Source organism: Archangium violaceum (assembly GCF_016859125.1).
GTDB classification, from domain to species: domain Bacteria; phylum Myxococcota; class Myxococcia; order Myxococcales; family Myxococcaceae; genus Archangium; species Archangium violaceum_A.
This window is the reverse complement of the sequence record NZ_CP069338.1, coordinates 5685038-5742708: the sequence shown is the minus strand read 5'-3', so window position 1 is coordinate 5742708 and position 57671 is coordinate 5685038. Positions and strand designations below refer to the sequence as shown.

Here is a 57671-nt window from a genome sequence, read left to right as displayed (position 1 = left end):
CGCGGCAGGCGGCGCCTCCATCGTCGACAGCCTGCTGGCGGTGCGCGCCTCGGAGGCCGGCGAGAACGCCTCGAAGCTCAACACCTTCCCCGACGAGCTGGTGCAGAGCGTGGACGGCTCCCCGTTCCGCGCGGTGAAGGTGATCAACCAGCTGCTGGGCAACATTCCCCAGCCGGTGAACACGGATCAACTGCCCTTCGTGCGCAAGCACAAGGACCACATGCTGGTAGCCACCTCGGTGGGAACCTCGGTGAACCACGCCATCGCGCAGAAGCGGAGCCTCACCGGCAACGCGGCCTGGCGCGGCCGCACGCTGCAGGAGTGCGTGGCCCTGCAGTACGGAGCCGGCTTCCCCATTCCCAATGTGAACATGGGGATGGGGGGCTACTCCGAGCGCGGCACCGACAGCTCGCTGCCCTCGTACTGCTACGGGGAGGTGGTGTCCAACGCCTCGTTCTGGCCGTTGGGCCTCGATGGCAGCAAGGGCATCAAGGAAGCGCCCCCGCGCGACGTGGTGGAGATGGCCCGGCGCACGCGCAACACGCTCGATTCACAGTCGATCTTCGGGCGGACCTTCGAGAACGCGGCGGCGCTCCAGAGGTGGAACGAGCAGCGCATCGTGGGGCAACCGGCGTTGGAGGCGAAGGATCTGATCAACCGCCTCAACGTGTTGCCCGATCAGCCTCCGAAGATGCCGCTCTCGGAGTACGGCCTGTCGAGCTCCCCCGACGGGGATCGGCTGCGCAATGCGTTCCCGTACTACCTGACCGACCCCGTGGAGGGACAGGCAGCGCTGGCGTTCCTGCTCCTCAAACACCGCGTATCGGTGACGGTGACGCTGGGTCCATCGTTCAACGTGTCGGTGGGTGGAGAGCACGAGCTCATCGCCAACCCACCGCTGGCCTTCGACTTCAGCCACACCGATCATCGTGCGGCTCAGGCCTTCATGTGGTCACGGGTGATGTCCGTGGTGGACAAGCTCATCGACCTGCTCAAAACGGAGCCCTTCGATGAGACCACGGGAGAGAGCATGTGGGACCGCACGTTGATCTACGTGGCGACCGAGTTCGGGCGCACGCGCTCGCGGCCCAACAACGCCACCGCGTTCAGCTCCGGGCATGACCTGAACAACGGTTTCGTGATGTTCTCACCGATGCTCGAGGGCAACACGCTGCTGGGTGGAATCGACCCGTCCACCACGCTGACCTACGGGTTCGACCCGCGTACCGGAGAGCCACAACGCGGCAAGATGACGACGAACGAGCCGGACATCTTCTCGGGTGTCCTGACCGCCCTGGGCGTCGATACCTCAGGCAGCGGGCTCCCCGATGCGAGCGCTTTCGTGCGCAGCTGAGCCGAGCCATCCGGACCCCGGAGTCGTACGGGGTCCCGGAGAAGAGCCAACCCGCCGCGCTCAGGGAGATGGCATCGGGCACGACGATGGAGCAGCGCACCGCTGGAGTACACGCCTGCCCAGACCCTCCTCTACCAGGAGACGGACGACTGGACTCCTGCTGGCCCTGTCCGCCTCAACCCCACCCCTGCAGTGCCATCTCTTTTGCCCACTGCTCGAGTCATCTTCTCGCGATAACGCCGTTGACACTCACCGATACGGGCCCGGCGGGTCCCCAGGGTCCGGCGGGTGCCACGAGGCCCAAGGGTGACACCGGCCTCATGGGCCCGTCGGGAGCTGGGGTGGATTGCCCCGCGCAATCCTCGACGGGACCCCAGGTGACTCCGTGAATGGCCGGCCCCGGCACCTGCGCCGGGCCAGCTGCCCGCGGGCATCAAACCGCCAGACGCGCCCTCAAGTCCTCGAGCGCGACATGGCCCTTGAATCCACCCGCGCTCGTGGCCGAACGCTGCTCCTCGATCGCGTGAGCGAAGATCACCGCGGGGTCCTCCTCCAGCCTTCGGATATGCGCATGGAGCCTCGGATACTCCCGAGGATCCGCCACGCCGTGGAACTCGGCCCAGCGCGCGATGCCGATGAAGTAGGCATCGGCGATCGTGCGCGTGTCGCCCGCGAGCCATTCCCGTTTCGCCATCAGCGCCTCCAACTCCTCGTGCGCCTTGGCGACCTTCTTGCGGCCCATCTCCCTCAGCATCTCCTGGACGGGTGGATTCTCCTCCATCTCGTAGGCCGTCCAGAGCGGGCCGAACGCCGAGAAGAAGGTCGTGTTGAGGAAGGCCAGGGTCTCATTGAGCCGGTCGTGTTCGGGCGTGCCCTGGGCGAAGCCCAACCGCCGGGCCGGTGCCCTGTTGGCGAGATGCGGCAGGATCGCGGCGCTTTCGGTCAGGACGGTACCATTCTCGAGCAGCAGGACCGGCGTCTGGCGAACAGGGTTGAGCTGCACGAAGAGGTCCCGCTGCGTATCCTCGGGCATGTTGATCCGACAGAGCCGGTACGGCAGTCCGAGCCACTCCATCGCCACGATCGAACCGAATGAACACCCCAGCGGGATTCCATAAAGAAGCACGGGTTCCATGTCTTGTCTTCTCCTGGGTCGACGTCGCCGCGCCTGAAGCGCAGCGGCTGGAACTCATATGCGTCAGTTCGAAATGTTTGTGAAGTAGGCACAAAAATGTTGTGTGGTTACATTTTTCATACTCGGTGACGACGATGAAAGACACGGTTTCCGGATGTCCCATCGAAGATGTGATGCGCCTTCTGAGCGGGCGCTGGCCCACGCTGCTGATCTATTACTTGAGCAACGGCCCCAAGCGGTTCAGCGAGTTGCGCCGCGACAACCCGAAGATCTCGCAACGGATGCTGACGCTCGAGCTTCGCGAGCTGGAGGCCGCCGGGATTGTGTCCCGCACGGTCTACCCGGGCGTACCCGCGCGCGTGGACTATGAGCTCTCGGCGGAAGGCCGCGGGTTGGTGCCCCTGCTCAATGCACTCGGCGATTGGTGGGAGGACCTTCAGCGGCGGCGCCGGACGGACGAGCCGATCCGCGGCAGCCAGGCCAGTTGAAGAAAGTCCCTTCAGGGACCAACGAGCCAAGAGGAGCCCCTCCGGACGCGGTCTTCCGCGACCTGTCCGACAGTCGGACAAGTTGGAGAAAAGTGCGGCCGGAGGGAGGTCTCGGCTCCTCCCCCGAAGCGATGGGGAATCGTCCGTGCTCCGTCTCAGCTGGGAATGACGGACGTGAGACCGAAATACATCACGGACGGGTCGGCGGGCGAGAACGCGATCGACGACACATCATCATTGGCGTTATGCGTCTGCGTCACCACGCCCGTTGCGTGGTTGTATTTGTAGATGTCCGTGCCATAGTCCTGGTAGTAGGTGCCGAACTCGAAATAGATGACCTGGGCGTCCTTCGGATGCGGCGCGACCAGGACGCCGTTGGTCAAACTCACGTTCTCCGATTCCACCACCACCGGAGCAAAGGTCTGACCGCCGTCCGCCGAGCGGTAGAGCTTCCGGGTGCTCGTCTCCAGGTCCATGCCCACGAGCCAGACGATCTGCCCGTTGGCCGGGGACACGGCGATGGTGAACCCGTTGGCGCGGGTCGTCGACAGGCCCTTCACCTGCGTCCAGGTGGAGCCACCATTGGTCGATACGAAGGCGCCCTGACCGGCCAGACCATACAACACGTGGTTGAGATTGGCCGGGTCGAACGCCACCGTGTATCCGAGGACGAAGTCCTCGCTGACCGGAGCCACACCGATGGCCGTCCACGAGGCGCCACCATTGAAGGACTCGTACAGTTGGCCCCGCCTGTCACCGACGCGCACGTGGCTGCCGTTGGCGGCGTCCACGCCCAGGCCCAGGATGTTCGCCGCGGGTGAGGTCAGCGCGGTGAGGGTGGAGCCATCGATGCGGTAGAGGCTCGAGCCGTTCTCCGCCCAGGCATAGGCTCGGCCTCCGGTTGCGGCGGTCAGCGTCAGGCCCGAGTGCACCGTTCCAACGGTGTTCCAGGTGCAGCCCGCGTCGGTGGACCGGAGGAGGCTGTTGGCGTGCACCGCGAGCAGCGTGTTCGCCGTATCCAGCGCCACCAGCCCAGGGGTGGAAACGGTGCCCGTGAGCGTCCCCGTCGACGCCAGGGTCGCGCCCTCGTCCCGGGTGAAGGTGATGGCATTCGTTCCAGTAATGTGACTGCACGAGGGCACGGTCCAACCCGTCAGGGCATCCCGCGCTGCTCGACGAGCCCCGGGGAGGAATCATCCTGCCCGCTGCCGCAGGCCGACAGGGCGAGCGTTGTGGACAACACAGCGATGACAGCCGGATTCCTTCTCAAGAAATGCATTTTTCTCTCTTTGAGAATGACAGGAAATAGATGAAGCGACAGTAGCGCTGTGCGGCGAGGCCTTTCCTGGCACGGCACCGCACGGGCCACCTACTGCCCGCAGGCTTGATTCAAAGTCCCACGGGAGAGGTCATCCCACCCGGGCCTACGGCTGAAGTATAGTCCCGCCTACAGGCGCCCACCGGAGGCGAGCAGCCGCGGGCTGATCGCGAGGGGGAGCGCCAGCACAGAGCCGGAGACGGGCCGGACAGGTCCGGGGAGAAGAAGGATGAGTGGGAAGAAAAACCGGGGCGGGAGGACTGGCGGGCCATCCACACCCCAAGCGGGAAACGGGAAGGGGAAGAAGGACGAGCAGGAAACCCCCTCCCGCGTGCAGAGGATGATGGCGAGCCTGGGGCTGACATTCAAGGAGGTAAAGGACCCCGGGCCCGCCGGGGACAGAGGCATCCGCTGGCGGCGATGTTGATGCTGCTGGTGCAGGCGCTGGCGGTGGGGCGGCGGGTGTTGAGGCATGCCGAGGCGCTGGGGGAGGACATGCTGCGCGAAGGCACGGCGCCCGAGGGGCTGAAGCGGCCGGTGTCCGACACGACGTTGGATAGGCTGCTGGGGAAGTTGGAGCCAGAGGGGTTGGAGCAGGAGGTGCACCAGATGGTGCACCGAGGCCTGGAAGTGGGGCTGATACGCCATGAGCTCTTCGCCCGGGGCGTCGTCAGCATTGACGGGAAGGCAGGGGAGAGCACGCCGGGGCAGCCGCCGTGCGAGCCGAGCCACACGACGAAGGATGAGCAGGGGCGGGAGTACTGGTACCCGTACGCGCTGCGCGCCAGTCTCACCAGCAGCGCGGCCCAGCCGGTGCTCGACCAGAAGTTGCTGGAAGGCAAGCAGGGAGAGGCGACGGCGTTCCCGGAGTTGTTCAAACGGGTGGTGGAGAAGTTCGGGCGGCATTTCGAGTACGTGACAGTGGACGCGGGAATGACGAGCGCGGCCAATGCGCGGGTGGTGAGGGAGGCGGGCAAGCACTACCTGATGGCGCTCAAGGAGAACTTCCACCGGCTACATGACAAGGCGTGGGTGGCGCTGGCGGTGGCGCCAGTGAAGGTGCGCACGCGCGAGCGGACGAGCGGGGAGTGGGTGGAGAGGGAGTTGAGGGTGGTGGACAAGCCGCCAGAGGAGGACTTTCCCGGCGCCCAGCAATGGGTATGGGTGAGGCAGACGCGAACCAGAGACGGCGAGCTGCCGAAGGTGGAGACGCGGCTGTTCCTCACCTCCATTCCCACAGGGCAACTGTCCCCGGAGCGGATGCTGACGTTGGTACGCCGGCACTGGGGGATTGAGAACGGGCCCAACTGGACAGCGGACGTGGTGCTGGAGGAGGACAGCGCCTCGCCCAGCCTGCGAGGCAATGCACCCCTGGTACTCAGCTGGCTGCGTTTGCTGGCCTACAACCTGCTGGCCCTGGTGCGCACGCACCTGCCGACTCGCGACAAACGGCCCCAAAGCTTCGCACGCACCATGGAGGTGCTCTACCAGGGCCTGTTGGGTCTGGCCGTGCTGCCCGAGAGTCTGGCCACACTTGCCTGAGCGCCCGCCAGCTGCTCCCGCTCCGGCCTTCCCGCGCCTCTTCTCCCCTGGCTGTTCGGCCTGTGTACCTTCACTCCTGTCCTTCCACGGCGCCCCTCTTTCAGGCGCCGTCCGGAGGGATGCTCCCTCTTTGCCTGTGAATGTCTGGACTTGCTCTCCGCCTCTTCAAAACCTCTCCTACGGACTTTGGATCAATCCTGCCTACTGCCCGGAGTCCATCTCCCCGTCAAACAACAATCATTTGTCGAAGCGAGCAGCTTTGGAGCATTGGCGAAAGAACGCCTGGCAGGAATGGAGATGCCGCCGATGATGATGTTGTGCGGCTCCGAGGGCAGCGGCTCGCCTTGTTCAAACCGATAAGGAGACCTGATTTCCATTGCGGCCGGATGGCTTGCTCACCGAGCCTGCGGCACGACCGGGTGGACAGAGTTCGATCGCCGGAACCGCGGACGCAGGCGAAGCAACCTCATGCTCTCAGTGGAACGCTTTGCCGCGCGCCAATTGCGCAACCATATCCGCGATTCGCTTCTTCCGGGTTTCCAAGCGCTTGGCAGTCTGAAGGCGACGATAAATCACGTATAGGTTTCTGCGATCGAGCGTTTCGAAGAACCGCCTGGCAGCAGGGGTCTTCCGCAGCTCTTCGAGGAAGTCATCCGGGACGACCACCTCAGACGACCCCGAATAGGCCTGCTCCCAGCGCCCGTCCTCGCGCGCCGCTTGGACATGAGCCAGGCCAGGTGGCCGCATGCGCCCCTCGGCCACCAGACGCTCGGCGTGTTCACGGTTCCTCTTCGACCAGTCCGATCTGGGACGGCGCGGCGTCAAGCGCTGTAGAAACGAGACTTCGTCGAGCGACTTACGCTGACCGTCGATCCAGCCCCACGCGATCGCCGCGACGACACAATCGTTCCAGGTGACAGTTGGAGTGCCCGAGTCCTTCTTGAAGATGCGGACCCAGAGCTCTCGCCTGGTCTCATGATTCGCTTTCAGCCAACTTTCGAGCTGGTCAACTGTCTCGAATGAGCGAGCTTCGGGTGGATGCATGCCAAGCCTTCCAATTCAAACATGGGCCTGAACGACACAGTATCATCGAAAATGGTGTGCATCGCGGCGATGCCTGCCGTCTCGGGGACTCCCAGGAGCCGACTCAGAAACTCTCGCACACCAACGCTCCGCTCTTCGCCCAGACGGCCCCCTTCGCTGCTGGGATCGAGCGGGTTGAAGGCCCCCCTGGTGGTGACATGGCGATTTTCGCAGTAGCGGCCTCCAACGTCGTCCGCCGAGGCCACCACTCCAGCCCAGACCGAGGTCGCGGCGCCTTGGGGAATGGTCTTGAGCGTGAACAGAGGTCTACCTCGAGCAGCGAGGTCCGCATTGGTTCGCTCGACCATGCTCGAGAGTAGCGATGTTGCCTGGCGGATCCGCGCCCGTTCCGTCGCTGGCTCAGTGCGCCTTGTACTCCGTAGCGACATCCAGGACCCACGTGATGCCGAAGCGGTCCTTGAGCATGCCGTAGAGGGGCGCCCATCCCGACGGCGCCAGTGGCTGCGCGACGGTCGCGCCAACGGAGAGCTTTTCCCAGAGCGCGGTGATTTCCTTATCCGAGTCACCGCGGACAGAGACGAAGAATGCATTCTTGCCTTCGTCCCACGGCATCCGGGACGGCACGTCGTACGCCATCACTCGAAAGCCGTTCTTGGCGGCGACCTGGCCCCACATCACCTGATTCGCCTCGGACGGATCCTGGACGCTATGGGCGTCCTTGTAGGTGACAATGGTGATGTCCCCGCCGAACACGGACTGGTAGAACTCCAGCGCCGCACGAGCATCGCCACGGAAGTTGAGGTGGTTGGTAACGCTGACGGTCATGTCTCTCTCCTATGCAGGTTCAGGTTTTCGAGCGTCTCCGCACGCTCGCGGCTCGTCGGGGCGACGGGGATTCTTCGACCCGTGAGGTGATGGGGACAGGTCTGTGACCTGTCGAATCTGGTGGTACCGCCGAGGGCTGAGGCCGGAGGGCCGGCATGATGACTCCGTCAACCATCGACACGAGGAAGGCCAGGTCCATCGGCTTGCGCTGAACCAGGGTGCGGTAGGCGGCCATCGACGGGATGACCTGGGACAGAGTGACGATGTCGGCGGACGCCGAGATCTCACCGCGTTCGACCGCTCGCCGCATCAGCGCGAAGTGCGCTTCGGCCCACGGTTGGACCACCGCGGCGTTTGCTGCCTCGGCGAGCGTCTGGTCCTGCGAGAGCAACGAGGCGAGCCCCGTCATGATCTTGAGCTTGCGCTCGCCTTCTTCGATCGACTGCGGCTTGAACAGGCCGAGCAGGTCTCCGCGGAGCGTGCCCGTGTCGGGCAGACGCTCGAGATCGACCTGATTGCGTTTCATGTGCGCGACGGCATCGATGACCAGCTCCGTCTTCGACGTCCATCGGCGGTAGATGGTCGCCTTCCCGGCTCCGGCTCGCGCGGCCACGATGTCCATTGTCAGGCCCGCTGCGCCCACCTCGGCGAGAACCTCGAGCGTGGCGTCGAGGATCTTCGCGTCGCGCGAGTGGTCTCGCTTGCGTCCTGGCTGTGCGGGCTCGGCGGCAACGGCGTCGTCATCGTTCTGAGTCATGCAGTCATCCTCGAGATGATGTTGATACCCGCGAGTTCCGGAACCGTCAAGTTCCGAAACTATCTGGTTCCGTTATTTCCGCGGAGCCCCGACCCCCGGCCTCACCCCACCAGCTTCTCGAGCATCGCCATCCCGCGATCGGCTTCGGCCGGCGTCGCGTCGGCCAGCTCGAGGTACACGCGGGCGCGGCAGGGGCCAGGGGCCTCTCCGTCCCCATCCGCAGCCGCTCAAGCACACGCGTCACCGCATCGTGCGGCCGACTCCGTTGCGGCGCCGGTGAACCGCTGCGGCCAGGTGCGATCGACGGCCGCGATGCTCGCCGCCGCCCCTCCCGAGATTTTCGCTCGTTCGGTTCGGCCAGCGCGACGAGTACCCGGGTATCGACGAGGAGGTGACGGAGGCGAGTCTGCTCTCCTCAGCGCCGCTCCGGGTTCCCGCCGCCCTTGCGAGCGGCGATGGCGTCAGCGGAAACCCGCTGGAGCACCTTGAATCCCTGCTTGACCGCTGGAGTGTCATTGAGCACCTCGCCGTGGAGCTCAGCCCAGGAGTGGAAGCTGTACTCCGGGTTGCTCGAGCAAAGCTCGCGCGCCACCGTGACCTCGCAGGGCAGGCCGAAGGCGGAGAGGTAGACAGCGAGCGAGAACGAGCCAGGCAGACAGATCCCGTTGGGCTCGAGGAGCCGCAGGACGAGCTGGCTCCACAGGATCTCCTGGCGGGCGAGGCGGATCGCGGCGAGCGGCGGAAGCGCGGCGTAGCGGTCACTCCCCGGGACGGGGCGCAACTGCCGCAGATAGCGAGAAGCTGGTCCCCAGCCTTGCTTTCGCAGCATCCTCAGGGCGCGGGCGGCGTGCGCGGCAGCGCCATCGGGGTGATCCGATCGTACTCGACGGCGGTCGTGCGGTGCTGCTCGAGGACCACCACCAGGCCCGGCCGGACTCGCTCCATGGAGTGGTAGATGATGGGCCCTTCGCCCCGACAGCAGCGCCAGATCGCCGCGCGGTCGATGTCCGCGTCCGGCTCCTCGATCAAGTCCGCCGGATTGGTAGAAAACGACTTGCCCTGAGCAGCCCGTGTAGTCTCCGATGATCTCGGTGCCATGCAACATAACTGCACCGTGAAGCTGCCGGATCCGAGCCATTCATCCAGCGAGCTGTGTTTACGGTCTCAACACACCAGCGTCGACCCGGGGCCCCGCGATCTTCACTGAATGGTTCGATCGGCTACGACGGCTCGCTACAGTGCCTACACTGCCTGCGCGATGCTAGATGAGGTTGCCGTGCCCCAACACATCAGGCACGCCGCGAGGGAAGAGTGCCGTGAGGTGTTCGACCTTTCCCATAACGGTCAACACGGGCGGCTCGTAGACCACCCTTGCGTCCAGCGTCACGCGCTGCTCCCAATCAGAGCGCTCACGAAGGCGCCCGGTACTTCGCCGCCATCCGCGCCATCGGCGGCACGCCCATGATTGCCGTCAAGGGCACCATCGGTGACAACGACATTCACGCCTCCGACGCCGCTGCGCTCGTGCATTACGTCAACGACAACATCCCGCGTGGAGCCGGGTCAGCGGCCACCGTCTGGCTGGCGGATGCAGATGTTGCCGATGAAGGCGATGGAGGAACAGATGGGCAACTGTGGCCCGCAGTCCGTGTCGGTGTAGCACTGCCCCGAGCAATAGTAGCCACCCCAGCCCTCGACACAGAGCGAGCTCTCGCAATCATTGCCGCTGGTGCAGGCATCCATCCCCGGGCGCCCGGCCCCGCGCCGCCCTGTGAGGCACATACAGCCCTCCGATTCATCACACTCGCAGCGCTCGTCAACCGGGCATTCGCTGTTGAACGTGCACGCGAGCCGTGAGCCGCCCCCCGGAATGCCCGCATCGGGAACGTTGCCACCGCCGTCCGCGGGCTCTCCCGCGTCCATGGACGCATCCGGTGCGCCCCCATCCGGAACGTCACCACCGTCCACGGGCACACTCCCACCGGAGGACGCATCCGGCGCGCCGCCGTCCGTCTCGTTGTCAATGACCCCCGCATCGAGCTCCCCGGAAGAGCCGTCCCCGCATCGCACGAACGTCACGACGACTCCCACCATCGCGAAAAAGACAAACAACCTTCTCAAGAGAGCCTCTCCCGTGCAGCACGTTGTACTCCTGAACAACCGGCAGGAAGCCAGAATGGATGAGGATACCACAAGTCCCATATGGGCACATTCAGGTCGTTCAATCCCGCACGGGCGACTCGGTGCGCAAGGGGATGGGAATTTGACCCGGGCCAGGAAGGGGGTGAAGTGAACCCTGGCCAGCTTCGCTGACGCTCCGACTGCTCCACTTCGGTCCGGAACGAGTATTCCACCTACCGGAAGACGCACCAGGATTGTGCATCATGAACACCGCTTTGGACACGGCATCTCACGCGCAGGTTTCTCGGGTCGAGAACATGCTCACCCGGCTGCTCGGGGACGACGTCATCGGCATGTATCTCTTCGGCTCGGCGATGAACGGCGGACTCCGGCCGAAAAGCGATATCGACATTCTGCTCGCGGTCAAGCAGCCCATCGTCGGCGACCGGCGTGTACGGCTGGTCGAGCAACTGTTGGCGCTCTCGGGCGATCCAAAGCGGGGCGACCGGGTCCGGCCGGTCGAAGTGACCGCGGTCGTCATTGATGACATCAAACCGTGGCGGTATCCAGCGCGGCGCGATCTCCAGTTTGGTGAGTGGTTGCGCGATGAGCTCGTGGCGAAGCGGATTCCGCCGCCGACCTTCGATCCGGATCTCGCGATACTCTTCACCATGCTGAGACAGCGCAGCGTCGCGCTGTTCGGACCGCCCGCGACTGAACTCTTCGACCCGATTCCCACGGCCGATTTGAACCGAGCCCTCGCCGAAACGACAGCACAGTGGACGAGCGAAGACACCTGGGAAGGCGACGAGCGCAACGTCCTGCTCGCACTCGCGCGCATCTGGGTGACACGCGCGACGGGAGCGATCTTCCCCAAAGACGTCGCCGCGACATGGGCGCTGGAACGGCTGCCGCCGGCGCATAGGCCGGCGCTCGAACTGGCGCGCGCCGCCTATCTCGGAGAATGCGAGGACGATTGGACGAATCGCACCGAGGAGGTGGAGGCCTGCATACGGCACATGAAAGGCGCCATCGAGGCGATCACCCGAAGCGACCGTTCGCCCTGAACTTCGAGAACGTAGGCTGGGACGCTACCGCTGGGTGGTGGAGCGCACGCCGGACCGCGCGAGGCGGAGGAAATTGAGAATGCGGCGGTCCGTCTCGCGTTCTGGGAAAGGGGGACTGTGCCCTCCGCGCAAGCGCGGTGACGGTTTGACGGGGCCGCGGTGTTCCATGGGGAGGAGGAACAACACCCATGGATTTTCAGTTACCCGTCACCCAGGCTGGAACGCCCCTGTGTCTCGGGCCCATCCTGTCTCGCCCATCCGTGCGGCTGGCGCTCGCCGCCGTGATATCTGCTGCCGCTCTTCTCTCTTCCCCGGCCCGCGCCGATGAGTCGCCGACGCGCCTTCCGCTGACCGTGGCGTACTTTGGAGAGACGCTCGTTCATCCGGGACTTACCGTTGGGACGGAGCTGAGCCTGGTCCGTGGTGGCAGCGGTGCCATCGTTCTGACGGGCAATCTGGGCGGCTACGTCCACCCGCGCAACCACGTGGGGCTCTTCGCCTCCGCCGAGGTAGGCGGACGCCTCACGGCTTCCTTTGGCCTGTATGGCGAGCTGCTCGCCGGTGCTGGTTACCTGCACACCTTCCTGCAAGGCCCGGCCTATGTGGTCTCGCCGGACGGCGCCGTGCAGCCGGCCGCGGATGCTGGCAGGCCTGCCCTCATGCCCACCGCCAGCCTGGGCCTGGGCTGGGACCTGCAACGCAATGGAGTGGCCCCGCTTGCCCTCTTCACCCGCGTGACGCTCTTCGGTCAATTCCCCTTCAACCAGCGGCTGTTGCCCCATGCGGCCGTGCAACTCGGAGTCCGCTTCCAATGAGAACCCTCGCGACCGTCGCCCTGTTGCTCTCCGCGCTCCTGACTGGCTGCGGCCGGTTCCAGACCGAGGGCGATTTCTTCTTCGTGCGCAGTGCCGGCGCGGACCTGCCGGTGTGGGTGCGTGGCAACACGGACTCCGGTGTCTTCATGGTGGTGCTCGCCGGAGGCCCTGGCAATTCGAGCATGTCCTATGTGTCGCCCGTCACGGAGTCCCTCGAGGAGAAGTACGCCGTCGTCTACTGGGACCAGCGCGCCACCGGGGTGGCCCAGGGCAACCCCACACCCGAGACGCTCTCGCTCGAGCAGTTCGTCGCGGACACCCACGCCGTCATCAGCACGCTTCGCCAGCGCAATGATGTCCAGAAGCTCTTCCTCTTCGGCCCGAGCTGGGGCGGCACCCTGGGGACCGCCTACCTCCTCAAGCACCAGGAGGGCGTGGCCGGATGGATCGACCTGGATGGCAACCACGACTGGCAGAAGAACTGGGACTTCGCGCTCGACTACGTGAAGGTCTACGCCGAGCGGAAGCTGGCAGCGGGCGAGGAGGTGGACACGTGGCGCGGCGTTCCCGAGTGGGCCGAGTCGATGAAGGGGACGCGGATGAGCAGCGACAACCTCTGGAAATGGCAGCGCCTGTGCACCAAGGCGGGGGGCTACTTCCATGATCCGTCGAATTCGCCCGGCGTTGGCGCGGATCTGCTGCTCTTCTCGCCCTTCTCGTTCGGGGCCATGCTCACGAACAACGGTCTCGTCCTCGAGAAGATCCTCTCCGACGACGCCTTCTACGACGCGCTGCAGATGTCCCCGAAGCTCTCGCGCATCACCATCCCCTCACTCGTGCTGTGGGGGCGGCACGACGGCGCGGTGCCGGTCGCCATGGCGCACGACGCCTATGACAACCTGGGTACACCTCCCGAGCACAAGTTCCTCGTCATCTTCGAGAAGTCCGCGCACATGGCACCCTTCGAGGAGCCCGAGGCATTCCTCACTGCGGTGACTCAGTTCATCGAGAAGTACCGCTGAGCCAGCGCGGGCTCAGGGCTACTCGCGCGCGACCTGGGTAAGCGGCGCATAGGCGGAAGAGAGGCCGTGTTGAGGGTGAGGGCTGGAGCGGAGGGGCCGAGGAGGGCCGCTGGCAGGGGCAGCCCGAGCAGTGAGCCCGGGATGCGGCCGCCTCGCTCGCCGCGCTCACCACGGCGATGAACGGCAAGGCGCTCGCGGCTCCCCGCACTCTCACCCTCACCGCGGCACGCATGGCCGCGCTCTACTGGAGCGCACCGGCATGGAACCCGCTCGACAAGGCGGAGGCCGTGGTGCTCACGCTGGAGCGCACGCTGCACGGGGGCGACGTGGCCATCTTCACGGACATCGGCGGCGCGGCGACCTCGTACCTGACATGGCGCCAGTCCGCCGGAGCGGTGACTCCGGAGCGCGTGCTCGCGGAGTTCTCCCTGTCCGGAGCAGCTCCCGTGGAAGCCCAGCTCGCCTACGACTACGCGCTCGCCCATGCGTTCGACACACCGAGGCCCCACGCCTTCGACGCGCTCTTCCCCGGAATGGACAGCCGGAGCCTGATGGTGGCGGCCTTCGCGCTCTACGAGCAGGCCCGGCTCACCCCCGGGCGCCAGGAGCGCGAGGCGTTCATCGCCATGGCCAACAACTACCTGGCGTGGCGCGAGCAGCACGATACGGTGCAGGCGGTCTTCACGCCGGCCTGGCCACACGCGGACGAGGTGTCACGCCCCGCGTTGATGCGGGCGCTGACGCCACTGCTCGTGGTGCACTTCGGCACACTGGAGTGGACGTTGGCGGATTACGCGTATGCCCATCCGGACCGGGATGGGAATCCCCTCACCTCACCGCCCACGGAGTACAATTGGGCGGTGTTCTGGGAGCGCTGGCCGCCGATCCTCGACGCGTTCGAGATGCCGGAGATCCTCGAGGATCCGCTGGCTGACTGACGGCGCAGTCCCCGTCCTTCTTCCGCGCCTCCCTCGCCGCGGCCTCAGGTTCCACGCTCGCCTCCGCCCCTGCTGCGTGAAGGAGCCCCCGGAGCCCACTGCGCAGGCAGCCGGGGGTATGACTCGTGGGGCCTACACGGCGGAGCGCCGGGGCCCCATGAGCCACTCCTTCACCCGCTGCCAGAAGCCGGGGCGCCGCTCTTCACGAGGCAGCGTGCCCAGGTCCAACGAGCGCACGGGCCTCGAGGACTCATTCCATCCAGCGCGCACGGGGATGGAGCGCGACGAGACAACCGGCGTCTTGGGGAACACGACCGTGAGGATGCCGTGACGGCGCGTGGCCACGATGGAGAGAACCTGCCCCTCGATGCGGACCTCGACGTACCGCGAAGGCCAGTCACCCAGGGCCCGGAGAAGGGGAAACGTCGGACCGTTACGAAAGATGATGGATGGCACGAGGAAACCTCCTTTCCCAGATGTTCGGACGCCTCTTGAGTAAAGCGCCCCGGGCGGTGCGCAAGGCCCACATCCAGGGACCTCGAACCCCTCCCCCCTACCTGGACATTGGCGCCTGCCGGCCTGCTCCACGGACCGGCCAGCGCTCCCCAGTCACGCTCCAGTCATGCGGCCCTGCTACGGGGAGTACGAGTTCCTCGACGGCAGCAAAGGTGAAACGTCGAGACCGAGATGGAGAACACACCCATGAATCTCTTCCGTGGACAGCTCTCTCGATTGTTGTCTCTGGGGCTCGTCATGAGCGCCGTGCAGCTCCTGCCAGGTACGGCACTGGCGGCACGCACTCCCTATTACCAGGCCCTCGTGGCCAACACCTACGACGCTCAATCGGGTACCAGGCTCACCCCGGGACCCAACGGTGAGGCCGGGGGGGCTGTAGGCAGCTTCGATGACGGCGATTGGATCAAATTCGCCGAGGTGGACTTCGAGGCCAATGGCCCAAGCTCCTATCAACTGATCGTCGCGCTCCCGGACCATGAGGTCGGCGGGTCCTTCGAAATCAGACTGGACAGGCCGACGGGACAACTGCTCGACGTCCTCCATGTCTCCTCGACGGGAGGATGGAACAACTTCACGACCCAGTACGGGTCCACCGTCCCCGTGGCCGGAGTGCACGATGTCTACATCGTGGCGAGGGGGAAGAACGCCGTTGGGAACATCCATCAACTGCTCTTCATCAAGAGTGGCACCGTACATACCCTGAATCCATTCAGCCTGTCCGGGATCTGGGCCAGGGACTACAACGATCAGTCCGGCACCACGTTGGTCACGTCCTCTGGAACCCAGGTCGTGAGTGACTTCGATGACGGTGACTGGATCCAATTCTCGGGAATGGACTTCGGCTCGACCGGCGCGAGCCAGGTCTGGCTGACCGTCGCGGCGCCCCATGAATACGCGGGCCAGCAGCTCGAGCTTCGCCTGAATAGCCCAACGGGCCAGCTCATCGGAACGCACACCGTGACGGGGACGGGCGGATGGGATACCTGGTCAGGCATCCAGAGCTCCTCTGTCACGCCAGTCCCCGGAATCCACACGCTCTACATCGTGGGCTCGGGCCAGTCCAAGATCGCGAACATCCGCGGATTCCTCTTCGTTCCCGCTCGTAGCGCGGCCATGCCATGACCTGCCGGCTCCTGGTGGGCGTTGCGCGGAGGACTCGGCCACCCCGCCGATTCGAGAGCTCGATTCCCGGGTAGCGCAATCAATCCCATACCAATGGAATGAGGTTGATGTCAGGCAACTCCATCCTCTGGAGGTCGGCGCCAACGAGCGGAACCGGACCTGATTGCGTCAGGCCCGGAATGTTCCAGTGTCCCCCGGAACCGTCGTGTAATCCTGAACTGTATGCCCGGCGGTTTCTAAACAATTCCAAGAAATTGCAGGCCCAGAGAGACCAAGACAGATCCCATCCGCGTCCGGTTCACCAATTTCCGGTTGGGTCGAGTCCCCCGATTGGGCTCTGGCCCGACCGGAGGACCTGTCATCGTGTCTCCCATGTGCAATGCGTATATCCCGAATAACGTCGATCTGGCCTCATCCCCGTCCGTGGCGCGAGCGCTGACGCACTGGCAGTCGCGCTTCAAGGAGTGGTGGATGGAGCGGGGCCCCGCCGACTTCCAGTCGCACGAGGTCTACCTGCGCACGGCCGTCGGCGTGGAGCCCAACGGCTGGGCGCACTACGACTATGTCCGGCTCCCGGAGTACCGCTGGGGCATCTTCCTGTCCCAGCCGGAGAGGAACCGGACCATCGGTTTCGGAGATCTGCGCGGGCAGCCGGTGTGGCAGGAGCCTCCCGAGGAGCAGAGCGCCGCCCTGCGCTGGCTCATCGCGACGCAGGGGGACGCCGAGCCGGCTTCCGTGGAGCAGCAGCGGCTGCTGGGCCGCACGTGCCCCTCGCTGTATGACCTGCGCAACCTCCTCCAGGTGAACGTGGAAGAGGCCCGCCACCTCTGGGCGATGGTGTACCTGCTGATCCGCCACTTCGGCGCGGAGGGCAGGAACAGCGCCGAGGAGTTGCTCGCCCGGAGCAGCGGCAGCCAGGAGCAGCCGCGCATCCTCGATGCGTTCAACGCCCCGGTGGAGGACTGGCTGCACTTCTTCATGTACACGACCTTCACGGACCGGGTGGGCAAGATGCAGCTGCTCGCCGCCGCCGAGTCCGCGTTCGATCCGCTCTCCCGGACGGCCCACTTCATGGCCATCGAGGAGGCCCACCACCTGTTCGTCGGTGAGACGGGCGTGGCGCGCGTGCTCCGGCGCACGGCCGAGCTGATGAGGCGCTCACCCAACGGAAGTGCTCGAGAGCTGGGGGGAATCGATCTCTCCGTCATCCAGAAGTACCTCAACCTCTGGTACTCGCTGACGTTGGACTTGTTCGGTTCGGAGATCTCCCGCAAGGCAGCCGCGGTCTTCAGCGGTGGCGTGAAGGGGCGTCCTCGCGAGGCGAGGTTCGAGGACCACGATGGAACCGAGCGCCCCTATCGCATCGAGTCCTGGGATGCGGAGACCCGCACGTTCCGCTACCAGGACGTCCCCATGCGCTCGGCGATGAACGAGGTGCTGCGAGAGCTCTTCATCCAGGACTGCGAGCGCGTGGTGGAGCGCTGGAACCGCGTCCTCGCCGAAGAGGGCCTGAGCGAGCGGGTGCAGCTGCCGTCTCCTCGCTTCAACCGCCACCAGGGCCTGCTGGCAACCGGCCACTTCTCGCCGGAGGGCACTCCCCTGACGGCGGAGGAGTGGGAGCGCCGAAGGGCGGAGTGGTTGCCCACTCCCGAGGAGCGGGCGGCCGTGAGGAGCGTGCAGGCCCGGGCCGTGATGGCGCGTGGTGAGATGGCGAACTGGATTGCGCCTCCCACCCGGGGCATCCAAGGCAAGCCGCTGGACTTTGCCTACGTCCGCGTGGAGGCCTGAGGAACGTGGGTGTCGTTCAACATCCCGCGCGCGCCGCGCGGCGATGGGCACGGCGCGTCAGCGCGGACCAGGCTCCACGAACGGCTCCGCTGCTCTACACTGGTGCGCCACACGAACGAACGAAAGGACTCGGGGATGAGCGTGGGAGAGCGGCGAGGCCGGATCCGGCAGGCGCTGTGGCGAAGCGCGAGAGCCAACGGAATCGTCGCGCTCCTCTTCTCCCTCGGAGCGGGGGCGGTCCAAGCGCCGTCCAACACGCAGCTGGCTGGGGCCGAACTGAATCGCCGGGTCGAGAAGCTGCTGCGACGGATGACGCTCGAGGAAAAGGCCGGCCAGCTCGCTCAATATTCACCCGGCACGCCCACCGGTCCAGGCACCGGCCGCGACGACTACGAGACGCTGGTGCGCACCGGAGCCGTGGGCTCGCTGTTCAACGTGGTCGGAGCCCGGGAAACCAATCACTATCAACGCATCGCGATGGAGCAGAGCCGCCTCAAGATACCCCTGCTCTTTGGCTTCGATGTGATCCACGGCCACCGCACCATCTTCCCGACCCCCCTGGCCATGGCGTCGAGCTTCGATCCCGCCCTGGTGGAGCAGGCCATGCGCATGGCCGGAGCGGAAGCCTCCTCGGAGGGCATCCGCTGGGTGTTCTCCCCCATGGTCGATATCGCGCGTGACGCCCGCTGGGGCCGTATCATCGAGGGCTCGGGAGAGGACCCCTACCTGGGGGCCGCCATGGCACGGGCCTACGTCCGGGGCTATCAGGGCAGGTCGCTGGCGGACCCCACCTCGGTGGCGGCCTCGGTGAAGCACTTCGCCGCCTACGGCGCGGCGGAAGCGGGCCGGGACTACAACACGGTCGACATGTCCGAGCTGACGCTTCGGCAGGTGTATCTGCCGCCCTTCCAGGCCGCCGTCGAGGAGGGCGCGGCCACGATGATGAGCGCCTTCAATTCGCTCAATGGGGTGCCAGCCACGGCCAATCCCCAGCTCCTGACCGGCATCCTGAGAAAGGAGTGGGGCTTCAACGGTTTCGTGGTCAGTGATTGGACCGCGATCCAGGAGTTGGTGAACCATGGCATCGCATTGGACGGGGCAACGGCCGTTCGCAAGGCGCTGACGGCCGGCGTCGAGATGGACATGGAGAGCCATCTCTATGGGCCCGGGATTCCACAGCTGGTGCGCTCCGGCAAGCTGAGCCAGGCGGTGGTGGACGAGGCCGTGCGCCGCGTGCTGCGCGTCAAGTTCGCGCTGGGGCTCTTCGAGCATCCGTATGCGGACGAGAAGGCCGCGGCCTATTCGGCGACCGCGGAGAAGCGCGAGCTGGCCCGGCGCGTGGCGGAAGAATCCATCGTCCTGCTGAAGAACGAGGGAGGGGTGCTGCCGCTCTCCTCCTCGGGGCAGAAGATCGCGCTCATCGGTCCGCTGGCGGACTCGGCGGCCGACATGCTGGGAGCCTGGAGCGGCAAGGGTGACCCCAGGGACGTCGTCACCCTGCGCGCCGCGCTGGAGCGCCGATTGGAGGGCAAGGCCCAACTGCTCTACGCGAAGGGAACCGGCATCCTCTCGCATGACCCTTCCGGCCTCCAGCAGGCCGTGAAGGCAGCGGAGGCCTCCGACGTGGTGATCGCCGCGCTGGGCGAGGACGCGAGCCTGATGAGTGGCGAAGCCGCCTCACGTACCCGACTCGGTCTGCCCGGAGAGCAGGAGCAGTTGCTCCAGGCCCTGGCCGCCACCGGCAAGCCGGTCGTCCTGGTCCTGTTCAATGGCCATCCCCTGCTCCTCGAAAACGCCCAAGCGCACGCCAGGGCCATCGTGGAGGCCTGGCATCCCGGGCTCGAGGCCGGTAACGCGGTGGCCAACCTGCTGTTTGGCGACGTGAACTTCAGCGCCCGGCTGCCGGTCAGCCTGCCCCGCGGCGTCGGGCAGCTGCCGCTCTACTACAGCCATCTCAGCACCGGGCGTCCGGCGGGGACCGCCGACCTGACGCGCCTTCCCACGAGCACGGGAGAGAAGTACGTCTCCCGCTATATCGACGAGCAGAACAGCCCGCTCTACCCCTTCGGCTACGGCCTCTCCTACACCACCTTCGACTTCTCGCCGCCGGTGCTGAGCGTCCCCGTGCTGAAGGCCGCCACGGTCAAGAAGCGGGGCCAGGGCGTGATGCGCGTGAAGTCCCAGGTTCGCAACACGGGCAAGGTGCGGGGAACGGTGGTGGCGCAGCTCTATCTCCGGATCCGAGGTGCCAGCACCGCACAACCCGTGCGTCGGCTCGTGGGCTTCCAGCGTCTCACGTTGACGCCCGGCGAGTCCCGTGACGTGGAGTTCGAATTGGGGTTCCAGGAGCTGTCGTTCCTCGATGCCAGCGCGGCGCGCGTGGTGGAACCCGGAACCCAATACGATCTCTGGGTGGGCGATAGCTCCGAGGCCACACAACACGCCCGCTTCGTGATGGAATAGCGCGTATCCCAATCAGACTCGGCGCGCTCCGCGACCTCGTGACTCCCCTCCGGCCCGCCACAGATGCCAACCAATCAACACTCCCAGTATGACTGGGTTTCACTGGTTGACATACAAATCGCTGAATTCCATGGTCTCTCGGCCTTTCGCCCCGCTCGGGCACGATGGTCGTGCCCCCGGGAGCGACAACCCGATGAGGCCCCCGTCATGCATAGTTCCCGGAGAGCAGCCCACCCCCGAGTCTCCATTCTCTTCGCGCTGACCACCGCGCTCCTGGCATTCAGCCCGGAGGCCAGCGCCGCCGCCCCCGTCTCCACCGCGATGCGCGAAGTCCTGCTCGTCGGCAACAACTGGGACGGGACCGCCGACGTCATCGACGTGCGGAGCCACCAGCGCCTGCGCCGCATCAACGTGGTCCCGGACCGGAGCGAGCGGATGAAGGAAATCCTGCTCGACCCGGCGCGCCTGACGTACTTCCTGCTCATCCGCGAGCAGGTGGGCGAGGGTCATGATCAGCTCGTGGACGACCTGTTCGCCTCGAACGACGGGCAAGTCATCTATGTCTCGCGGCCCAGCTTCGCGGACGTCGTCGCCATCGAGCTGAGCACCGGCAACATCCGCTGGCGGACGCGGGTCTCCGGTCAGCGCGCCGACCACATGGCCATCTCTCCGGATGGCACCCGGCTCGCCGTCTCGGCCTCGACGGCGAAGCGCGTGGACATCATCGATACCGCCACGGGAAACATCGTCGGGAACTTCCCCTCGGGGGACATGCCGCACGAGAACAACTACTCCCGCGATGGCAGCAAGATCTTCCATGCCAGCATTGGCGTCGTCTACACGCCGTTCGATACCCCGGAGCTGGACGGCACCAAGGGTGAGCGGATCTTCCAGATCGTCGATGCGCGCACGCTCCAGGTCCTCCGGAAGATGAACATGCGCGAGAAGCTCGCCGAGCTCGGAATGCCCGAGATGAGCCCGGCGGTCCGGCCGATGGCGCTGTCCCCCGACGAGCGGTTCCTCTACTTCCAGGTGTCGTTCTTCCACGGCTTCGTGGAGTACGACCTGCAGGAGGATCGCGTGACACGGATTGCCCACCTGCCGGTCCCCCCGGAGACCCAACAGCTGCGCCGCGACGAGTACATCCTCGACTCCGCCCATCACGGACTCGCGATGAGCGGCGATGGGACGAAGCTCTGCGTGGCGGGCACGATGTCCAACTACGCGGCGATCGTCTCCCGCGAGACGTTCCGCTACCGCGTCCACCCGCTCGGCGCGCGGACCTACTGGGCAGCGACCAGCACCGACGGACGCTACTGTTATGTCTCGGTGGCCGGCGACGACACCGTGTCGGTCATCTCCTACGAGACCGAGGAGGAGGTGGCCCGCATCCCCGTCGGCGATCACCCGCAGCGTGCGCGCACCGCGAAGCTCGCGGAGTCGCTCTTCCAGTGACGCTCAGGATGGCGGTGTGAGGCTCGTGACCGACGGCTGAACACCGGGCCACGGCGGAGGTGTACCCGCCGTGGGCCCACCCCGATTCGGAGGCTCTCCCTAATTGCCCGGATCCATCCCCAGGGTGCCGGGCGTCTCGTTGCGCAGCAACACGCCCAGGGAGTTCGAGCCCAGGTCCACTCCGCACAACAGATCCTGCCGGGAGTTGAAGCAGGGCAGCTCCGAGTGGGTCCGGTTGAGCGCGTAGAAGCAGCGGGCGCCATTCACATCCCACGCCGCCTCGAACATCCACTCCTCGGTGTCCTGCTGGATGCCAAGCGGATCATAGAGGTTGATGCGGTTGCCCGCGACCGTGAAGGACCTGCCACTGCCGCAGTAGTCAGCGCGCACCAGCCGCGTACACGCCTGGTGGTACGGCTCGAGCGGCGTGCCGTTGTAGCTGGCCCAGGGCCGATAGCCGAACAACGTGCACTTGGCGATGGCACCGCCCAGGCAGGCGAAGGTGAAGCGCTCGGGATCACTGTACTTCGAGCCACCGCCGGGCACGTCCTGCAGGTAGTTCCACACGCCCTGCACGGGAATGGCTTGCACGACGGTGCCCGCGGCGTCGCGGCAGGCCGGCTTCCAGGTGTAGTCTTTCGCGTCGAAGTACTGCACGCTGTAGAGCTTGAGATCCGCGTTGGGCGCCGGCGCCGCGTTCATCCCGGTGATGCGCATGCGCACGGTGCCACCGTCGCCCAGGTTGCCCTGGAATTCCACGCCGATGAAGTCCGTGTCCCGGATGATGCGGCCATCCTCCTGGCCATCATAGCCATAGAAGGTGGTGCCCTGGAGCCACACGGTATCCAGCTCGTGGTTGCCCTTGCGCGAGGGATTGAAGTTCACACTGACGACGAAGTTGGACAGGTCGTTGCCGTTGAGATTGCCGCCATTGAGGTTGCCACCATTGAGATTGCCGCCGTTCTCCGCCAGGAGCGGATTGGCGATGATGGCCAGCTCCGCTTCTGAATCGTTTTCGGCCTCGATGGGACCAGCGCAGGCACTCAGCAACAGGGCTCCAAGGAGCCCGGGGAAGGTCGAGTTGGAACGCATGCCACTCCTATGGGGGGAGCGGGATCTTCACCTGTCCGGCACGAGGGAATCCATCCAGGGACTCAACGACTCGCGGGACGTCTGCGAATGGACGCTGGGACTGTCTACTGGGCGTCAGACCGTAAAGGAGGAACCGTCGCGCACAAGCGCAGGCCCACGCTGAGGTCCCGGAAGTTGGGCTCGGGGGACTCGCGGTTGGTCACCCGGGCGGTGCTGGACGCGTAGTAGTAGCTCCCCCCGCGCGCCACGGGACGGCCAGGCGTCAGGACGGAGTCGACCCACTCCCAGACGTTACCGGACATGTCATCCACCCCGAAGGGACTGCGCGACCCGGGATGCCGGCCCACTTCGTCTGGACCGAAGTTGGCGCCCACCTTCCCGTACGTCTCATCGAAGTTGGCCTGATGGGGCAGGAGCACATCGCCTTGAGGGAACTCCCGCTCATCGGCGCCTCGGGCGGCGCGCTCCCATTCCAGCTCGGTGCACAACCGAGCACCGGGAACCCGGCCCGTACTCGCCAGCCAGGCGGCGTAGGCCTGGGCATCCGCGTAGTCGATGGCGCCCACGGGCATGCGCCGCCAATCCTGTTCCACATCGCGGGGACGCGAGGTGTAGCGGATGGGCTCGCCCTCGCGCGCCTCGTAGGCCACCACGTTGGGCATGATGCGCAGGCTCCACCGGCCCTCCGGCGAACGCTTCAGCGTCACCTCGGCGTTCACCGAGGTCGCCGAGGCCCCATGGGGAACATGTCGGGCGAACTGCTCGGGGGGCAGCGTCTCCAACCACTCCAGGTATTCACCGTAGGTCACCTCGGTGCGGGAGATGAGGTAGGGGCCCGTCTCCAGGGTGTGCAGCGGCGCGGTGTTGAAGAAGCGGCGGATGCTCTCCTCCGCGGCGGTCCCGAAAAGGAAGGAGCCACCCGGCACGTAGACGAACCCCTGGGGAACACGGCCCTCCTCGGGCAACTCCAACTCCAGGGTGCGCTCCGTCCCCGGTTCGGCGCGCAGGGGATAGCGCACCGTGACATGGCCGGGAGCACTCACTTCCAACAGCCAGGAGCCGCGCTCCAGGGAAAGTCCGTCCAGCGGAGTCCGGCCCTGGGGCAACGCCGTGGTGGGGACGCGCTGCTCGTCCACGAGCTCGTACCGGGCCAGGGTCACCGTGGCCCGCGCGGGCCGGGTGCGCAGGTTCAGACGCATGGGCGCGTTCCAGCGCGCCATCCGGGCTCCCGAGGTGTCGTAGAGGCGCAGACGCTGCAGCAGCTCGTCCCGGTCTCCAGGGCGGAAAGCACGCTCGGCGAGCATCGCGCGCTCCGAGAGCACTTCGGTGAAGGCCTCGCGCACCTCTTCCCGGTCTGGCGCCAGCACCAGGGCCTTCTCCATCGTGTCACTGGCGTGGAGATAGGCCCGCTCCGTGTCGCGCGACAGCCGCAGCGCCTCGGACCAGCGCGCCGAGGCGTCCTCCAGCCTGCCCGCGTCGAAGAGGGCGAACGACTCCGCCCGGGTGCGCTCCAGCAGGCGCTGCCGCTCGCGGGCCTGCTCCAACAGGGGAAGGGCCTCGGCCATCCGCGCGCGCACCTGACGCTCCAGGGTGTACCAGGCGTTCACCCGCAGCCCCGCGTACACGAGCGCCAGCGAGGCGACGAATCCCACGACCAGGGCGCGCGTGCGCAGCTTGCCGCGGCGCAGGGCCCCGCGCGAGGCGTCCAGGAAGGCCTTCTCGCGGGCGGACAGGGCCTCTTGGGAAAGGGAGTGGAGCTCGGCCAGGTGCCGGGCGCCCCACAATGCCTCTCGCGGACGGCCCAGCCGCTCCCACTCGGAGGCGGCCTGCTCGAGCCGGGCGTGGAGCTGGCGCGCCTCGTGGGCCTCGGCCAGCCATTGGGCGAGCGTGGGCCAGCCGGTGAGCAGCGCCTCGTGCGCGATGTCGAAGGAGGAGCCCTCCTCGGAGCGGCGGGCCACCACCAGACGCGCGCGGATGAGTGCTTCCAACGCGGCGGGCGCGGCCGGCTCCTGGCTCAGCAGCTCGGCCTCGGAGCGGCGGGCTCGGGTCTTGTCCACCGTGACGAGCCGCATGAGCAACCGCCGGGCCGCCACCTGCTGGTCCGGCAGCAACTGGGCGATGACGCCGTCCGCGTAGCGGGCGAGCGCCCCATGGACCCCGCCCAGGGCCTCCAGCGCCGAGGCGGGAATGAGGCCCTGGGACCGCTCCCTCGCCTCCCACAGCTCCGCCAGGGTGAACTGGAGCAGCGGCAGCCCCCCCTCGGTGCGCAGGGTGGAGTCCACCAGCATGCCGATGAGGGCCTCGGACTCGAAGCGCGCGCCCTTGAGCCGGGCGGGACCCGTCACCACCTCACGCACCTCGGCACGGCCCAGGGGGCGAAGCAGATAGAGAGCCCGCGAGAGGACTTCGCCCAGGCCGGGCAGCACGCCGAGCCGGGTGAGGAAGTCACTGCGGACCGTGGCGAGCAGGCGCACCCCAGCCAACCCGGAGGCGAGCTGCGCGAGCAGCTCCGCCATGAGCATCGCCTCCCCCGGCTCACTGAGCGTCACCAGCTCCTCCAGCTGGTCCACGTGCAGCAACACGCCCCGACGGGTGCGCTCTCCCAGGGAGGCACGCAGGGCACGCACCAGCGCGGTGGGCTCCTCGCGGGCGAGCCGCTCGATGCGCGCCTCCTCGAGCGGAAGATGCGGGGCGAGCGCGGAGGCCAGCATGGCCACGGGGCGGCGTCCGGGCACCATCCGCGCCGAACGCCAGGTGTAGCCATCCTCCAGCGCGCCCTCGATCACGAGCGGAACGACCCCCGCGAGACACAGGGAGGACTTGCCCACGCCGGAGTCTCCGGTGACGAGCACGAAGGCACTGGCACGCAACCGCTCCACGACGGCGCGCACCTCCCGCTGGCGCCCGAAGAAGAGCGCCCGGTGCTCCTCATGGAAGGCATTCAGGCCGCGGTAGGGGTTGCCCTCGGGCACACGCAGGACGATGTCACCGGAGCGCACGTCCTCCAGCGCCTCCAACAGCGCATCCGCGGAAGCGAAGCGCTCGAGCGGATCACGGCGCAGACAGCGATCCACCACCGCGGCCAGACGCGCGTCCACGTCCGGGCGGGCCAGCAGCAGGGGGCGCGCATCCTGTTGCTGGACGGTCCGGGCCAGCTCCCGGGGAGGAACATGGCGGAAGGGGCCATGACCGGCGGCGAGCTCGTAGAGCACCGCGCCCAGGGAAAAGAGGTCCGAGCGGGTCGAGGCCGGTTCTCGCGCCCAGGCCTCGGGGGACATGAAGTAGGGCGTGCCCACGAGCGAGCCATGGGAGAGCGAGGGCAGCTCGATCCGTGCGGAGGGCAGCACCTCTTCTGGAGGACCCTCCCGCGGGTTCTCGGACGCGGAGGGCAGAAGCACGGGCCCGTCGAGGATCTTCGCCAGGCCAAAATCCAGCAGCTTCACCGTGCCGGACTCCTCGAGGATGGCGTTGCCGGGCTTGATGTCACGGTGGAGGACGTTGCGACGATGGGCGGCGGCGAGCCCTCGCGCCAGCCCCACGCCGATCTCCAGGACGCGCTGCCACGGTTGGGGCCGGGGCAACCGATCCAGACTCGTGCCACGGATGTACTCGGAGACGAGGTAGGGGTGTCCCTCGAATTGACCGGCACGGTAGAGGGTGGCGACGTTGGGGTGCTGGATGCGGGCGGCGGCGCGCGCCTCGATGAGGAAGCGCGGCAGGGCCTCCGCGTCGAGCGCCGGAATGAACTTCACCGCGACCGTGCGCTCCAGCAGCGTGTCATGGGCGAGGTAGACGCGCCCGGTCCGCCCTCGACCCAGGGGGCGCAGGATCCGGTACTCATCGACCTCGGAGGGGGGGTGCCAGTCGCGGGGACCTGGGCCCGGGGGATGAAGCGGGGACTCGTTCACCGGGAGGGCGGCTTGCTTCCCGTCTTCTTCAGGAGCGCCTGGATCTGATCCGCGACCGTATCGGGCAGGACGGGCTTGGTGAGGAAGGCATCACAACCGACCGCCCGGGCCTTCTCCGACGACGAGGCAAACACGTGGCCGGTGAGCGCCATCACGGGGATGTCGCGGGTCGTCTCGTCCGTCTTGAGCTGCCACGTGGCGTCCCAGCCACTGAGCACGGGCAGTGAGAGGTCCATCAGGATGACGTCGGGATGGGACTCCCGAGCGAGCTCGACCGCTTCCTGTCCATCGCGGGCGGTCTGGACCTCGTAGCCCAGGAACTCGAGGAACTCGGCATACATTTCCCGAGCATCATCGTAGTCATCCACCACGAGGACCTTGCGTCCCTCCGGATGGAAAACGTCCGCGGTGGCTTCCACCTCGTGGGACGGGGGCGATTTGTAACCTGCGTCCATCATACCTGAGGGGAAGGAGAGCAGTCTCATCCTCGCAGAAATCCTGAAGATTGGACAGCTCCAGTAATCCGGAGGGAGGAACCCTCCTGGTGGTTTGGACCCTGGGTCATCCCATTGGCGGACAGACAGTGAAATCCCCCTGTTGAAGGCCACCGTCCCATTCCAGCTCCCGCTGCCGTACACACCGCTTCCGAGGACACCTTCCGAGGACACCTTCCGAGCCGTCCGACGAGCCGTTGCCGCCACACCGAGGTCAGGCGCACTGACATGTCAGTGACGTGTCGATCTCACCCACCAACACGTCATGTCGTCACGGCGAAGGCCGAGCGCACAGCGGCCAGCACCGAGCGACTCGCGTGGCTCATGTTGGCACCGGGCTTGCTGTTTGGATGGCAGGCACACACAAGGACTCACCTTCGCCAGATCCAACCCGAGCTCCCCGCTTCAACCCTGGCATGAAGGTTGGGTTTTGACGGCCGAGTCCAGTGGATGTCTTGCATTATCAATCAGTAAGAAAGCCCTATTCACACAGGAGCAATCGCCATGACCCCCAGCATGAATGACAAGAATGACAAGTCCGCGTCCGTCCCTGGAACCGGGGGGACACAGCAGGAGGCGATGACCCCTACGGCCAGCATGACGGAGCAGTTGGTGGCGACCGCGATGCCCACGGACCCGACGCTTCACGACGGCATCAAGGACCCGCCCGTGGTCAACGGAACCGGCTTCGAGTCTGGCCTGGCCTAGAGCGGCGAGCCGAGGCTCCTTCGCAACTGCAGGAGCCGAGGCTTCCATGCACGCTCGAAGTGAGGGCTGCTCGCCAGGGCCTGGGTGAGATCTTCCTGGGCCTGATGCCGCCACGTGAGCGGGTCCACGCCCCGGGACGTCTCCGCACGCAGCAGGAGCAGGCTGGCGCGGAGGAGACGGGCATCCGGCCAGCCAGGACGGGCCGCGACCAGCGCTTCCGCCTGTGCGAGCCCCTGCGCCAGGGGGACCTCCACGTCCTGGCCTGTCCTGGCCCGCCAGGAGGCCCACTCGCGGCAGAACTGGCCATGGGCGAGCCGGTAATCATGGGAAGCCGGCGCCAACTCGAGCGCCTTCTGGAAGTGTCTTGCCGCCTGCTCGAAATCCTCATCGCGGCCCTGGCCCCGCCGGGCCTTCCACCGAGCCCGAATGGACTGGCTCTCTCCCAGGTAGCGTGAGGCCTGAGCGAACCGGGGGTTGAGCTCGTACGCCTTGCGCAGGGCCTCCTCCGCCCGGGCGAGGCTCTGGCTCGGGTCCCTCCCCTGCTCCAGCTCGAAAGCGGCTTGCAGCGCATGGGCCGCTCCGAGGTTGGCCCAGGGCTGGGGGAAGCCCTCGAGCCGCTTCAGGGCATCGTGCACGGTGCTCACGGCCGCGCGGAGGCTCGCCTCCGGCGACTCGCCCCGCGCCTGCTCGTACCGGGCCTGCTGGAGCCACACCTCACTGAGGTTGTGCCGGGAAATCCCCCGCTCGGGGGCAGCGGTGATGGCCACGCCGAAGCTCTCCCGGGCCCGCGCCAGGAGGGCGGAGGGATCCTCGCCGCGATCCCAGCTCTCGCGCGCCAACTCCAGCAGGGTGAAACCCGCCTGGTCGTGGAAGCGGGGCATCGCGTGATTGATGGCGATCCCGCGCTGGTACTGCTCGAGGGCGAGGTTCCAGTCGGGCCGGGCATCTTCCCCGCGGGCACGGTGCCGCTGGGCTTCCAGCTCGTGCACCTGCGCCGCGAAGTAGTAGGTGTCGATGTGGCGGGGATTGAGCGCCTGCGCCCGGGCGAGCGCGGCGCGGGCCTGCTTCAGGTCCCCCTCCGGGTCCTTCCCGGCGCCGTGGGAGTGCTCGGCGCGCGTGAGGTACAGGATGCCCAGGTTGAGCCAGGCCCCCAGCATGCGCTCATCGCCACGGACCGCTTCCTCGTACGCGGCGATCCCTTCGCTCAGGCGGGGCACCGGATCCGTGCCCACCCGGGCCTCGTACTGGGCCCAGGTCCCGAGAATCAGTCCACGCTGGAAGTGGAACCCGGCATCCTGTTCGCTCGCCCCGAGGTGTCGAAGGTGCGCGGAGGCCTCCCGGAGTTGCTCGAGGGGATCGCGGCCCTGCCGCTCACGAGCGCGGCCCCACTGCCAGAGACACCGCACCAGTTCCATCCGGAAGATGGGTGACCGGGGCGAGAGGTCGACGGCCTTCCGCGCGGCCACGAGCGCTTGCTGGAGGGGCTCGTCCGCGGGGCTGCCCTGATCCACGCGGTACTCCGCGAGGCGGCGGTACAGGCGGGCCTCCAGGAACCAGGACTCGGGTCGGCCCGGTGCGATCCGTCGCGCGCGGGCCACCGCCTCGAGCCCCCGCTCGAAGGGGGGAAGGACCTGACCCTGGCCATAGATTTCCATCATCAGCTCGGAGTACTCGAGCTCCGCCTGGGCCAGGGCAATGGCGAGCACGCTGCGCCCGGTGTCGGCCGCGTCCGCATAGGCCCGGCGGCCCTCGGCGAAGGCGGCCCTGGCGCCCTCCGGGTCGCCCGTGTCCCAGAGCGCGCTGGCGCGGGCGCGCAGGATGTCTCCCCTGAGCTGGGCCGCTTCGTAGAACCAGGGGGGTGGCGCCCCCATCCCGTCCAGGAGGGCCAGGGCATCCTGGAGCCGCTCCTCGTAGAAGGCGATGCGCGCCTCCACGTACGCGGGGGGGGCTTCCCGGGACTCCTGGCTCTGACGAAGGTAGTCGAGCACCGGGGCCCGGTACTGACGCCGGAGGGAGTCCAGGCGGGCCTTGCGCTCCTCGGGGTCGCGGATGCGCCCGGCCTCCAGGAGCGCGTCCTGGTACAGGTGACCCAGGGCCAGGGCCAGGGCCCAGGCGACGCGCGGCTCACGGAAGCCAAGTCGCCAGGCGGCTTCCAGGTGCGTGCGCGCCGTGGCGTCATCCCCGAGCGCCAGGGCGCCGCGCCCCAGCGCGTAGTGGCCCGGCCCCGCGACCAGCGCGCCCGCCTGCTCGATCTCCCGCTCCAACGCCGCCATGGACTCCTGGAGCAACGCGTGGTCGCGCGCGGTGTCGTGCAGCCGGGAGAGCCCCGAGTAGCGGGCCAGCGCCTCGATGCGCTCCACCTTCTCGGTGAAGCGGCGCGTCAGCTGCTCACGCCGCGAGGCCTGCTGGCGCGTGTGGACCGCCCACCCGAGCGACAGCGTGACGGCCAGCAGCGCGGCGGCGGCCACGGCCACGAGGCGCCGGTGCTTGTGCGCCTTCTTGCGCAGCCAGTACCCCCAGCCGGTGGCACGAGCCTGGACCGGCTCGCCCGCCAGCCATCGATCCAGGTCCTCGACGAGCGCGCGTGCCGAGTCGTACCGGGCCGAGCGGTCCTTCTCCAGGCACTTGAGGACGATGGCCTCCAGGTCCGCGGGGAAGTCCGGATTGAACGAGCGCGGAGGGCGCGGCTCCACGGTGGGGATGTTGCTGAGCACCTCCAGCCCGTTTTCGCCGGGGATGGCATGAGCGCCCGTCAGCAGGAAGTAGAGCGTGGCGCCCAGGCTGTAGACGTCGGCGCGGCGGTCCAGGCGCGTCACCTCTCCGCGGGCCTGCTCGGGCGCCATGTAGTGGGGAGTGCCCAGTGCCGTGCCCGTGGCCGTGGCGCCCTGCTCCCTCCATTCGCGGGCCAGCCCGAAGTCCATGACATAGGGCTTGAGGCGGCCGTCCTCGGTGCGCTCCACGAGGATGTTGGAGGGCTTCAGGTCTCGGTGGATGAGACCGGCGCGGTGGGCGGCATGCACCCCCTCGGCGGCGTCCCTCAGCAGCAGCACCTTCTGCTCGAGGGTGAGCTCGTCGGCGAGCTGGCCCAGGAGGACGCCCGGGATGTACTGCATGGCGATGAAGGGGCGGCCTTGTACCTCCCCCACCTCGTACACCTGGCAGACGTGCTCGTGCTCGATACGGGCCTGGGCGCGAGCCTCGGCCAGCAGGCGGCGGACGAGCTCCGTGTCATCGCCCCGCACGAACTTGAGGGCCACATTGCGACGCAGGCGGGGATCATAGGCGAGGAAGACCTGGCCCATGCCCCCCTGGCCGAGGAGGCGCCCCCCCTGGTAGCGCTCCCAGCCGGGTACCGGAAACGGCGCATCGTCCGGCGAGCCGCCGTCACGGGCGGAGTTCGGCACCAGGGTCATCCCCTCATCGAGCAAGCGGACGCCCGTCCGTGTCCCGGCATGTACGGCTTGCTGTATGGCGAGCTGCGTCTGCTCGGAGATGATGCCCTCCTCGTGGAGCAGCTCCAGGGGAGTGCGCGCGAGGCCACGGGCCCGTTCGCACAGGGACTCCACCTCCTCCTGGGAGATGAAGCCCTTGTCCACGGCGATGCGCAGTTCCGCCTCGTGCTCCTCAGTCATGAAAATCACTCCAGGGGATGCCTCGACGAGGGGGCGCGGACGGCATCGGCACAGCCCTTGGGCGGAGGCGAGCTACGCCCAAGGCGAGGGGAATGATGCAGTCAATCGTGGACTTGATGCAATCGGATCACCCGTTGGCCCCGTGGAAAGCGCCGTTCAGGGAACCTTGACCGGGGCGATGCGCGCCACCCAGAGGAAGAACGGCGGCTGCGAGGAGGATGTGCCAGAGATGGCGGCCACCTGGCTCTGGTCCGGCGAGACGACCATGCCCAACCAATGCCCGCCCTCGGGCTCCGACGGAGGCGCGGGGAAGAGGTGCCAGCTGCGCGAGTCCCCGCCACTCGCGGAGGAGAAGTAATCTCCTCCCAGGGAGACATAGCGGCCGCCACCCAGCACCGGTCCACCGGGCCCACGGGCGAACTCGGCGCTCACCTCCTTCGGGGAGAGCACGCGGGCACCGGCACGCCAACGGCCCTCGCTGAACATCACGAGCGCCTCGCCCAGGGTGCTTCCCAGGAGGAGTAGATCGGCCCGAGGCGCGACGCACGACCCGCTGGCGCAGATGGCACCACAGCCACCGGGGACGTATTCCAGGAAGCGCTCCGACAGTGATTCCGGCATGGGCTCGAGCGTGCCCCAGCGGTTCTTCCCGGTGTCGAAGCAGCGCAGCTGGCCGGAGTCATCCTGCTGCTGCGCGCAGAGCTCGCGTCCCCGCCAGAAGAGGCCGGGGCCGTTCGGAGCCAGCGATGGGAATCGCAGCAGCTTGCCGATGCGGCGGGGCGCCAGCGCGCGCAGCGGTTGGCTCTTCTGGCGGCCCTCCTCCACGGTGCGTTCCACCTCCCGGATGGAGGCGGCCAGGTCGGGCCATTTCTCCAACGCGCCAGGGTCCGGCAATCGCCTCGTACTCCGCCAGTCACCCGCGGCCACGTGCTCGCGCACGGAATGGACGAGCGCCAGGGTCCTGAGGCGGGAAGAGGACGCATCCGTGGGCAGAAACAACGACACCAGGAATTCGAGGCTCCGCGCCTCCTCCACCTGTCCACGCGCCGGAGCCGACAGTCGTCGCATCAGCTCCTGCTCCAGGGACGGCCCCACGGACACGCCCCCCTCGGGCTTCGGCTTCAGCTCGAGCGCGGGAGCACGCCCGACCCTCACCCGGAGGGTGTGCTCCCGGCACTCCAGTTCCAGGGCCGGTGGCGTCGACTCGCCGTCGGTTCTCGACCGTTCGAAGCCCAGCCACACCTGGCCCTCGGCGCCACGCACCGTCACGCTCTGGCTCACCGTGTCCCGAGCACAGGAGCCACCATGGTCGATGCTGGTGGACAGCAGAACCTCCGCGCCGGACGAGGGACCACACCGCAGGGGGAGACGTTCCTGCCGCTCGGACTCCTCGGAAGCGCCCTCCCAGTCGCCCACGGCGGGAATGCGGACGACAGCGCTGGAAGAAGGAACACCCGCGTCTTCGGCGAACACGGGAAGAGAGAGCAGAAGGCCCGGAAGGAGGAGGTGGGGTCGCATGCGCGTGGCCCAATGTATCGGGCCGATTCCAACCGGAGTAGTCTTCCCCGGACCCCCACGGGCCCACGAAGGCTCCCGGAGAAGAACATGGAATCCTCCCCTCGGCACCTGGGAGAGCGCGCTCATGGACAGATGCCCGAGCAGCTTCCATTGGAGCTGCGGGGTGGCGCGTGGAGGAACCTGGACCGGACGTTCCTCGGCATTCTGGCCGCGGTGCTGCTGCTCTTCTCTTCCGGCGCGGCGCTCATCCTCACTTCCGAGTCTCCCCAGGTGCCCGAGTTGGAGTTGTCCCAATTGGATGATCGCTACATCCGGGTGCTCATCCCGGCCGGGCCTGAAGCTTCCAAGCCGCGGAACTCTGGCACGCGCCAGGCCGCCAGTGCGAAGGCGCCGAAGGCACCGCTTGTCTACCGCGGGTACAGCAGGCGCGAGTCACTGATGCCCTTCGGCGCCGGGGTGCCTGACCTCTGGCACGACAGGATGTGGAGAAGGCAGTATCGCAGGGAGCAGCTGAAAGCTCTCATGTCTGGCTCCTGGAGCAAGGACGACAGAAGCGTCGGCCAGGTGAAATGGGCTCCCACGGAGGAACTCGCGGTCTCCGGTCGCATCAGCTTCTCCATCACCGAGGTAAAGAGCGCGGAGGTGGACCGTGAGGTGCTCGCCCGCTACATCAAGAACCGCCTCCGGTCCATCCAGAGCTGCTACGAGAAGGAGCTCAGGCGCAACCCCAACCTCGAGGGCAAGGTGCTGGTGCGCTTCAGCTTCAGGCCCACCGGGCGGATGGGGGAGATCGAAATCGAGAAGAACACCCTGGGCAATGACGCGGTGGCCAGCTGCACCCGGACGGTCCTGCGCGGTTGGATATTCCCCTTCAAGCCAGGGGATGACGTGTCAGTGGCCCTCACGTTCTCGTTCGAGGTGTAGACCCCAATTCCGTCCACTTCGATGTGCCTCGCGTACACCAATCCCAGACCACCTACCGAACCGACAGCGGCACCTATGTCCTGCTGGCCGTGACCAACTGAGGTATACGAGGTCCCACGTACCTCCCATGATTGATTACAACCCCAAGGACTGGTTCACCTTCATCTTCCGGGTCCACCGAGCGGACACCGTCCGGAAGCTGCTCCCGATGATCGTCGCCATCTGCATGTACTCGGGGCTGGTGGCCTGGCTGGAAGCCGATGTCTGGAGGCTGCCCGACGACAGCCGCGTCAAGAACATCTCCATGCTGCACAGCCTGCTGGGGTTCGTCATCTCGCTGCTCCTCGCATTCCGCTCCAACAGCGCGTACGACCGCTGGTGGGAAGGGCGGAAGCTCTGGGGCTCGCTGGTCAACAACAGCCGGAACCTCGCCCTGAAGATGAACGCCCTGCTGCCCGAGGAGGACAAGGAGAGCCGGCAGCTCTACCGGGCCATGATTCCCAACTACGCCTTCGCGTTGAAGAATCACCTCCGCGGCCAGTTCAAGGCCGAGGAGTTCGTGGCGGCGGGCGGACTGGAAGCCCGGCACCTGAACCCGAACCAGCACGTGCCCAACCAGCTCGCCTCGGTCCTCCTGAGGAAGGCCTACACGCTGCAGAAGCAGGGCGTGCTGACCGGAGAGCAGCTGCTGTCGGTGAACGCGGAGTTGCAGTCGTTCACCGACATCTGCGGGGCCTGCGAGCGCATCCTCAAGACCCCCATCCCCTTCTCCTACTCGGTGTTCCTGAAGAAGTTCATCTTCTTCTATGTGATGACGCTGCCCTTCGGTCTGGCCTTCAGCCTGGGCTACTACGTCATCCTGGCGGTGGCCTTCGTCTTCTACGTGCTCGCCTCCATGGAGCTCATCGCGGAGGAGATCGAGAACCCCTTCGGCATCGATGCCAACGACCTGCCCATCGATGGCATCAGCCAGAACATCCGGAAGCACGTCGAGGAAATCCTCTGAGTCGGACGTCCGTCGTCATCGCAGGAGTCACTTTCGTCATCGTCTCCGCGGGAGCGGGGCTGATGGCTGAAGAGCCACCCAAGCCCTCCGCATGGCGCCAGCGTGCAGGTGGGGGAGGACGAGCTCACTGTCGGATACTGGCCCAGGAATGAGCGCCGAGCTCTGCTGCACCTTCCCAAAGATGAAGCGCTCAACGAAGTGAAGTAGGACGAAGACCCCGCCAGGGAGCGAACCGTGGCCGCGAAAGCCTCCGAAGAAGCGGGACACCTCGATCACGGGCATCGCCATCGCCGACCTGGAATCGATGCTCGAGTGGCTTGCCAGCGACCGGGCTTCGGTGAGGTTTCGCGATTTGAAAGACATTGACGCGAGACGCTCCGCCTTCGCGGAGGCCATGCGCCCCACCGCCAACCCGGGCATGCGGCCCACCTGGAGCTCAGGATTCCGCCTGCTGTGTGATACCCGCGCCGGAACCCGCCTCTCGAGCGCTGTTCTCCACACAGGCGCTCACCCCCCTCCAGGTCCCTTCTCGTACTCCGAGTGGCAATAGGGGGGCTTCCTGGGGTGCTTTTCGCGGAAAAGTACAGGATGATCGTCGGTAGACCCACACTCTTTTCACCCCAAGGAGCGTCCATGAGAACACCGCTCGCCTTGATCTCGCTGCTCGCACTGACGGCCACGGCATGTCCCAGTACCATCGAGCCGCCGGATCCAGGCACGCCGGCTCCAGGCACGCCGGACCCCTACGAACTGGAACCCGTACCACCGGGCCAGGGGTTCCAGCTCGTCACCCGGGAGACCGAGGTCCCCCAGGGCGTCGAGCAGCAGGACTGCTACTTCTTCAAGGCGGGTGACATCGCCGCGGCCAATGGTCTGCCGAATCAGCCCATCAACCTGCACCGCATCCAGATCTCCCAGCGTGAAGGCTCGCACCACATGAACATCTACCGGGTGCGCACCATCGTGGAGCTGGACCCGGCCAATGGCGAATTCCAGCCCGCCTCCAACGGCTCCGGTCCCTGCTTCAACAGCGCCAACTGGGCCGACTGGCCCCTGCTGGCCAATACCCAGCAGGATGGGACCATCGACTGGACGTATCCGGAGGGGGTGGCCAATGTCATCCAGCCGGATGAATGGCTGATGTTGCAGTCGCACTTCGTCAACGCCTCCACCCAGAAGACGCCGCAGAACTACGGCAAGGTGTGGGTGAACTTCTGGGTCATCCCGACCGAGCAGGTGAAGTACGAGCTGGGGACCATCTTCGCCACCAAGCAGTCCATCCGGGTCTGCACGAAGAACCCCACGCCCGTTTTCGACGGCAGCTGCCATATCAACAACCAGACCCCCGTGCAGGTCATCGGGGCCAATGGCCACTTCCACAGCCGGGGCAAGGAGTTCCGCATCTACTCCTGGGATGGCTCGAGCATCGTGCGGCCTCCGGAGAGCCAGCGCTTCTACACCTCGGAGACGTGGGATGATCCGCCCATGACGCGCTCGCCCGAGCTGGACCTCACGCTGCCTCCTGGCAGTGGCATCTGGTACACGTGCACCTACGAGTGGACGCCTCCGCCCGTGGGCTGCCAGGCCCTGGACGAGTTCGATCGCACGAACTACTCGACCCCCGAAAGGCTGCTCGACTGCTGCTACACCTTCGGACCGCAGGTGGATCAGAACGAGCACTGCAATGCCTTCATCTATTACTACCCGAAGCAGGACGACGTGAACTGCTTCTGACAAGGCTGTCATGCAAGTGCATCCCATGAGATATGTTCCCGTCGTGTTGCTGTCGCTCTGTCTGGCCATGGGCTGTGGCCCGGAGGGCGGCGGCACCCCCCAGGACTCGGGCACCCTCGAGGACGCGGGTACGGGCCAGGACGCGGGCACGACGACTCCGGATTCGGGCGCGGAGACCCCGGACTCGGGCACGACGACTCCCGACTCGGGTACGGAGACTCCTGATGCGGGTACGGAGAACCCGGACTCGGGCACGACGACCCCGGACGCGGGTACGGAGACTCCGGACGCGGGTACGACGACTCCGGACGCGGGTACGACGACCCCGGACGCGGGCACGATCCCCACGTCGTGCGGCATCCCCTACCTGGGAGATCCCAATGGAGCGCCCGACTTCACGATCACTGCGCTCGGGCCCGACTGGATGACGTCGCCGTCGATTCCGCTCACGCAGGGGAGCATCGTCTCGCTCGTCGAACCGCCCCAGGGCGGGCGCGTGTCATTCATCGGGGTGCGCGATGTGATCAACATGGATCCCTGTGGTGTGACACTGATGGGCGTGGTGGAGAATCCCATCACCGGCAAGCTCATGTTCGACTCGCGAACCGTCAACCTGGAGCGGAGCCCGGACGGCAAGGGGTCGAGCACCGACGAGGATTACTCCACGTTCTCCAACGTACCGCTGTGTCCCAACAACTGGTCCAGCATGGACCTCTACGACCAGAACTACGAGCTCGCCGTCATCCTCCAGGATAGTCGAGGCAAGGGCCTCCAGAAGACCCTTACCATCCGCCCCGCCTGCAACGTGCCCGGCGAGGAGCGTCAATGCCTGTGTATGTGCAAGCAGGGCTACAAGTTGGGACAGCCCTGCCCGTAGCGTGGTGACGAAAGGTCCACCGCGCCTCGGGGGCTCTCACCTGAGGCGCGGCCGTCCCTCCGCACGCCGCCAACCCCGGCGCATCAGGATCAACAGGAGCAGCGGGGCCATCCCCACGCTCCCGGCCGCGGCACCACACCCCTCCGACTTCGGAGGGGCTTCCCCATCGGGCGTTCCGGCGTCCGGTTGCGCTGGCGAGAGGGGTGCGCCGAGCTGCTCGGCGAGCTGGGGCCAGAGCGAAGAGCACCGCTCCCTCACGGGCGTGCCCGCCGGGCACTCGTGGACGCCCTGGACTTCACGGAGGCTGAAGAGCGGCTCCCACGAGGTGCCCTCGTCGGCGCTGCGCGCCAGGGCCCATTCGTGCACCCAGGTGGAGCCACAGGCGTAGAGGACGTCACCCATGCGCGTCACGCACGCATTGCCCGTGGGCAGGGGCAGCTCGAGGAAGGACTCACCCTCACGCCCTCGAAAGAAGTGGTTGTAGGTCGCCACCCAGGCGGTCCGGCCATCGGCCGAGACGTCCATGTTGACGAGCGGGTCCTCCTGCTCCAGCACGGACGTGAGCGTGCGCCCGCCATCATCACTGCGCAGCACGGTGTAGAGGATGTTGCCGGCCGTGCCCCGCGAGGACACGCGCACCCACAGCACGTCCGGATTGGCCGGGCTCACCGACAGCAGCTTCAAGTCATACGCGCCCTGGAGCCACCAGGGGAACGCTTGAGGCAGGTCCTCCCACGTCTCGCCTTCATCGTCGCTGCGGAAGAGGTACATCTCATAACCCTTCCAGCCGCTGAGATAGAGGCGCTTCGGGTCGGACGGAGCCACGCGCACGGCGGAGAAGACGGCTTCTCGACTCAGAGGGGTGGGCTTCCACGTCTCCCCACCATCCTCCGAGCGGTACAGGAGATTGGTCACCGCGGGCCTTCCCGTGGCCGCATAGAGGAGGGTGTCGTTCGTGGGGTGCTCGGCGAGGGCGGAGACCCAGGCGTCCTGGAACGCCGTGGACAAGGCCCATGAGCACCCCCCATCGCGTGAGCGCAACAGGGCCTTACCGGTGGCCGCGAGGATGTCTCCACCCGAGAGCCACGCGTAGCCCTCGGGTTGCCAACTGCCGTACCCCATGGCCTCCGCGCACACCCAGCGCCAGGAGCCGCCGCCGTCGCGGGAGATGAGCGCGCCCCGGGTGAAGCTCATCAACTGGTCTTCCGGGTGCCCCCGGCGAGCGGTGTAGCTCTGGGTCTCCATCAAGCCACCGTGCGCATGCACGGAGGCCGCGGACAGCACGCCCAGGCAGGTGAGGAGTCTCCAGGAGGCCATGGGGTGGACGAGTCTATTCGAGGACAGCGCCCTGTTGGATCCACCGCTCCAGCGAGTCGATCTCCTCCTGGGGAAGAGGTGTACTGCGCTGGGGCATGCGTTCTCCACAGGCGTTCGGAGCGCACGGCAGGCCCGTGAAGTCACCCGTCACCTTTCGCAGCAGGAAGCTTCCCGAGGGATTTCCCGGATCCACCAGCGGCAACGAGGGCTCTCGGACGCTCTTCGCCTTCAAGCGCTCCAGGAGGGCGGCGGCGTCCCCCGAGCCGGTGGTGAGTTGCACGTAGCCCGCCGGCTGCGCGGTGCCGTGACAGCTCGAACCGAAACCGCACGACCCCTGGAAGAGGGGAACCACGTCACCGCTGAAGGTGGGACGCTCCTCTGGTTCCGGTTCCGGGTCAGGCTCCCCTCCCCCGCCACACCCCCATACCAGCAGCAATCCACCCAGGACGAACACCCAGCGCCGCGGTCGCTTCTTCTCGGGCAACAGTGAGGTCACCGCATCTCGTTCCGTGTCATCGAGCCACATGCGCCCCAACCTACCAGTCCAGCCGCAGCGAAAGGACGGGCATGATAGGTGCCCCGCATCCGGAGGTGTTCCGCCATGTCGCTCCAGAAGGTCAATCTCGCCGAGAAGTTCGCTCTTTTTTCCGATCACTGGAACCCGCGTGTCGTCGGAGAGTTGAACGGTCAGCAGGTGAAGCTGGTGAAGCTCAAGGGCCCGTTCGATTGGCACCACCACGACCACGAGGACGAGTTATTCCTCGTGGTGCGGGGCAGCTTCCGGATGGAGCTCCGCGACGGGGCGATCGACATCCGGGAGGGCGAGTTCATCGTGGTACCTCGTGGAGTGGAGCACCGGCCCGTGGCCGATGAGGAAGTGCAGGTGTTGCTCTTCGAGCCGGCCTCCACCCTCAACACGGGCAACGTGCGGACGGAGCGCACGAGGGACGCCCTGGAGCGACTCTGAACCAGAGGAAAGCACACAGGAGTTCACCATGAGCCATCAGAACATTCTCGTACTGGGCGCGAGCGGCACGATCGGACGAAGGGTCGCCGCTCGACTGCATGCTCGCGGTCACTCGGTGAGGGCCGCCTCACGCAGCGGAGACGTGCGATTCGACTGGGCCGATCCCGACTCATGGAAGGGCGCCGTGGGCAACGCCTCGCGGATGTACCTCATGGCTCCCGATGGAGTCTCCGTCGAGCCCTCCTTCGTGGAGCTCGCCGTGTCCAGCGGTGTCCGCCGCATCGTGCTCCTATCGAGCAAGAGTATCGAGGTCATGAAGGACGAACGCCTCATGGCGGCGGAACGAACCGTTCGCGCTTCGGGCGCGGACTGGACGATCGTACGCCCGGACTGGTTCAACCAGAACTTCGACGAGGGATTCTTCCGTGAGGAGATCCTCGCGGGCGAGGTCAGGCTTCCCGTGGGCGATCTACGCCAGGCGTTCAACGACGCGGATGACATCGCCGCCGTCATCGCGGTGGCACTGACGGAGGATGGCCATGTCGGGAACACCTATGAGTTGAGCGGACCGCGAGCGCTGAGCTTCGAGGAAGCCGTCGACATCATCGGGCGAGCGTCGGGTCGACGGCTCCGATTCGTCGGGACCGCCGATGCGTACATCGCCGCCCTGGTCGAACGAGGCCTGCCCGAGAAGGATGCGAAGGCCGCGGTCGACGCCTTCGCCGCACTCCGTGAGCAGGGCGACGTCGAGCCGAACGACATCGTACGACGGGTGACCGGGCGCGAGCCGAAGCCGTTCGAGACCTACGCGGCCGAGGCGGCAGCGCGGGGAGCCTGGAAGAACTGAAGAGAAGAGCCAATGCTCACGGGACTTGCCGCACCGACTGGTCCCGCCTGCCAAGGCGGGACTGCCATACGAGCGCGAGTCATGTACGGCGAAGCTTCGCGGCTGATACGTTCGGGCGCGTGAAGACCTTTCCTTCTGCCCTGCCCGAGCCCGACATCACCCCGCTGCGTGGAGGGCCCGTGCTGCGGTGGGGGGTGCTCGCACCCGGGCGTATCGCGGGGGAGTTCGTCCGGACACTCCACCACAACACCGACCAGCGCGTGCACGCCGTGGCCTCTCGCGATCCCGAGCGTGCGCGGAGCTTCGCGGCGGCGTACGCCATCCCGCGCGCCTACGGCTCCTATACGCAGCTCGTCGAGGATCCCAGCATCGACATCGTCTACGTGGCGTCGCCGCACAGCGAGCACAAGCGGCAGGCCCTTCTCGCCATCGCCGCGGGCAAGCACGTGCTGGTGGAGAAACCCATGGCGCTCAACGCCGCCGAGGCGCGAGAGATCGCCGACGCCGCTCGCGCCGCGGGGGTGTTCGCCATGGAAGCGATGTGGACCCGCTTCCTCCCGCAGACGGTCCTCATCGACCGGCTGCTGCGGGACGGCGTACTCGGAGACATCCGTCTCGTCACCGCGGACTTCGGGGTCCGTTTCGACTTCGACCCCGAGGGGCGCATCTTCAACCCCGCGCTCGGAGGCGGTGCCCTGCTGGACCTCGCGGTCTATCCCATCTGGTTCGCGCACTTCGTGCTCGGCACGCCCACGCGGGTGCTCGCGACGGGTGAGCTCGCCAGGACGGGGGTCGATGGACAGACCGCCCTCGTACTGACCAACGCCATGGGCGCGCAGGCGCTCGTGCATACGACGCTCTTCGCCCACACGCCCAACGAGGCGGCCATCAGCGGAGCGCTCGCACGCATCCAGGTGGAGACGCGGTTCATCGCCCCCGGCGGCTTCACGCTGATCTCCCACACGTCGGATGCGCGGCTGCGCTGGGCCGACCCTTCCGCCCTGCGCGGGGGCGAGGGCCTTGCCTACCAGGCGACAGCGGCCGCCCAGCACATCGCGGACGGCCTCGAGGAGTCGCCGCTGCATCCGCTCGAGCGCACCATCGCGGTGCTCGAGACGATCGACGCGGCGCGACGCCAGGTCGGCGGCGCGCCGTGAGCCCGGGGCGAGGAGCTCAGGAGTCCGCCATCTTCAGGCCTTCGATGGTGTGCGCCTGCTCGATGTCCTCCAGCTGATCGACCACACGGTAGGTCAGGTGCCGGATCACCTGCTCGGGCAGCGTCTCGAAGTACCCCCGGCTGATCTGCAGGTCGTGCCGCTCCGCGTTGCGGGCATCCGGCGCGTCAACGCCGAGGACGAGGGTCGGCCGGGACTTGTCCGAGTGATTGGCCGTGCCCCGGTGGATGGTGAGGGCGGAGCGCGCCGAGATGTCACCCATCTTCGGCATCCGGCGCTGGGCGCGCTCCAGATACCGGGGATAGAACGACTTGGGAGGGAACATCCCGTTCTCGAACTCGGGCGAGTCGTCCCACTGCGTACCGGGCGCGAACTCGAAGGGGCCCATGTCCTCGGTGACATCCACGGTGGTGAGATTGAACGCCAGGGAGTTCAGGCGCCGGCCCTTCAGCGTCTCCTCCGGAATGGGGAAGTCACGGTGCCAGGGCTGGTTCTGGGCGCCAGGGAACGGAATGTCGAAGCCGAGCTCCACGACCTTGTACTCGGGGCCAAGGATCGCCTCGCATACCGCCACCACCCATGGGTGCGTGACGAGGTCGACGAAGCCCCGGAGCCGCTCCGGATGGATCTCGACGTAGTAGCGATTGGGGCCGCGCCCGAGCGCCCCGCCCGGCCGCTTGTTCGCCTCCTGGAACAAGGTCTCGATGTCCTCGCCCAGCCGCTGCACCCAGCCGCGATCGAAGGCGCCCTTCAGGCCAATGACGCCGTCCCCATAGATGCCGCTCATGATGGACGCGATGTCATACTGTGACCGCGGGATAGCCAAGGTCCTCGGCATTCCCACCGACGTCTGAAGTTCCTGTCCGTTGTATCCCATACCCACAACAACCACGCACAACGGCCCAGGCTTCGGAGTCAGCCCGTACACCAGACGAGCCTGCGATGGCCAGCCCCCGAGCCGGCCTCCTTGGACGACGAAATCAGGAAATGAGGAGGGTCAGGCCGCTCTGCGGCTGCCCAGCACCGCCACGCCCAGGCCCAGCATGGCGATGAGGGTGAACGAGCCGCGCAGGCTCGCCACGCCCGCCACCAGGCCAATGAGCGGAGGACCTATCAGGAAGCCCAGGAAGCCGATGGAGGACACCGCCGCCAGGGCCACTCCCGCGGACATCGTGCGCGATCTGCCCGCCGCCCCATACACGAGCGGCACCACGCTCGACACGCCCAGGCCCACGAGCATGAAGCCCACGATCGCCGTGGACAGACGCGGCAGCATCACCGCCAGCATGAGCCCCAGCGTGATGAGCAGGCCGCTCACCTGGAATACCCGCCGCAAGCCGAACCGGCGCGTGAGCCCGTCCGCGAGGAAGCGCCCGGACGCCATCATCGCCATGAACGCCGCGTAACCCGAGCCCACCCAGTCCGTCTCCGCGCCCACCACCCGCTGGAAGTACACCCCGCTCCAGTCGAACATGGCGCCCTCGCAGATCATGCAGCAGAAGGCCATGACGCCCAGGCCCAGCAACTCCCGGTCCGGCATCACGAACACCCGCCTCCCCCCGGTGGACGCGCTGGACGCGTCCGAGAGCAGGAAGCGCGAGCACGCGGCGAGCACCGCCAGCATGAACAGCGCCATGCCCAGGAAGTGGGGCAGCGGAGGCACGCCCGCGCCGATCATCCCCGCGCCCACTCCCGCGGCGACGAAGCCCGCGAGGCTCCACAGCCCATGGAAGGACGCCATCACCGAGCGCCCGTAGAGCGCCTCGACGCCCACCGCCTGCGTGTTCACGGAGATGTTCACCACGTTGCCCGTGAAGCCAAACACGAACAGCACCGTGAGCAGCGCTGGGAGCGACTCCGCCAGGCCCAGCCCCACGAGCGCCATTCCATAGAAGACCAGCGCCGTGAGCGCCACCAGCGCGCTGCCCTTACGGGCCACCCACAAGCCAGAGAACGGCAGGGCGATCATCGAGCCCGCGGGCAGTGCCAGCAGCACGAGCCCCAGCGCCGCCTCGCTGAGGCCCAGGCGCTGCTGGATGCTCGGGATGCGCGAGGCCCAGCTCGCGAAACACACGCCCTGGAGGAAGAACAACGCGCCGGCTGCCATGCGGTGGACGTGGCGCGGGTAACCCGTTTCCGTACCCTGGAGAATCATCTCTGCCCCTGGCGTGACACGATGCGCGCGGGAAAGCAACCACCCCGCGCCGTCAGCCCCCGTCGCCCTTGGACGGGTGTGGACTAAAGTGCGCGGCGGAAGACGAGCGACACGTTGGTGCCACCGAAGCCGAACGAGTTGGACATGACCGCGTCCACGCGCTTCTCGCGGGCCACGTTGGGCACGCAGTCGAGCGGGATGCGCGGATCCTGGCGCTCCAGGTTGATGGTGGGTGGGAGCACGCCGCGGGTCAGGGCGAGGATGCTGATGACGGCCTCGGCGGCGCCGGCCGCGCCGTTCATGTGGCCCGTCATGGACTTGGTGGAGGAGATCGCGAGCGTGCGCGCGGCCTCGCCAAAGACACGGGCCACACCCTCCATCTCCAGCACGTCACCGAGGTCCGTCGAGGTGCCGTGTGCATTGAGGTAGCCGATGTCCGCGGGCAGGAGTCGCGCGTCGGCCAGGGCGGCGCGCATGGCACGCTGGGCGCCCTCGTGCTCGGGAGCGGGGGCCGTGACGTGGTGCGCGTCGGAGCTGGCACCGTAGCCGGCGACCTCCGCGAGGATGCGCGCCCCCCGGGCCCGGGCGTGCGTGTACTCCTCCAGCACCACCATGCCGGCGCCCTCGGCGATGACGAAGCCGTCGCGGTCCACGTCGAAGGGGCGGCTGGCGGCCTGGGGGTTGTCGTTGCGCGTGGAGAGGGCCTTCATCGCCGCGAAGCCCCCCACGCCCAGGAGGGTGATGGGAGCCTCGGCGCCGCCGGCCACCGCCGCGTCGAACTCTCCACGCTGGATGCCGCGCATCGCCTCGCCAATGGCATGGGCGCTGGTGGCACACGCGGAGTTGGTGGACCACGAGGGGCCCTTGATTCCGTGGCGCATCGTCACGTACCCGGGCGCCAGGTTGATGATCATCTGGAGGATGAAGAACGGGCTGATGCGGTCCGGGCCCTTCTCCAGCGCGCGGCGGTAGGTTTCCTCCAGGCTGGTGATGCCTCCGATACCCGAGCCGATGACGCAGGCCACGCGCTCGGCGTTGGACTCGGTGATGGACAGGCCCGAGTCCGCCAGGGCCATGTCCGCGGCGGCCACGGCGAACTGCGCGAAGCGGTCCATGCGCCGCGCCTCGCGCTTGTCGATGAAGTCCTCGGGCTGGAAGTCCTTCACCTCGGCGGCGATGCGGCAATCGAGCCGGCTCGCGTCGAACAAGGTGATGGGCCCCACGCCACCGCGCCCGTTCACCAACGCCGCCCAGCTCTTCTCCACCCCGGTGCCACACGGGCTGATGAGCCCGAGCCCGGTCACCACGACACGCCGCGTCTCCATGGTCAGCTCCCCTCGACGGCTTCCTTGAATGGATGATGGTATTATGATCATCATTCAAACCGGTCAATCGTCGGTGGACCCGAGCCATAAGCCGGATTGAATGATATCTATCATATCATCGCCACCACCGCTGGAGGGACGATGAGGTACGGACCCGGACACAAGCAGGCCACACATGAGCGCATCCTCGCGGCGGCGGAGTCCCTCTTCCGCCGGGAGGGCTTCGCGGGCGCGAGCGTGGAGCGGGTGATGAAGGCGGCGGGGCTGACGGTGGGCGGCTTCTATGTCCACTTCGCCTCGAAGGACACGCTGCTCGCAGAGTCCGTGCGCGCGTTCATGAGGAAGACGGGGCCGCGGTGGCTCGGGGGGCTGGAGGACCTGAGGGGCCGCGAGTGGCTGAGCCACTTCGTGCGCCGCTACCTGAGCCGCCAGAACCGGGACAACCTGGAGAGCGGCTGCCTCATGCCCTCCGTGCTGTCGGACCTGACGCGGGCATCGCCGGAGGCCCAGGCGGCGTTGGCGGAAGAGCTGGAGGTGCTGGTCGCGGAGGCGGTCGCGCGCGTGCCGGCGGAGGCCGGGGTGACGGCACGGCAACGGGCGCTGGGCACGCTGGCGCTGTGCTTCGGGACGATGACGCTGGCGAGGGCCACGTCCTCCCATCCCCTGTCGGATGAGTTCCTCGAGGCCGCGCGCGCCCTGCTGCTCGCGGAGGGCGGAACGGAGCCCCAGGTGTCCGCGCCCAGGAAGAAGTCGCGCTGAGCGCGGCGAATCCTCCCAGGGTTGCAGCGGCGGGTAGCTCCCCAGGCAGTCAGGCGAACAGCACCCTCCAGGTCGGAGCCGGATGTTACATACCGTCCGTGATGGACGAGTCGAGGGATGAAGCCGGGGGCAAGCCCCGGGAGCCACGCAAGAAGCAGCCCCGCAAGGTGTCTCCGCGCTACCTGGAGAACGCCGCGCTGCACTACCTGAAGCGCTACTCGGCGACGGTGAGCCAGCTCAAGAAGGTGCTGCTGCGCAAGGTGGATCGCTCCCTGCGTGTCCATGGCGGCGAGCGCACCGAGGCGCTCGGCTGGGTGGACGCGCTCGTGGACAAGCTGGTGCGCAACGGGCTCATCAACGATCAGGCCTACGCCGAGACGAAGGCGCATTCATTGCGCGCCTCGGGCCGCAGCGCGCGGGTGATCGCCCAGAAGCTCAAGCTCAAGGGCGTCTCCACGGAGGTCGTCGCGCAGAAGGTGGCCCAGGCGACGGCGGAGGTGTCCGAGGACGCCGCGGCGCGCATCTGGGCACGCAAGAAGCGTCTGGGGCCCTTCCGGCGCGACCCGAGCACCCGGCAGGACAACCGGCAGAGGGATCTGGCCGCCATGGCGCGCGCGGGCTTCCCGTTCGCCATGGCGAAGAAGATCATCGACGGCGCCGCCGAGTAGCTCTGGGGCGTTCGTCACGCACCTTGCAATACCGAGCGGGGGCTCCTGGCCAGGCACATCCATGAAGGGGGAGCATGGTGGAACAAAGGCCCTGAGAGAGGAACCCACCATGAATCTCCGTCAGGCCATCGTGGACCACTACGGTCCGGTGACCGCCCAGAACTATGACCAGATGGCCCGGACGCTCTTCTGGGCCTACCCCGAGTCGCTCGAGGCCATGGTCATGGAAGTGCGCTACGGCCGCAGGGAGGACCCGGCCCACCCTCGGCGCATCCGCTCGGTGCTCGACCTGGGCATCGGAACCGGCAACCTCTCCCTCCGGCTCGCCACGGCGCTCCTGGAGGACGCGTGGTCCTCGGAGGACCCGCCCCTGGAGTGGGTGGGGTTCGACGCCTCTCCGCACATGATGGCGGTGGCCGAAAGCAAGCTGGGTGCGCACAGGGGCGTGCGGTTCCGCACCGAGCAGGGGGCGTTCACCGCGCTCGAGGAGCGTCTGGGCGCGCGCCGCTTCGACTGCATCGTGTCGAGCTATGCCATCCACCACCTCGATGGAGCCGGGAAGGCCGCGCTGTTCCGGGTGCTGTACCGCCTCCTGGAGCCGGGCGGACTGCTGGTGGTGGGGGACAAGATGCTACCGCCAGGAAGCGGGCCAGGGCCGACACGGCTCCGGCGCGACTACCATGCCGTGCTCGCGGCGCGGTGCCTCTCGGGGCTGCGGCGGAGCTCGCCGGGTCTGACGCTCCCCCAGGTGATGAGGGACCTGCAGGCCGGGTTCGACGCGGATGGAGATCAGCCCTCGTCCGTGGAGGAGCATGTGGCCTGGCTGCGCGAGGCGGGCTTCCAGGACGTGCGCAACCCCTTCTTCTCCTTCGGTTGCGCAGTGGTCTCCGCGGAGAAATGACGACTCCCCCCCCGGCATGCCAGGAGCGCCGGAGTGAGGTAGAAGGCGGGCGCCTTTGTTTCTGGAGGAAGCCCCCATGCGTCGTCCCGTCATCCCCTTGCTCCTCGCCGCGCTCACCGTGCTGGTGGCCGCCTGTGAGAAGAAGGCTCCCCCCGCGCCCTCTTCCGCGTCCCCCTCCACGCCGGCCGCGGCTTCCACCGGAGAGACCCCGGCGGGCGCGGACACCCTCCTGCTCGGGCAGGTGGGCAGCCTCACCGGCAGCGAGGCCACTTTCGGCGTCTCCGCGCGCAATGGCATCGCCATGGCCGTCCAGGAGGCCAACGCCGCGGGTGGAGTGAAGGGCAAGAAGCTGGCCGTGCGCGTCTATGACAGCCAGGGCAGGCCCGAGGAGGCCGCCCAGGCGGCCACGCGCCTCATCACCCAGGACAAGGTGGCGGTCATCCTGGGCGAGGCCGCCTCGTCCAACTCCATGGCCATGGCGGACAAGGCCCAGGCGGCCGGGGTGCCCATGATCACCCCCTCGTCCACCAATCCCGCCGTCACCCAGAAGGGCGACTACATCTTCCGCGTCTGCTTCATCGATCCCTTCCAGGGCTTCGTGATGGCGAAGTTCGCCCGCGACAACCTGAAGCTGAACCAGGTGGCGGTGCTGCAGGACAACAAGAGCGCGTACTCGGTGGGCCTCACGGACGTCTTCAACCGCAAGTTCTCCGAGATGGGCGGCACCATCGTGGCCACCGAGAGCTACTCCAAGGGCGACACGGACTTCCGCGCGCAGCTCACCGCCATCAAGAAGATGAAGCCGCAGGCCCTCTTCGTCCCCGGGTACTACACCGACGTGGGCATCATCGCCCGGCAGGCGCGCGAGCTGGGGCTGATGGTGCCGCTGCTCGGCGGAGATGGCTGGGAGTCCGACAAGCTGTTCGAGCTGGGCGGTGCCGCCATCGAGGGCAGCTACTACGCCAACCACTACTCGGTGGACAACCCGGATCCCCGCGTGCAGGAGTTCATCAAGAAGTACAAGGCGGCCTACGGCGCCGTGCCGGACAGCGTGGCGGCCCTCGCCTATGACGCCGCGCAGCTCGCCATCGACGCGATGACGCGCGCGCCGGACCTGTCGGGCAAGGCCATCCGCGACGCGCTGGCCGCGACCCAGAACTTCCCGGGCGTGGCCGGCACCATCAACCTCGACGAGAACCGCGACGCGGTGAAGGAGGCCGTCATCCTCCAGGTCGAGGGTGGGAAGACGAAGTTCGTCACCACCGTGAAGCCGTAGAAAGCGAAATACCCTCACCCCGACCCTCTCCCAGGGGGAGAGGGGATAGGCGGGGACCTCGCGACTCCAGGTCCCCTCCCCCTCTTCTGGCCAGGGCTCATTCCTCGCAACCTGGCCGTGCTCGGCATCCTGCTGGCGCACGGCTTCCGGCGGCTGCTGCCTCCGTATTGAAGCCGGGAGTGCCGCGCTTACCGGGTGGAGGAGGCGCCTCTCCGGAAGCTCGAGAGTGCCGCCTGCTCCAGGGCCGTACGAATCGACTGGGTTCGCTCCTCCTGTCGCGAGCTCTTCGACACGGACTCGTCCTGTGTCGCCGTCAGAGTGAACGTGAAGGAGTACATCCTGGGCGAGTCCCCGGAACAACTGACCTTGATGTCCCCGCTGAACCGGAGTGCGAGCGTCGGGTCGCCCTCCGTCTTCGTTCCCTCGCCCTCCCTGAACGTCCAGGTGAGCTCGCAGCCATCAACGAAGTCCGAGGGGCACTTCTTCCTATCAAGGGAAAAGGAGGTGTGGTCCTCGATCGTTCCGACCAGGCCACAGTCGAAGTCCAGGTAGAGCTTGTCGGAGTCGAAGGCATCGGCCACGACCACCATGGGGACGTCGACGAGTGCCGTTTCCTGGTAGTTGCCGTCGGAAAGGGAAAGGCGGCCCTGCACATCAAAGGAACCGACGAAGTCCTGTCGCGGATCTCCGCAGGAGCAGAGACCCAGGAGCAGGAGGAGAGCGGACATCTGTGCGAGTTGGCGCAAGGCGAGACCTCGGTAGGGGTTCGCCCTCTCCATGAATAAAGACTCGCGAAAGGTTACGCCCGGGCACGTAACGATTTCGTCGCGAGCCCCAGCATCGCCGCCACCCCGAGAAGAAAGGGAACGCCTCCCCACAACGCCAGCCGCGTGGCGAGTTTCCGAAGCGGCGCGGAGGCGGCATCGTCCCGTGTCTGGACGACGGTCACGAATCCCGTGCGGCCCACGGGCGCGAACGCCGCCAGCCACGGGCTCGCGCCGCCAATCAGCGGATCCCGATGGTCCTCGTAGGCCGCGAGCGGACCCGTCCCCGGGAGCCGGAGTTGCTGCGGGCCATGCCGGGGGGCCTGCCGCAGCACCTCCTCGACACGGCGCGCGGCGGTGGCATCGAGCGCGCTGATCGCTCCATGTGCGAGCGCCTCGTGGACGATGATGATGGAGGTCTCCGGTTCGGACAGGGGAGGTTGTCCCTGCTCATGGTCCCGGGGCGCCACGAGCACGGTGGTGCGCTCCTCCACATCCGTGTCCGTCAGCCGCAACGCGCCCAGCATGGAGCCCGTGCCCACCATGGCCGCCACGACGCCGAGCCACTGGCCGTTCTCGTCATAGACGGGCGCGGAGAGGGCGAAGCGGTACTGGCCATCCACCTCCGACTGGAACACACGCGAGACGTACGACGCGTGCCGGCCCTTGCGCGCCAGTTGCGCCGCGCCCTGGAAGAAGTCCCTCCACTCGAAGTCCTTGCCGAGGAAGCCCTCGGGAGGCGCCGGCCAGTGGGCCCGCGCGAGGCCCGCCGCGTCCAGGAGGAGCCAGCCCTCGAAGGGCGACGGTCCACCCGCGACCCGCAGCCCATTGCGCGGATCATCGTGGATGTCATGCGTCGTCCGGACGAAGAGCCGCAGGGCCTCCGGATCTCCGCGCTTCAACACCTCGCGCAGCCAGCCATCCGCCGCGACCCGCTCGACGGCCTGGCCATACTCCTGCAACTGGAAGAGCACCGTGCCCGCCACCGTCCGCGCGGCGTAGGCATTGGCCCTCAACACCTCCTGGCGCCGCTCCAGCTCCTGCGTTCGCGCGATGGAGAGCGACACCACCGTCATCACGAGCAGGAACCACATGCCCGTGGCCAGGCCGCCCGCCACCAGGGGGTGCCGCCGGCACCACCGCCACGCGCGAGCCGCACGGCCGCTTCGCCTCGCCTGGATGGGCTCGCCGTTCAACCAGCGCTCCAGCTCCCGCGCCAGCTCCTCCGCCGAGCCGAAGCGGCGGCCCGGCTCCTTCTCCAGGCACTTGAGACAGAGGGTCTCCAGATCCCGGTCCACCTGGACGCCGAGCGCGCTCGGCGCCACGGGCTCGGCCTCCGCGACCTGCCGGAGGATGGCCGTCGCCGTGTCCGCCACGAAGGGCGGCCGGCCCGTCAGCAGCTCGTAGAGGATGGCGCCCAGGCTGTACACGTCCGCGGCCGTGGTGAGCTCCCGGATGCGTCCCGCGGCCTGCTCCGGCGCCATGTAGGCCGGCGTTCCAATCACCATCCCCGTCTGGGTGAGGCCCCCTTCCTTCTCCAGGTGCCGCGCGACTCCGAAGTCTCCCACGTGCGGCTTCCCGTCCGCGTCCAGCAGGATGTTCGCTGGCTTCAGGTCACGGTGGAGGATGCCGTGCTGGTGGCCGAAGTGAACCGCCCGGGCCACGGCCGCGACGAGCTCCGCCGCGCGCCTCGGTGAGCTCCCCAGCAGCTCCAGGTGATCGGCCAGGCTCCCGCCTTCCATCAACTTCATCGTGAAGTAGTGGCGGCCCTCGTGCACACCCACCTCGTAGATGGGGACGATGTGGGGATGCTCGAGCAACGCGGCGGCCTCGGCCTCGGCGCGGAAACGGTAGAGCTCCTGCTCGGTGGCCAGCTCGCCGTCGACGATCATCTTCAGGGCGACCCGGCGGTTGATGCGCACCTGCCGCGCCTTGTAGACGACCCCCATCCCACCCCGGGCGATGCGCTCGAGGAGCTCGTACTCGCCGAAGCGCACGGGGCCGCGTTCACCCGGAAGAGGAAAGGGCTCGGAGGGGTCGGGCTCCGGCCCGTCATCCTCCAGGAGTCCGGAGAGCAGGCACCGGGGGCACAGCCCCTCGGGAGCACCGCTCGAGAGATCCATTCCGCACCCGGAGCAGGAGGACACGGCTTCACCCCAGCGCCGCGAGCAGGTGCCGCAGCTCGCCGTCGATCTCGTGGGGGTGCTCCACCGTCTGGGCGATCTCGCCGCGCAGCAGCTCGCGGAAGCGGGAGCGCATCCGATGCGCCGCCACCTTCACCGCGCCCTCGCTCATCCCCACGTCGTGGGCGATGTGCTGGTAGGAGCTCTCCGTCCTGTCCATGAGGCAGCCCTTCAGCTTCTCGAAGAGCGACTCCCTGCCGGCCTGGACCCACTCGGCGCGCAGCAGGGCCGTCACCCGCTGCAACAGCGCCAGGGCCCAGCGGCGCTCGAAGAGCCGCTCGGGCGTGAGGTCGTGCGAGGGTTCCAGGCCATAGGTGCTCTCGGCCTCCTCTCCGTCGATGGAGAGCAACGACTCGCCTCCACCCCGCTTGACGGCCTGGAGGCGATCCCTCTCGTTGGACAGGTAGTGCTTGAGCGCGGTGAGCAACCACGCACGGAAGCGGCCTCGCCGGGGATCCAGGGTGGCGAGGTCGTCGCGCTCCAACAGCCGCGCGAAGAAGCCCTGCGTCAGGTCTCGAGCCTCCTCGGCCGTGTGACCGCGGCGGCGGACGAAGGCATAGAGCGGATACCAGTAGAGTCCGCACAACGTCGCCAGTGCTTCCCGGGCCTCGGGCGCGTGGCCCGTGCCGGCGGCGAGGATCAGGCTCCAACGGGTGGTCGCGAACCGCTGCGGAAGGGGCTCCACGCCTCCAAAACTACCCGTCACGGCTCCCGATGATCGGTGACATTCCCGAGCGGAATGTAAAGCCCGGGTCACGGCGCTGGCGGGGCAGGCCGATGCGAAAAGGCAGGCCTCGCCTCCTGTTGGGTAGGCGGATGGGCGAGCCCATGCCATATCGTCAGGGGTCCAGGCGGGGTCCCGGCTTGTGCCCTCGACGCTCCCCACCCACCCTGACCGTATGGGGCCGCGGCCCCGATTCTCGTCTCAAGGAGGAGCGGACGTGCTCAAACACATCCTCGTCGCCATCGATGGCTCGGAGACCTCGCGCAAGGCCGCGCGCTTCGCCCACGACCTGGCGCAGCAGACGCAGGCGCGCATCACCCTTCTCTTCGTCCTCGAACCGCCCCGGGTCCTCAACCTGGGCTTCCTGGACTCGGAGCTCATCTCCGGGCCCCAGCGCACCCCGGAGGAGATGGAAGCCGTGCGGCGCATGCTGGATGAGGTGGCCGCCGATCTGCCCAAGGCCCAGGTGGAGAAGGTGGTGGAGATTGGCCGCCCGGCGGACACCATCGTCGCCATGGCCGACAAGCTCGGCGCGGACCACATCGTCGTGGGCGCGCGTGGCCTCAACCCGGGCGGCAAGTGGCTGCTCGGCTCCGTCAGCGACCGCGTGGTCCAGCACGCCGGCCGCCCCGTCACCGTGGTGCACTGACTCCGGACTCTTCCGAGGGGATGAGCGTGGGCCCGGGGTAGGCTGCGCGGCATGGCCCGGCTCCTCGTTCTCCTCCTCCTGGCAGCCTGTGCGACGTCGCCCCGTCCCCCGCCCGCCCCTCCTCCGGCGGTCTCCGCCCCCGAAGAGCCTCGTGCCCTCCTCAGGGTCCATCGGCCAGGTCCGGGGGGAGTGAGCTCCGAGTGGGGCGTGTTGCCTCCCGCCCCCGCGCACTCCGAGCCGCTCCCGGAGGGCCCCTGGTACGTCACGCCCCTGGCGCCCGTCCGCACCGAGGCGGAGGCGCTCGCGCTGGCCGCGGTGCTCAGGGAGTACCAGGTGCCGGGCCTTGCTTTCGGCGAAGTGGGACTCCCCGAGCCGACCCTCCTCGCCCGGCTCGTCGAGGGCACCCGGCTCACCACCCTCTACCTGACGGACACGGCCTTCACGGATGCGCACCTCGCCGCCCTCCGCGGGCTGGAGACGCTGGAGTCCCTCCACCTCGAGCGCACCCTGGTGACGAACAAGGGGCTCGTCCACCTGGAGGGAAGGACCCGCCTCACCGAGCTGCTGCTGAACGAGACCGCCGTGTCACTCCGAGGCCTGCCGCCCCTCGCCAGCCTCACCGGGCTGCGCCGGCTCGGGCTCGGGAGCACGGCCGTCGGTCCTCCGGGACTCGACTTCCTCGCCGAGCGTCCGCAACTGGAGTGGCTCGACCTCTCCGACACCATGTCCGATGACAGCGTGCTCGCGCTGCTTCCCGGCACGCACCTGCGTACGCTCATCGTCAGTGGAAGCGATGTCACCGACACGGGGCTCTCCGCGCTCCGCCGGATGACGGCGCTGGAGGAGCTCGGTCTGGCGAGGACCGCCACCTCCGACGCGGGACTGGTCCACGTGGCCGGGCTGCGCGCCCTGACGGCGCTCCACCTCGGAAACACGCGGGTGTCGGACAAGGGGCTCGAGCACCTCGCCGGACTCTCCTCGCTGCGGGCCCTGGTGCTCAGCAAGACGCGTGTGGGAGGTATCGGGCTGCGATGGCTCTCCGGGCTCGAGAATCTCCAGGTGCTCCAGCTCGACGGCACGGCCCTCTCCGATGCCGGGCTCCAGCGCCTCGCGGCCCTCCGAGGTCTACGCCAGATGGACCTGTCGCACACGGCCGTCACCGGGGCCGGGCTGCGCGTCGTCGGAGGCTTCGAGCTGCTGGAGGAGCTCGGCCTCGCGGGGCTGGAGCTGGATGACACCTCACTGGAGGCACTCGCGCCCCTGCGCGTGCTGGCCCGACTGGACCTCAGCGATACGCCTCTCGGCGCCGGGGGCCTGCGCCGGCTCGGCTCGCGCGAGGCCCTGCGTCACCTCGACCTGAGCCGCACCCGACTCACGGATGAGTGGCTGACCGCGCTCGCCTCCTTCCCACACCTTCGAACGCTGCAACTCGTGAAGACGCAGGTGACGGACGCGGGGCTGGCGCACCTCGCCGCGCTGCGGGAGTTGGAGACGCTCTCCGTGCGCTCCTCGGCCATCGCCGGCCCGGGGCTCTCCGCGCTCGACGGGCTGCCGCTCCTCACGTCCCTGGACCTGGGCGGCACGCGGGTGGATGACACGGGCGTGCGGGCGCTCGCGAGACTCGGCCGGCTCACCTGGCTGAGCCTGGCGAGCACCCGCGTGACGGACGCGAGCCTCCCGCACCTGCCCCGCTCACTGCGGACCCTGTACCTGACGCGCGCCCCGGTCACGGACGCGGGTGTGGCCGAGCTCATCCGGCTCCCACTGCTGCGAGAGCTCGACCTGCGCCTCACCCAGGTGTCCTCCGAGGCGCAGACCCGGCTGGAGCAGGAGCACGGCATCCGGCTCCTGCGTCCCTCACCCTGACGACGACTCAGCGCGAGTAGGGAGACAGGGAGTAGGGCCGGCTGCCCGGCTTCGTGGCCCAGGTCTTGTTCGGCTTCGCTTGCATCACGAAGCGGAGCTCGCCGCCCGCCAGGAGCTCCTCGTGGCGCACGTAGCCGCGCTCCAGCGGCTTGCCATTGAGCGTCACCTTGCCGATGTACGGATTCGCATCCCCGAGCTTCTCGGCCACCACCGTGAAGCGCTTGCCGTTGGGCAGGTTCAGCGTGGCGCGCTCGACGAAGGGACGGCCAATGACATACTCGTTGCTGCCCGGTGTCACCGGATAGAAGCCGAGCGCGGTGAACACCAGCCAGGCCGACATCTGGCCGCAGTCGTCATTGCCCGCCAGCCCGTCGGGCGTCGCCTTGTACTGGCTGTCGACGATCTGCTTCAGCCGCTCCTGCGTGCGCCAGGGCTGCCCGGCGTAGCTGTATAGATAGGCGACGTGGTGGCTCGGCTCGTTGCCGTGCGCGTAGTGGCCGATGAGGCCCGAGATGTCCTCGACGTGCGCGAAGGACTCGGCCGACACCTTGGCGTTGAAGACGGCGTCCAGCTTCGCCACCAGCTTCGCCTCGCCGCCGAGCAGGGAGATCAACCCGGCGGTGTCCTGCGGCATGTACCAGGAATACTGCCAGGCGTTGCCTTCGGTGTAGTCACTGCCATAGCCCACGGCGGCGGGATCGAACGGCTCGCGGAAGCCACCATCGGACTTGCGCGCGCGCACGAAGCCCGTCTTGGGATCGAACACGTTGCGGTAGTTCAATGCGCGCTTCTCGAACCGCGCGGCCAGCTCCTCGCGCCCCAGCGCACGCGCCATCCGCGCGATGGTCCAGTCGTCATAGGCGTACTCGAGCGTCTTGGAGGCCGCCTCCGGCTCCTTGTCGATCGGCACATAGCCCAGCGACATGTAGTGCTCGAGGCCGCCGTAGGGCTTGTACGTGGCGCTGGCCACCATCGCGTCGAGCGCCTGGTCCGCCGGGTAGCCGCGGATGCCCTTCATGTACGCGTCGGCGATCACCGGCACCGCGTGGTAGCCGATCATGCACCACGTCTCCAACCCGTGGAACTGCCAGACCGGCAGGACGCCGTAGGGGCTCACCCGCTGGGACGCGATGAGGGAGTGGATGAAGTCGTTGTTGCGCTGCTCCGGCTGGATCAACGTCAGCAGGGGATGCTCGGCGCGGTAGGTGTCCCACAGCGAGAACGTCGAGTAGAACGTGAAGCCCTCCGCTTGATGGACCTGGTTGTCGGGGCCCCGGTAGCGGCCGTCGATGTCGGTGAACAGGCTGGGCGCGATCATCGTGTGGTAGAGGGCCGTGTAGAGCATCTTCCGCATCGGAGCGGGCGCGTCGATATCGACCACCGAGAGCACCTTGCTCCACTCCTGGCGCGCGGCGGCCCGGGTGGCGTCGAAGTCCCAGCCCGGCAGATCTCCCTCCAGGTTGCGCAGGGCGTTCTCCTCGCTGACCGGGGAGATCGCCACCTTCACCAACAGCTCACGGTCCTTCAGCTCGCCGAAGTCGAACACGCCGACCAGCTCCCGGCCCTCCAGCTGCGCGCGCTGATCGGTCCCCCGTCCTGGGGTCGCGAAGCCCTTGTATTCAATCTTCTCCTCGCGGTTGTGCAGCGCGTGCCCGGTGAGCGGCTGCGAGAAGCGCATGGCGAAGAACAGGGGCCGGCCCGGCGCCCAACCCCGGGTCTCCCGGAAGCCGGTGACCGTGCCGTCCTTGTGCACGCGCAGGCGCGACCACAGCACCTTGCCGGGATGGTTGTAGATGCTCGAGCGCTGGTCGATCAGCAGGTGCGCCGGAGCCCCTTTCGGGAACCGATACCGGTGCAGGCCGACGCGCCGGCTCGCCGTCAGCTCGGCGCGGATGCCCGGGTCCGAGAGGGTGACCGCGTAGTAACCCGGCTCGGCCTTCTCGTCGTCATGGCTGAAGCGCGAGCGGTAGCCGCTGCCCGGTTTGTCCGGATCGCCCGGCTCCAACCGGACCTCGCCAGCGAGGGGCATCACCAGCACGTCGCCGAGATCGGAGTGCCCGGTACCGGAGAAGTGCGTATGGGAGAAGCCCTGGATGGTGCCGTCATCGTGGCGATAGCCCGCCGCCCATTTGTAGCTCTCGCGGAAGTGGCGGATCTGCGTGTCGGGGCTCAACTGGATCATCCCGAACGGCACGACGGCGCCCGGGAACGTGTGGCCATCACCGCCAGTCCCGATGAAGGGGTCCACCGAGTCGCAAGCCTTGTCCGGAGCGCCGGCCCTGGCGGGCACCGCGGTCAGACCTCCCAGCATGGTGATGAACACGAGCACGCCGCGGCGACACGCGCCGGACAGGCGTGGATGACGGCCCTTCCGCATGGTCTTCTCCCTCCGCATGGAGCGGAGGGTATCTCCCCCCACCTTCGGAGGAAGC

48 protein-coding genes (1 of these 48 cut by a window edge) are annotated in these 57671 nt (G+C 67.5%); 25 read left to right on the top strand and 23 right to left on the bottom strand.

Going from position 1 to position 57671, the window contains the following annotated elements:
* Positions 1 to 1354, top strand: partial view of a hypothetical protein gene (locus tag JQX13_RS24620; protein ID WP_203411356.1) — the 3' portion only. It extends 200 nt beyond the left edge of the window; 1354 of the gene's 1554 nt are visible here — the last part of the coding sequence; its start codon lies off the left edge, out of view; the stop codon is at positions 1352 to 1354.
* Positions 1355 to 1787: 433 nt separating this feature from the next.
* Here the strand turns inward: JQX13_RS24620 and JQX13_RS24615 are convergent, their stop codons facing one another.
* A complete protein-coding gene (locus JQX13_RS24615) occupies positions 1788 to 2489 on the bottom strand; it encodes a glutathione S-transferase family protein (RefSeq protein WP_203411355.1) in 702 nt (233 codons plus the stop codon).
* Positions 2490 to 2662: 173 nt separating this feature from the next.
* Here JQX13_RS24615 and JQX13_RS24610 point away from each other — a divergent pair, with 173 nt between their 5' ends.
* Positions 2663 to 2977, top strand: a complete 315-nt coding sequence (locus JQX13_RS24610; RefSeq protein ID WP_239015119.1) for a winged helix-turn-helix transcriptional regulator — start codon at positions 2663 to 2665, stop codon at positions 2975 to 2977.
* A gap of 155 nt (positions 2978 to 3132) precedes the next feature.
* Here JQX13_RS24610 and JQX13_RS24605 read toward each other — a convergent pair whose 3' ends face one another.
* Entirely contained in the window at positions 3133 to 4119 is a 987-nt protein-coding gene (locus tag JQX13_RS24605; RefSeq protein ID WP_203411353.1) for a WD40/YVTN/BNR-like repeat-containing protein, read from the bottom strand.
* A gap of 596 nt (positions 4120 to 4715) precedes the next feature.
* Here JQX13_RS24605 and JQX13_RS24600 point away from each other — a divergent pair.
* A complete protein-coding gene (locus tag JQX13_RS24600) occupies positions 4716 to 5837 on the top strand; it encodes an ISAs1 family transposase (protein ID WP_203411352.1) in 1122 nt (373 codons plus the stop codon).
* A 474-nt stretch (positions 5838 to 6311) separates the two neighbouring features.
* Here JQX13_RS24600 and JQX13_RS24595 read toward each other — a convergent pair whose 3' ends face one another.
* From JQX13_RS24595 to JQX13_RS24570, 6 genes are all read right to left on the bottom strand, one after another.
* Positions 6312 to 6881, bottom strand: coding sequence for a YdeI/OmpD-associated family protein (locus tag JQX13_RS24595; protein ID WP_203411351.1), 570 nt, complete (start codon positions 6879 to 6881; stop codon positions 6312 to 6314).
* Positions 6882 to 7280: 399 nt separating this feature from the next.
* Positions 7281 to 7706, bottom strand: a complete 426-nt coding sequence (locus JQX13_RS24590; RefSeq protein WP_203411350.1) for a VOC family protein — start codon at positions 7704 to 7706, stop codon at positions 7281 to 7283.
* Positions 7707 to 7725: 19 nt separating this feature from the next.
* Positions 7726 to 8463 (bottom strand): TetR/AcrR family transcriptional regulator, encoded by a 738-nt coding sequence (locus JQX13_RS24585; RefSeq protein WP_203411349.1) that lies wholly within the window; start codon positions 8461 to 8463, stop codon positions 7726 to 7728.
* A gap of 415 nt (positions 8464 to 8878) precedes the next feature.
* Positions 8879 to 9292 (bottom strand): lasso peptide biosynthesis protein, encoded by a 414-nt coding sequence (locus JQX13_RS24580; RefSeq protein ID WP_203411348.1) that lies wholly within the window; start codon positions 9290 to 9292, stop codon positions 8879 to 8881.
* Positions 9293 to 9294: 2 nt separating this feature from the next.
* The gene (locus JQX13_RS24575) at positions 9295 to 9561 is read right to left on the bottom strand and encodes a hypothetical protein (RefSeq protein ID WP_203411347.1); all 267 of its coding nucleotides are present in this window, start codon (positions 9559 to 9561) and stop codon (positions 9295 to 9297) included.
* Positions 9562 to 10026: 465 nt separating this feature from the next.
* Positions 10027 to 10542, bottom strand: coding sequence for a hypothetical protein (locus JQX13_RS24570; RefSeq protein ID WP_203411346.1), 516 nt, complete (start codon positions 10540 to 10542; stop codon positions 10027 to 10029).
* Between the two features lie 305 nt (positions 10543 to 10847).
* On the opposite strand from JQX13_RS24570, the gene JQX13_RS24565 reads away from it, so the two are divergent.
* The 4 genes from JQX13_RS24565 (at position 10848) to JQX13_RS24550 (ending at position 14426) form a co-directional block, all read left to right on the top strand.
* Complete coding sequence (locus tag JQX13_RS24565; protein WP_203411345.1) at positions 10848 to 11651, top strand: aminoglycoside adenylyltransferase family protein; 804 nt, start codon at positions 10848 to 10850, stop codon at positions 11649 to 11651.
* Between the two features lie 188 nt (positions 11652 to 11839).
* Positions 11840 to 12466 (top strand): hypothetical protein, encoded by a 627-nt coding sequence (locus tag JQX13_RS24560; protein WP_203411344.1) that lies wholly within the window; start codon positions 11840 to 11842, stop codon positions 12464 to 12466.
* Positions 12463 to 13488, top strand: coding sequence for an alpha/beta fold hydrolase (locus tag JQX13_RS24555; RefSeq protein WP_203411343.1), 1026 nt, complete (start codon positions 12463 to 12465; stop codon positions 13486 to 13488). Before JQX13_RS24560 ends, JQX13_RS24555 begins: the two co-directional genes overlap by 4 nt.
* A 176-nt stretch (positions 13489 to 13664) precedes the next feature.
* Positions 13665 to 14426, top strand: a complete 762-nt coding sequence (locus JQX13_RS24550) for a hypothetical protein (RefSeq protein ID WP_203411342.1) — start codon at positions 13665 to 13667, stop codon at positions 14424 to 14426.
* Positions 14427 to 14558: 132 nt separating this feature from the next.
* On the opposite strand, the gene JQX13_RS24545 is transcribed toward JQX13_RS24550, so the two are convergent.
* Positions 14559 to 14882, bottom strand: a complete 324-nt coding sequence (locus tag JQX13_RS24545; RefSeq protein ID WP_203411341.1) for a hypothetical protein — start codon at positions 14880 to 14882, stop codon at positions 14559 to 14561.
* A gap of 246 nt (positions 14883 to 15128) precedes the next feature.
* Here JQX13_RS24545 and JQX13_RS24540 point away from each other — a divergent pair, with 246 nt between their 5' ends.
* From JQX13_RS24540 to JQX13_RS24525, 4 genes are all read left to right on the top strand, one after another.
* A complete protein-coding gene (locus JQX13_RS24540) occupies positions 15129 to 16064 on the top strand; it encodes a carbohydrate-binding protein (RefSeq protein WP_203411340.1) in 936 nt (311 codons plus the stop codon).
* 372 nt (positions 16065 to 16436) lie between these two features.
* Positions 16437 to 17852 carry a benzoyl-CoA 2,3-epoxidase subunit BoxB gene (gene boxB, locus JQX13_RS24535; protein WP_203412195.1) on the top strand — a complete coding sequence of 472 codons (1416 nt, stop codon included), beginning with the start codon at positions 16437 to 16439 and terminating at the stop codon, positions 17850 to 17852.
* A 135-nt stretch (positions 17853 to 17987) separates the two neighbouring features.
* Positions 17988 to 20315, top strand: coding sequence for a beta-glucosidase BglX (gene bglX / locus JQX13_RS24530; protein ID WP_203411339.1), 2328 nt, complete (start codon positions 17988 to 17990; stop codon positions 20313 to 20315).
* A gap of 207 nt (positions 20316 to 20522) precedes the next feature.
* A complete protein-coding gene (locus JQX13_RS24525; protein WP_239015117.1) occupies positions 20523 to 21770 on the top strand; it encodes a YncE family protein in 1248 nt (415 codons plus the stop codon).
* Positions 21771 to 21869: 99 nt separating this feature from the next.
* Here the strand turns inward: JQX13_RS24525 and JQX13_RS24520 are convergent, their stop codons facing one another.
* The 3 genes from JQX13_RS24520 to JQX13_RS24510 form a co-directional block, all read right to left on the bottom strand.
* A complete protein-coding gene (locus JQX13_RS24520; RefSeq protein ID WP_203411338.1) occupies positions 21870 to 22862 on the bottom strand; it encodes an ADYC domain-containing protein in 993 nt (330 codons plus the stop codon).
* Between the two features lie 104 nt (positions 22863 to 22966).
* Positions 22967 to 26770 (bottom strand): protein kinase domain-containing protein, encoded by a 3804-nt coding sequence (locus tag JQX13_RS24515; protein ID WP_203411337.1) that lies wholly within the window; start codon positions 26768 to 26770, stop codon positions 22967 to 22969.
* Complete coding sequence (locus tag JQX13_RS24510; RefSeq protein ID WP_239015115.1) at positions 26767 to 27255, bottom strand: response regulator; 489 nt, start codon at positions 27253 to 27255, stop codon at positions 26767 to 26769. The genes JQX13_RS24515 and JQX13_RS24510 overlap by 4 nt, the downstream gene beginning before the upstream one ends.
* Positions 27256 to 27768: 513 nt before the next feature.
* Here JQX13_RS24510 and JQX13_RS24505 point away from each other — a divergent pair.
* Positions 27769 to 27972, top strand: a complete 204-nt coding sequence (locus JQX13_RS24505; RefSeq protein WP_203411336.1) for a hypothetical protein — start codon at positions 27769 to 27771, stop codon at positions 27970 to 27972.
* Here the strand turns inward: JQX13_RS24505 and JQX13_RS24500 are convergent.
* Positions 27969 to 31604 carry a serine/threonine-protein kinase gene (locus JQX13_RS24500; protein ID WP_203411335.1) on the bottom strand — a complete coding sequence of 1212 codons (3636 nt, stop codon included), beginning with the start codon at positions 31602 to 31604 and terminating at the stop codon, positions 27969 to 27971. The genes JQX13_RS24505 and JQX13_RS24500 overlap by 4 nt on opposite strands.
* A 156-nt stretch (positions 31605 to 31760) precedes the next feature.
* Complete coding sequence (locus JQX13_RS24495; RefSeq protein WP_203411334.1) at positions 31761 to 33122, bottom strand: hypothetical protein; 1362 nt, start codon at positions 33120 to 33122, stop codon at positions 31761 to 31763.
* Between the two features lie 87 nt (positions 33123 to 33209).
* Here JQX13_RS24495 and JQX13_RS54410 point away from each other — a divergent pair, with 87 nt between their 5' ends.
* From JQX13_RS54410 to JQX13_RS24475, 4 genes are all read left to right on the top strand, one after another.
* The gene (locus tag JQX13_RS54410) at positions 33210 to 34046 is read left to right on the top strand and encodes an AgmX/PglI C-terminal domain-containing protein (RefSeq protein WP_239015113.1); all 837 of its coding nucleotides are present in this window, start codon (positions 33210 to 33212) and stop codon (positions 34044 to 34046) included.
* Positions 34047 to 34173: 127 nt separating this feature from the next.
* Positions 34174 to 35052, top strand: coding sequence for a bestrophin family protein (locus tag JQX13_RS24485; protein ID WP_203411333.1), 879 nt, complete (start codon positions 34174 to 34176; stop codon positions 35050 to 35052).
* A gap of 633 nt (positions 35053 to 35685) precedes the next feature.
* Positions 35686 to 36786, top strand: coding sequence for a hypothetical protein (locus JQX13_RS24480; protein WP_239015111.1), 1101 nt, complete (start codon positions 35686 to 35688; stop codon positions 36784 to 36786).
* Between the two features lie 25 nt (positions 36787 to 36811).
* Positions 36812 to 37663: a hypothetical protein gene (locus tag JQX13_RS24475; protein WP_203411332.1), complete on the top strand. Its 852-nt coding sequence runs from the start codon at positions 36812 to 36814 to the stop codon at positions 37661 to 37663.
* Positions 37664 to 37699: 36 nt separating this feature from the next.
* On the opposite strand, the gene JQX13_RS24470 is transcribed toward JQX13_RS24475, so the two are convergent.
* The gene (locus tag JQX13_RS24470; RefSeq protein WP_203411331.1) at positions 37700 to 38980 is read right to left on the bottom strand and encodes a WD40/YVTN/BNR-like repeat-containing protein; all 1281 of its coding nucleotides are present in this window, start codon (positions 38978 to 38980) and stop codon (positions 37700 to 37702) included.
* Positions 38981 to 38993: 13 nt separating this feature from the next.
* A complete protein-coding gene (locus JQX13_RS24465) occupies positions 38994 to 39476 on the bottom strand; it encodes a hypothetical protein (protein WP_203411330.1) in 483 nt (160 codons plus the stop codon).
* Positions 39477 to 39581: 105 nt separating this feature from the next.
* Here JQX13_RS24465 and JQX13_RS24460 point away from each other — a divergent pair, with 105 nt between their 5' ends.
* The 3 genes from JQX13_RS24460 (at position 39582) to JQX13_RS24450 (ending at position 41951) form a co-directional block, all read left to right on the top strand.
* The gene (locus JQX13_RS24460) at positions 39582 to 39947 is read left to right on the top strand and encodes a cupin domain-containing protein (protein ID WP_203411329.1); all 366 of its coding nucleotides are present in this window, start codon (positions 39582 to 39584) and stop codon (positions 39945 to 39947) included.
* 28 nt (positions 39948 to 39975) lie between these two features.
* Positions 39976 to 40794, top strand: a complete 819-nt coding sequence (locus JQX13_RS24455) for an NAD(P)H-binding protein (protein ID WP_203411328.1) — start codon at positions 39976 to 39978, stop codon at positions 40792 to 40794.
* Positions 40795 to 40913: 119 nt separating this feature from the next.
* Complete coding sequence (locus JQX13_RS24450) at positions 40914 to 41951, top strand: Gfo/Idh/MocA family protein (protein WP_203411327.1); 1038 nt, start codon at positions 40914 to 40916, stop codon at positions 41949 to 41951.
* Positions 41952 to 41967: 16 nt separating this feature from the next.
* Here JQX13_RS24450 and JQX13_RS24445 read toward each other — a convergent pair whose 3' ends face one another.
* From JQX13_RS24445 to fabF, 3 genes are all read right to left on the bottom strand, one after another.
* Positions 41968 to 42756 (bottom strand): phytanoyl-CoA dioxygenase family protein, encoded by a 789-nt coding sequence (locus tag JQX13_RS24445; protein WP_239015105.1) that lies wholly within the window; start codon positions 42754 to 42756, stop codon positions 41968 to 41970.
* Positions 42757 to 42966: 210 nt separating this feature from the next.
* A complete protein-coding gene (locus tag JQX13_RS24440; RefSeq protein WP_239015104.1) occupies positions 42967 to 44124 on the bottom strand; it encodes an MFS transporter in 1158 nt (385 codons plus the stop codon).
* 83 nt (positions 44125 to 44207) lie between these two features.
* Positions 44208 to 45449 (bottom strand): beta-ketoacyl-ACP synthase II, encoded by a 1242-nt coding sequence (fabF, locus tag JQX13_RS24435; RefSeq protein ID WP_203411325.1) that lies wholly within the window; start codon positions 45447 to 45449, stop codon positions 44208 to 44210.
* A gap of 141 nt (positions 45450 to 45590) precedes the next feature.
* On the opposite strand from fabF, the gene JQX13_RS24430 reads away from it, so the two are divergent.
* From JQX13_RS24430 to JQX13_RS24415, 4 genes are all read left to right on the top strand, one after another.
* Positions 45591 to 46208, top strand: coding sequence for a TetR/AcrR family transcriptional regulator (locus JQX13_RS24430; protein WP_203411324.1), 618 nt, complete (start codon positions 45591 to 45593; stop codon positions 46206 to 46208).
* A gap of 101 nt (positions 46209 to 46309) precedes the next feature.
* Positions 46310 to 46876, top strand: a complete 567-nt coding sequence (locus tag JQX13_RS24425; RefSeq protein ID WP_203412189.1) for a regulatory protein RecX — start codon at positions 46310 to 46312, stop codon at positions 46874 to 46876.
* 109 nt (positions 46877 to 46985) lie between these two features.
* The gene (locus tag JQX13_RS24420) at positions 46986 to 47777 is read left to right on the top strand and encodes a class I SAM-dependent methyltransferase (protein WP_203411323.1); all 792 of its coding nucleotides are present in this window, start codon (positions 46986 to 46988) and stop codon (positions 47775 to 47777) included.
* Between the two features lie 76 nt (positions 47778 to 47853).
* Complete coding sequence (locus JQX13_RS24415) at positions 47854 to 49053, top strand: ABC transporter substrate-binding protein (RefSeq protein ID WP_203411322.1); 1200 nt, start codon at positions 47854 to 47856, stop codon at positions 49051 to 49053.
* A gap of 188 nt (positions 49054 to 49241) precedes the next feature.
* Here JQX13_RS24415 and JQX13_RS24410 read toward each other — a convergent pair whose 3' ends face one another.
* From JQX13_RS24410 to JQX13_RS24400, 3 genes are read right to left on the bottom strand one after another with little or no spacing between them, the layout of a single operon-like run.
* Positions 49242 to 49799 (bottom strand): hypothetical protein, encoded by a 558-nt coding sequence (locus JQX13_RS24410; RefSeq protein WP_203411321.1) that lies wholly within the window; start codon positions 49797 to 49799, stop codon positions 49242 to 49244.
* Between the two features lie 53 nt (positions 49800 to 49852).
* Positions 49853 to 51940, bottom strand: coding sequence for a serine/threonine protein kinase (locus JQX13_RS24405; protein ID WP_203411320.1), 2088 nt, complete (start codon positions 51938 to 51940; stop codon positions 49853 to 49855).
* A 28-nt stretch (positions 51941 to 51968) separates the two neighbouring features.
* Positions 51969 to 52685, bottom strand: a complete 717-nt coding sequence (locus JQX13_RS24400) for an RNA polymerase sigma factor (RefSeq protein ID WP_203411319.1) — start codon at positions 52683 to 52685, stop codon at positions 51969 to 51971.
* Between the two features lie 256 nt (positions 52686 to 52941).
* Here JQX13_RS24400 and JQX13_RS24395 point away from each other — a divergent pair, with 256 nt between their 5' ends.
* Positions 52942 to 53373 carry a universal stress protein gene (locus JQX13_RS24395; protein ID WP_203411318.1) on the top strand — a complete coding sequence of 144 codons (432 nt, stop codon included), beginning with the start codon at positions 52942 to 52944 and terminating at the stop codon, positions 53371 to 53373.
* Positions 53374 to 53562: 189 nt separating this feature from the next.
* The gene (locus JQX13_RS24390; RefSeq protein WP_239015103.1) at positions 53563 to 55239 is read left to right on the top strand and encodes a leucine-rich repeat domain-containing protein; all 1677 of its coding nucleotides are present in this window, start codon (positions 53563 to 53565) and stop codon (positions 55237 to 55239) included.
* 7 nt (positions 55240 to 55246) lie between these two features.
* Here JQX13_RS24390 and JQX13_RS24385 read toward each other — a convergent pair whose 3' ends face one another.
* Entirely contained in the window at positions 55247 to 57616 is a 2370-nt protein-coding gene (locus JQX13_RS24385) for a GH92 family glycosyl hydrolase (protein WP_203411316.1), read from the bottom strand.
* Between the last annotated feature and the right edge of the window lie 55 nt (positions 57617 to 57671).

Excerpts from the sequence above, each read along its gene's own strand:
- JQX13_RS24615 (WP_203411355.1), bottom strand. The coding sequence starts at position 2,489 with ATGGAACCCGTGCTTCTTTATGGAATCCCGCTGGGGTGTTCATTCGGT.
- JQX13_RS24610 (WP_239015119.1), top strand. The coding sequence starts at position 2,663 with ATGCGCCTTCTGAGCGGGCGCTGGCCCACGCTGCTGATCTATTACTTG.
- JQX13_RS24600 (WP_203411352.1), top strand. The coding sequence starts at position 4,716 with ATGTTGATGCTGCTGGTGCAGGCGCTGGCGGTGGGGCGGCGGGTGTTG.
- JQX13_RS24595 (WP_203411351.1), bottom strand. The coding sequence starts at position 6,881 with ATGCATCCACCCGAAGCTCGCTCATTCGAGACAGTTGACCAGCTCGAA.
- JQX13_RS24590 (WP_203411350.1), bottom strand. The coding sequence starts at position 7,706 with ATGACCGTCAGCGTTACCAACCACCTCAACTTCCGTGGCGATGCTCGT.
- JQX13_RS24585 (WP_203411349.1), bottom strand. The coding sequence starts at position 8,463 with ATGACTCAGAACGATGACGACGCCGTTGCCGCCGAGCCCGCACAGCCA.
- JQX13_RS24580 (WP_203411348.1), bottom strand. The coding sequence starts at position 9,292 with ATGCTGCGAAAGCAAGGCTGGGGACCAGCTTCTCGCTATCTGCGGCAG.
- JQX13_RS24575 (WP_203411347.1), bottom strand. The coding sequence starts at position 9,561 with ATGGCACCGAGATCATCGGAGACTACACGGGCTGCTCAGGGCAAGTCG.
- JQX13_RS24565 (WP_203411345.1), top strand. The coding sequence starts at position 10,848 with ATGAACACCGCTTTGGACACGGCATCTCACGCGCAGGTTTCTCGGGTC.
- JQX13_RS24560 (WP_203411344.1), top strand. The coding sequence starts at position 11,840 with ATGGATTTTCAGTTACCCGTCACCCAGGCTGGAACGCCCCTGTGTCTC.
- JQX13_RS24555 (WP_203411343.1), top strand. The coding sequence starts at position 12,463 with ATGAGAACCCTCGCGACCGTCGCCCTGTTGCTCTCCGCGCTCCTGACT.
- JQX13_RS24550 (WP_203411342.1), top strand. The coding sequence starts at position 13,665 with ATGAACGGCAAGGCGCTCGCGGCTCCCCGCACTCTCACCCTCACCGCG.
- JQX13_RS24540 (WP_203411340.1), top strand. The coding sequence starts at position 15,129 with ATGAATCTCTTCCGTGGACAGCTCTCTCGATTGTTGTCTCTGGGGCTC.
- boxB (WP_203412195.1), top strand. The coding sequence starts at position 16,437 with ATGTGCAATGCGTATATCCCGAATAACGTCGATCTGGCCTCATCCCCG.
- bglX (WP_203411339.1), top strand. The coding sequence starts at position 17,988 with ATGAGCGTGGGAGAGCGGCGAGGCCGGATCCGGCAGGCGCTGTGGCGA.
- JQX13_RS24525 (WP_239015117.1), top strand. The coding sequence starts at position 20,523 with ATGCATAGTTCCCGGAGAGCAGCCCACCCCCGAGTCTCCATTCTCTTC.
- JQX13_RS24520 (WP_203411338.1), bottom strand. The coding sequence starts at position 22,862 with ATGCGTTCCAACTCGACCTTCCCCGGGCTCCTTGGAGCCCTGTTGCTG.
- JQX13_RS24510 (WP_239015115.1), bottom strand. The coding sequence starts at position 27,255 with ATGAGACTGCTCTCCTTCCCCTCAGGTATGATGGACGCAGGTTACAAA.
- JQX13_RS24505 (WP_203411336.1), top strand. The coding sequence starts at position 27,769 with ATGACCCCCAGCATGAATGACAAGAATGACAAGTCCGCGTCCGTCCCT.
- JQX13_RS24500 (WP_203411335.1), bottom strand. The coding sequence starts at position 31,604 with ATGACTGAGGAGCACGAGGCGGAACTGCGCATCGCCGTGGACAAGGGC.
- JQX13_RS24495 (WP_203411334.1), bottom strand. The coding sequence starts at position 33,122 with ATGCGACCCCACCTCCTCCTTCCGGGCCTTCTGCTCTCTCTTCCCGTG.
- JQX13_RS54410 (WP_239015113.1), top strand. The coding sequence starts at position 33,210 with ATGGAATCCTCCCCTCGGCACCTGGGAGAGCGCGCTCATGGACAGATG.
- JQX13_RS24485 (WP_203411333.1), top strand. The coding sequence starts at position 34,174 with ATGATTGATTACAACCCCAAGGACTGGTTCACCTTCATCTTCCGGGTC.
- JQX13_RS24480 (WP_239015111.1), top strand. The coding sequence starts at position 35,686 with ATGAGAACACCGCTCGCCTTGATCTCGCTGCTCGCACTGACGGCCACG.
- JQX13_RS24475 (WP_203411332.1), top strand. The coding sequence starts at position 36,812 with ATGAGATATGTTCCCGTCGTGTTGCTGTCGCTCTGTCTGGCCATGGGC.
- JQX13_RS24470 (WP_203411331.1), bottom strand. The coding sequence starts at position 38,980 with ATGGCCTCCTGGAGACTCCTCACCTGCCTGGGCGTGCTGTCCGCGGCC.
- JQX13_RS24460 (WP_203411329.1), top strand. The coding sequence starts at position 39,582 with ATGTCGCTCCAGAAGGTCAATCTCGCCGAGAAGTTCGCTCTTTTTTCC.
- JQX13_RS24455 (WP_203411328.1), top strand. The coding sequence starts at position 39,976 with ATGAGCCATCAGAACATTCTCGTACTGGGCGCGAGCGGCACGATCGGA.
- JQX13_RS24445 (WP_239015105.1), bottom strand. The coding sequence starts at position 42,756 with ATGAGCGGCATCTATGGGGACGGCGTCATTGGCCTGAAGGGCGCCTTC.
- JQX13_RS24440 (WP_239015104.1), bottom strand. The coding sequence starts at position 44,124 with ATGATTCTCCAGGGTACGGAAACGGGTTACCCGCGCCACGTCCACCGC.
- fabF (WP_203411325.1), bottom strand. The coding sequence starts at position 45,449 with ATGGAGACGCGGCGTGTCGTGGTGACCGGGCTCGGGCTCATCAGCCCG.
- JQX13_RS24430 (WP_203411324.1), top strand. The coding sequence starts at position 45,591 with ATGAGGTACGGACCCGGACACAAGCAGGCCACACATGAGCGCATCCTC.
- JQX13_RS24425 (WP_203412189.1), top strand. The coding sequence starts at position 46,310 with ATGGACGAGTCGAGGGATGAAGCCGGGGGCAAGCCCCGGGAGCCACGC.
- JQX13_RS24420 (WP_203411323.1), top strand. The coding sequence starts at position 46,986 with ATGAATCTCCGTCAGGCCATCGTGGACCACTACGGTCCGGTGACCGCC.
- JQX13_RS24415 (WP_203411322.1), top strand. The coding sequence starts at position 47,854 with ATGCGTCGTCCCGTCATCCCCTTGCTCCTCGCCGCGCTCACCGTGCTG.
- JQX13_RS24405 (WP_203411320.1), bottom strand. The coding sequence starts at position 51,940 with ATGGATCTCTCGAGCGGTGCTCCCGAGGGGCTGTGCCCCCGGTGCCTG.
- JQX13_RS24385 (WP_203411316.1), bottom strand. The coding sequence starts at position 57,616 with ATGCGGAAGGGCCGTCATCCACGCCTGTCCGGCGCGTGTCGCCGCGGC.